This window comes from Aeromonas sp. S12(2024), assembly GCF_041402305.1.
Lineage (GTDB): Bacteria > Pseudomonadota > Gammaproteobacteria > Enterobacterales > Aeromonadaceae > Aeromonas > Aeromonas veronii.
On sequence record NZ_JBGLRB010000001.1, the window covers coordinates 287,088 to 344,288 of the forward strand.

The window sequence follows — 57,201 nt, forward strand, 5'->3', positions numbered from 1 at the left end:
GGCCGGTCTCCGGCACCAGTCGTACCCGGGTCAAAGGCACGGTCTGCCCCTGTATCTGCTGCGCCAGCCGTTCAACCACCCGATAGCGGGAGCGAGCGGGTTTGCCGCTGGCGGCGCAGATCTTCATCAGCGGAAAGATCGCTGGATCCTTGGCTATAGGGGCGTTGATAACTCCTTCGTCTTCAATCAGATGGCCGCACAGCAGGGCGCTGTAGGCCTTGCTCACCGCCCGTTGGCTGAACTGCTGGCAGAGCTGGGCGTTGATGGCCTTGTTTTTGGCCACCACCATGATGCCTGAGGTGCCAAAATCGAGGCGATGCACCAGGGTGCAGCCGGGGAAATCCTGCACCAAGCGATAGTGAACCGAGTCGAGGTTTTGCGGATTCTTGCCCGACAGACTCAGCAGGCCGCTCGGCTTGTTGATGAGCAACAGATGCTCATCTTCGAACAGGATCTCGATGGCGGCATTGCAGGGCGGGGCAATAAAGGTGTCGACGATAACGGACATAGGTGGCACAGGCTGGAAACGGGGGGCGATCATACCCGAACCGGCGCGGCCGGGCGAATGGGTGGTGCGCAGCCTCGGAAAATGAACGGCATGACGCCATGCAAACTTTTGATAGTGAGCCGTGTTGAGCGAGGTGGCGTGCCGTGCAAACCGCCCAGGTCAGCAATAAGGCCCCGTTTTGTGACCCCTTCCCGAGTTCATCCGAGGCTTGCTTGTTAAGGTATGGCTCCCTGTTATGTTGTAAGGACTCATCCCATGGCACAGCCCGTTATTCTCGATTGTGATCCCGGCCACGACGACGCCATCGCCCTCATTCTGGCGCTGGCCAGCCCTGAACTGAAGGTGCTGGCGGTTACCACCAGCGCGGGCAACCAGACGCCGGACAAGACCCTCAACAATGCCCTGCGCATCCTCACCTTGCTGGGGCGGTACGATATTCCGGTGGCGGCCGGGGCGCCGAAACCGCTGGCCCGGGAGCTTATCATCGCCGACAACGTTCACGGCGAATCGGGTCTCGATGGCCCCAAACTGCCGGATCCCGCCTTTGCACCGCAGGGGATGACGGGGATCGAGCTGATGGCCAGATGTCTGCGCGAGAGCCCGGAGCCCGTGACTCTGGTGCCGACCGGCCCGCTGACCAATATCGCCCTGCTGCTGGCGGCACATCCCGAGCTCAAACCCAGGATTGCTCGCATCGTGCTGATGGGGGGCGCCGCAGGGGCCGGCAACTGGACGCCGGCCGCGGAATTCAATATTTATGTGGACCCGGAAGCGGCCGATATGGTCTTCAAGTCGGGCATCCCCATCACCATGTGCGGCCTCGATGTGACCCATGAGGCACAGGTGATGGATGAGGATATCGAGCGGGTGCGCGCCATCACCAATCCGGTGGCCCAGTGCGTGGCCGGGCTGCTCGACTTTTTCATGATCTACCATCGGGATCCCAAGTGGGGATTTGCTGGTGCACCGCTCCACGACCCCTGTACCATTGCCTGGTTGCTGGCTCCCGAGCTGTTCCACGGGGTCGAGTGCCGGGTCGATATCGAGACCCGGGGGGAGCATACCGTGGGGATGACGGTGGTGGATCGTTATGGTCTGACCGGCAAGCCAGCCAATGCGCTGGTATTGTTGGGGCTGGATCGTCCGGGCTTTATCGATCTGCTGGTGACGCGGCTGCGGGCGTTTGACTGAGCGCAGGTTCATTTTTGCAAGAAGGGGCGGGGAATGTGGAAGAGAGGCTTGGTGCTGCTGGCCGGGTTGCAACTGATGGGCTGTGCGACGCCATTCGAGCGGATGTGGCAGGGGCTGGCGACCTGTGAATTTACCGATCTCTATGTGGATGAGACGGGCAGGCCCGCCAATCTACAACTGGCCAACTACACCCCCTACAAGGTGAGTGACGGCTTTGCCTGGTACAAGGTGCACGAGGAGCTGCACGGCTTGCCGGTGGTCGGCTTTATCGTGCCCGCCTCCAGCTTCGAAGTGCATGCCCTGTTTGTCGATACCCCCATCGCCAATGCCCGCCGGTTGACCCACAACGCCTACGGCAGCGAGTTTGGTGACGAGCAGAAGCATGATGAGGGATTGGCACCCCTGCTGCTGCGCGATCCCAACAACCCCAAGCGCTCCATCATCGACTGCACCCGCGGCGAGTCTGACGGAGAACTTGAGGATTCGGCCATGCCCGAGTAGAGCCACCTGTCATGCCATCGGCCTGAAGAAAGAGGGGCCAGCCTTGTCGGCTGGCCCCTCTTTTTTATTGTTGCTTAGCGCCCTGATCAGGGATAGCTCAACGTCTCTTTGATAAGCGGCAGTTGAGCCTTGATCCACGCCGGGTTGATGGGGCCCCAGTCGCTGATGCGGTAGTGCCCCTGCAGGTGGCGAGCCCCCTCGGTCTGCTCGAAGGCGCAGCTGATATCGAGTTCGGCCAGTGCCGTCAGGGTATCCTGCGCGGTGCGGCGCGGCATGCCGGTTGCCTCCATGATGGCAGGCACCGTATCCGTGCCCTGACTGATCAGCCAGGCCACGTAGAGTCGCCGGTAAAAGCTGGTGCGGGTCTTGCTCGGCTCACTCATAGCTCGTCCTCAAGACGATCGAAGTAGCGCCAGGTCGCAATGGCTGCTTTGCCCATCACCAGCGCCCAGAGGCCGAACCAGAACCAGCGGAAGAAGCTCCAGGTGGAGGCGTCAGGCTCTGTGCTCTCGATCTTGGTGACGTTGGGGAACATGGAGAACATGTTCACGCGCCAGCCGTAGGAGGTGATGATGGCCAGGCGTTTCTCGAACTCCATGGACTTGGCCTTGGCCTGGACGTCGGCGGCGTTGAACTTGAAGTAGAAGGGCCAACCCCACTCGGTATCTTCATTGCGAAACACCCGGATCTTCTCGCCGGGGCGCTCGGTGTAGATGTAGTAGACATCGGTGGTGGGGCCGTCAGCCGGGTTTTTCTGGCTGATGGGGCCATCCTTGTCGGTGCGCTTCACCTCGACCCCGGTGATGGTGGCGATGGTGTGCTCCGGCAGGTAGTAGTCGAGCCAGGCGGCGGAAATGAGGGCGATGAGCCCCAGTGCGATAAAAGCGGGTTTCTTGAATCTCAGGCTCATGGTGTGCTCACGTGAGGGGGAGTAACGTGCCTCTACCATACCGATATTTGACAGGGCAGCCCAGCCCCTTATGGCGCCACAAGCCAAAAAATGGCGTTTAAAACAGAGACAAAGCCATTGCTCCATCAACAAGAAAGGCCCTTGCGGGCCTTTTTGTCTGGTTCACTTTGTGCGCTTACAGCTGGAATTGAGCCAGCTGTTTGCGTTGCTGCTCGGCGAGCTGGGAGAGCTCGTTGCTGGCACTGGCGCTCTGGCTGATGCCGGCGGAGCTCTGGCTCACGATCTCGTGAATATTGGTGATGTTGCGGTTGATGTCGGCAGTGACGCAGGACTGCTCCTCGGCGGCGGTGGCGACCTGGGCGTTGGCGTCGTTGATCTGGCGCACGGCACCGGTAATGCCGCTCAGCAGATCCTGCACCTGAGCGGACAAGCGCTGGTTATGGCTGAGGATCTCCAGAGTCTCCTGTACGCCGTTGTTGGCGGATTGGGACTGGCTCTGCAGCCGCTCGATGATGGCCTGGATCTCCTTGGTGGAGTCCTGGGTACGGGCTGCCAGCATTCTCACTTCGTCGGCCACCACCGCAAAACCACGACCCGTTTCACCGGCACGGGCCGCTTCGATGGCGGCATTGAGCGCCAGCAGGTTGGTCTGCTCGGAGATCCCCTGAATCACTTCAATTACCTTGCCGATCTGCTCGGACTGGGATTTGAGCTGAGCCACGATGGCGGCGGCATCTTCCAGACTGCCTGCCATCCGGCTGTTGGCGGCGATGCTTTCGGTAAAGAGGGCGAGCCCCTGTTCGACCCGGCCATTGGCATCCCGCGCCAGCTCATCGGCGATGGCTGCGTTGTGGTTGACGTTGTCAGCGGTGCTGGAGAGTTCGGTCACGGCGGAGGCGACCTGTTCGATCTCGCTGTGCTGCTGCTTTGCATTGGCCTCGGACTGGGTCATCACGGCGGCCAGCTCGGTGGCGGCGGAGGCGACGCTGTTGCTGATCCCGGTCAGGTTCTCGATGGTGTTGCCGAGCTGGGTAAGAGTGAGGTTGATATCTTTGGCCAGACGGGTCAGCTCGTTGTTGCCCTCCGCTTTGGCGCGCACGTTGAAGCGCCCTTGCGCCACGGCGTGCATCACCTCTTGCAACTGACCGATGGGGCTGACGATGCGCCCGGAGAGGACCCAGCCACAGATCAGCGCCGCCAGCAGGGTACCGGCGGTGAGCAGCAGGGTACGCAGCAGGGTGGCGTCGTAGTGGGCCTGCTCGTCGGCCAGCTCTTGCTGGATCAGCTGGTTGATGTGGGCGGACATGCTGTCTATCTGCTTGATCAGCTGTTCACCCAGCTCGCGGAAATGGAGGCGAGCCGCCTCGTAGGCGACCGGATCGCCGCCACCCTGATGTTTTTGCGCCAGCAGTGGCAGCATGTTGCTGCGGGTATGGCTGAGGTAGGCCTGCAGGGCGGCAGCGACCTGCCGGTTATCCTGCTCGGCACCGGGGAGCACCAGACGGCTGAGGATGGCGTTGATCTCCTGCTCGGCGCTGTTGAGGTTTGCGGGCAGAGCGGCAAACAGCTTGGCATCGTAGAGGCCATAGATGGCGCTGGTGCGCAGCCGGTAGGTGGCGTGGATCAGTTTGGCAATATCGTCCTTGTGCTGGACCACGGTCTGGGTCGTCTCATCTATGTCATTGATGGCTTCATCCAGACCCTGTTTGCTGATGGCGATCATCACCATCATCAGCAGGCTGGCCAGCAGCAAAGGTATCAAGACCTGGACACGTATTGATAGATTATTCAATGACATAAATGGCTCTAATCCGGAATTGGAGGAGCCGACATATTACACATGCACGTCAGGAGCTGTCACAGGCTTTTATTGCTGAAATGTGCTGAAGAAAAGGTTTTTTCTTGTGAGAAAGGAGCCATTTAGGCATGATTGAGCGCTTTATCCCCTGAATATGTGGTACAACTGGCTGGGTTGTGTCAATCCTGTCCCGTTTTCGTGATTTCCCGCTCTCGTCATATGGAGGTGTGTTGTGTCCAGCTGGATCGATCCGGCCATTCTGGCTCTGTTTATCCCGACCTTTTTCTTTGTCTCGGTGACCCCCGGCATGTGCATGACCCTGTCGATGACGCTGGGGATGAGCCTGGGTGTGCGCCGTACCCTGCACATGATGTGGGGAGAGCTGATCGGGGTCGGGCTGGTCTCGGTGCTGTCGGTGATCGGGGTGGCAGCCATCATGCTCAACTATCCGGGGATCTTCGCCGCCTTCAAATATGTGGGGGGGGCCTATCTGGTGTGGCTTGGCATCCAGATGTGGCAGGCCAAGGGGAAGATGGCCATTCCGGCGGATCTCTCGGCCGGTCAACAGACCAGCGCCATGGGGCTGGCGCTGCAGGGCTTTGTCACCGCCATCGCCAACCCCAAGGGGTGGGCCTTCATGATCTCCCTGCTGCCCCCCTTTATCTCTGCCGACAAGCCGATGGCGCCGCAGATCAGCGCGCTGGTGGCGCTGATCCTGGTCATCGAGTTCTCCTGCCTGTTGCTCTACGCCAGCGGCGGCCGCACTCTGCGCCACTTACTCGCCAAGAGCGGCAACGTCACCCTGATGAACCGCATCGCCGGTACCCTGATGCTGGGGGTGGGAGTCTGGCTGGCGCTCGGGTAAGAGCTGTCAGTGACTCTCGCCACAAAAGAAAAATGCCACCGGTCGGTGGCATTTTTAATGGGCGCAGGGTGGCTCAGCGAGGCTTGAAACGCTCGACCCAGGGGTTGGCGGAGAGGCCGTGCAGGATGACGCTCAATATGATGGTGCAGAGCACGGTGGCGATGATAGGGCGCTGGCCAATCAGGGCGGGCTCGTTTTGCAGCACCATCACCGCAAAGACGATACTGGCAAGGCCCCGCGGGCCGAACCAGCCGATAAAGAGCTTGAGTTCGGGCTTGAGGCCGGTGCCGATGAGGCTCAGCCAAACCGGCACCATCCGCAGCAGGGTGAGGCTGGCAATGGCATAGAGCCAGTATTGCCAGTGCAGCAGCTCCGGCAGAATGGGCATCAGGGTCGCGCCAAACACCATCCAGATCACCACGGAGAGCAGGTCGCCGTAGCCTTCGCAGCTGTCCATATAGGCGTGCTTGTGCTCGCCGAGGCGGTGGCCGATAAAGAGGCCGCCGACAAAGGCGGCGATAAAGCCACTGCCCCCCAGAGTCTGGGCCAGCGCAAAGCAGAGCAGGGCCAGGCCCGGCATGGTGAGCTGACGCCAGAGTGGCAGTTGCCAGCCATTGAGATAGGAGATTTTCAACAGCCGGACGGTGAGGCTGGTCAGCACAAAGGCGACCAGCAGGCCAATGCCGATCTCCTCCAGCATCAGGGTGATAGCCAGAGTGGCGGTGCCTGCGTGTTGCTCTGTGGGGGCGATAAGGGCCAGCAGTAGAAGCAGCACAGGCACGCAGATGCCGTCGTTGAGGCCGCTCTCCTGATTGAGCCCTTCACGCACCGGTGCAGGCACCGCGGGGTTGCTGACCACCGCTTTGCCGAGCGCCGCATCGGTGGGGGCAAGAATGATTGAGAGTATAGCCATCTCCAGCAGTGGCAAGTCGGGGAAGATCCAGTGGCCAAACAGGGCGCCACAGAGCAGGGTGAGGGGCAGGCCAATCAGCAGTAGCCGGATGGGGAGCTGGCGGTTGGCCAGCAATACCTGCCAGTTGGTGTTGGCGGCATCGTTGAACAGCACGATGACCAGCGTCAGCTCGGCCAGCAGCTTGATGCCAGCGCTGTCGATAGAGAGGGAGAGCAGCTCCAGCCCTCCCGGCCCCAGTAGCCAGCCGGTCAGCAGAAAGAGCAGGGGGCCGTTGACCAGTTTTGACTCGAAGCGCCCCGCGATCAGGCTGTAGATCAGCAAGAAGGCGGCGATTACCGCCAGATTCTGGTAAAGCAGGTGTGCATCCATACAACCTCCTTTCTGCCCCCGCAGGGGCGGTTTAATCGGTCAGGCAGTCGGGATCGAACACATACTCCCCGTCCAGCCAGCGCACGATTTCGTCTACGCAGGATTGGTCACGAAACGGCAGATAGCGCGCCTTGAGGGCGGCAATCTGCTCGGGGGTGAGCTGTGCCAGCCCCAGATCCTGAAACAGCGGCAGGTCGGCCTCGATCATCGCCGAAATCTGCGGGCCGCAGGTGGCGTTGAGGGCGGCATGCAGCGCCTTGTCGGGATCGTACTGTTTGCCGAGTCGGTAGCTCATCGGCAGGGTGGCGAGGGGCAGGGCGGAGAGTGCCGCCTGCTTCATCGGGTTGACCGCGTGGCCAGAGACCAGCTCCGCCAGCTCGGCAGGGCGATTCTCGAAGGCGCGCAGGTGCAGGTAGCTGCTCGCCTTGCTGCCATCGTTGACCGGGTAGTTGTCCCACAGGAAGGGCTTGCGGCCGAGCAGTTCGGTCACCTGTTTGAGGTGGCTGGCCGGATATTCGCTGGAGCAGACCTTGGGGCCGGTCCAGAAGATCTCGAAGCGGCGGTCGAGCTGCGCGCCGAGATCCGTGAGATAGCGGGGGGGCATGGTACCAAACACCTTCTCCAGCACCGGATCGGTCGAGTAGTAGCTGGGGCAGAAGAGGAGGCGGCTCGCCTTGCTGTGAGCCGCGATATCGTGGGCGATGGTGAGCTGGTGATGGGCCAGATCCGGGGTATCCCCCTTCATGTCATCGAACAGTACCGCCAGAATATCGGGCTGCAGCGCCTCGTCGATAAGACGCACTTTTTCAAGCAGTGCCGGGCGCTGCCGCTCATAGTCGTGATGCGCCCCCATGGGGCTCAAGCCCACCCCGAAGGCGAGGCCATTGGCGCGGCACTGGCGCGCCAGCTCGGCGAGATCGGCCAGCTGCTGTTCGGGCCAGGGGAGGGCCCAGTGCTTGCGCAGATAGCCATCCTCTTTCGGGGCGTAGATATAGAAGCCGTAACCGTGGCGCGGCAGCCACTGGGCGTAGCGGGCGCGGGCCTGCCAGCTCCATCCCTTGCCAAAAAAGCCTTCAATCACCCCCAGATTGGCAGCGGGGGGCAGGGGGCCGGACAGCAAACTTTGATATGGCATAACTCTCTCCCTTCTTGCTGGGGACTTGATACGGGACGGTCGGTCAGACCGGGTCCTCTTCCTGAAAGCGCACCCCGATCTTGCCCGGCACGCTCTCGTCCATTTCGGCCACGGTCCAGATCAGGCCTTGCCATTCGATGTTGTCACCGACCACCAGATTATCGCCCAACTGGCTGGCAATAAAATCACCCAGTGTCTGATCCGCCACCTCGCTCACATCCAGCCCGTAGAGAGGGGCGAGGTCTACCAGCCGCGCGGCTGCTTCCAGCAGGAAGTCACCGAAGAAGCGGGGGCCGAGATCCTGCTCCGGCGCCTGGCTAAAGAGCTGGCCGAGGGCGGGGAGGTCACGTTCGTGACCGATCACGCAGAGGATGTCATCGGCCTGCAGACAGGTACTACCTGAGGGGTGGAGCAGCTCGCGGCCGCGAAACAGGGCGCAGATCCGGGTGCCGGCGGGCATCTGCAGATCCCGCAGTGGCGAGCCGATGCACCACTTCTCCTCCCCCAGCTGGTAGACGAAGGTCTCCCACTGGCTGTCGAGATCGATCTCGAGCCCGGAGCGGTTGATGGGCGACGGCGGTGCCGGTACCTCCACCCGCGCCAGTTTTGAGGCCAGCGGTAGCGAGCTGCCCTGCAAAATCAGCGAAACCAGCACTACGAAGAAGGCGACGTTGAAGTAGAGCTGGGCGTTGGGCAGTCCCGCCATCATGGGGAACACCGCCAGAATGATGGGCACGGCGCCGCGCAGGCCGACCCAGGAGATAAACCAGCGCTCGCGGGGGGCGAAGTTCTTGAACGGCAGCAGCCCGATCCAGACCGACACCGGGCGGGCAAACAGGATCATCCACATCGCCAGCGCCAGCGCGGGCAGGGCGATGGGCAGCAGCTTGTGGGGGGAGGCGAGCAGCCCCAGCACCAGAAACATGCCGATTTGGCTGAGCCAGGTCAGACCGTCCAGCACCGACAATGTGGTGCTGCGGCTGCGCAGGGCGAGGTTACCGAGCAACAGACCGGTGAGATAGATGGCTAGAATGCCACTGCCACCGACCGCCGTGGTGAGGGCGAAGATCAGCAGGCCGCCGCTGACAGTGAGCAGCGGATAGAGTCCCGGCGCCAGGCGGGCTGTGTTGATAAGGCGCCACAGCAGCCAGCCGCCGCCAAGGCCAATCCCGGCGCCAAGACCAAACTGCTTGACCAGTTGCAGCAGCAGGAAGCCCCCATCCAGCCCTTGCTGGGCGGTGGCGAGCACCTCGATCAGGGTGACGGTGAGAAACACCGCCATGGGGTCGTTGCTGCCTGACTCTATCTCCAGCGTCGCGCTCACCCGCTCGTTGAGGCTGCGCCCGCCAAGCAGGGAGAAGACCGCTGCCGCATCGGTGGAGCCGACGATGGCGCCGATCAGCATCCCCTGCATCAGGTTGAGGTCAAACAGCCAGGCAGCGGCGAGCCCCGTCAGGCCGGTGGTGATAGCCACCCCGACCGTCGCCAGCGACAAGGCAGGCCAGAGCGCCACCCGGAACGAGGAGACCCGGGTGCGCATGCCGCCGTCGAGCAGAATGATGGCAAGCGCCAGGTTGCCCACCAGATAGGCGATGGAGTAGTCAGCGAAGTGGATACCACCTGGGCCATCCTCACCGGCCAGCATGCCGACGGCGAGGAAGATAACCAGAATGGGAATACCGAGGCGGGAAGAGAGGGCGCTCAACAGTACGCTGGCTCCCACCAACAGGGCAGCGACAAAAAAGAAACTGTTGATGGTAGCGGCATCCAAGGGCGAACTCCTTCCTGGTAATGTGCAAAGTAGGCACATTATATGCAGTTAGGCCCCCCTTGTGTGGCTTATTTGTGCATCAATTTGCACTTTCTTACATTTTTCATCCCTTTTTTCAGCATGGCCGCGCCATATTCTGACAGTGACGGGGTTAACGAAAGCGGAGTCAAAGGAGCGTCGATTTCAGGATGCGCAGGGAGGAGAGGGCGGGGAAAAGCGAAACGGCACAGCAGAGGGAGAGGGGAGCACAAGGGCGCTCCCCACGGGATGGGGGCGGGATTCAGTCGTCCTCGTCATCCTTCACTTCGCGGATCTTGTCCTTGTAGTTGGGCAACTGCTTCTCCAGCCGTTTCATGTCTTTGATGGCATTGAGAAACAGCCCGAGCAGGAACAGCAGCGGCAACCCTATCCACAGCCAGAGATTCATGGGATTTTCCTTTCGTCAGGACAGGTGGTGACATAACGGGCAAAAATTTCATCAAGGTTGGCCAATATGGTCGACTTGCCTTCAATATCCGCCTGTTGCAGACAAAGCGCCAGTGCCGCGGGATCGAGCCGCTGCTCATCGGACTCCAGCGAGAAGCTGATATGCCAGGGCTCGTAGGCGACCCCGCTCCCCGCCCCGACCGGCTTGGCATAAGGGAGGAAGAAGCCGAAGTCGCTCATATGATCGCTGAGCCACTCGCTGAGATCTGCAAACCAGCCCCCGGCTTCATACTCCCACGGCTCCAGTGCCAGTTTGGTATCGGCAGGCAAACAGTCCGGGTCGTAGATATCGAGATCGGTCCCCCAGTGGTGACGGCTGGTGCCGGGCAGGGCGCTCCAGCGCAAAATGGCGTGCAGCCGCTCCACCTCGCTTAGTTGCAGGGCATCGATGGGCTGGCTGTTGGCATCGAGCAGTGGCCGTTCGCCGCGCCACTTGCCATTCCAGATGGCGAGCTGGCGATCAAAGCCCCGCCAGCTGGAGGCCGCCTGCAGGTTGAACCCCTCATAGGCGGCCGCAACCTGCATGTCGTTGAAGGCCGCCGCGGTGGCGGCGGTCAGACGATGGGGGCCGCGCCCCACCACAATAAGGTGGCTCTCGTCGAGCCCCAGCAGTTGTTCCTGCGTCATGCCAGCAATCTCTCGAGCACCCCTTGGTACATGTCGGCCAGCAGATCCAGATCGTCCGCCTTCACGCACTCGTTCACCTTGTGAATGGTGGCGTTGACGGGGCCAAGCTCAATCACCTCGGCGCCAGTGGGGGCGATAAAGCGCCCGTCGGAGGTGCCGCCAGTGGTGAGCAGGGCTGGCTGCTGGCCATTGACCGCCTCGATGGCCGCCACAGCCGCATCGAGCAGCGCGCCAGTATCGGTGAGGAACGGCTGGCCGGAGAGGGTCCAGCTCAGTTGATAATCGAGGCCATGTTTATCCAGCAGCGCCTCGACCCGCTCACGGATATCCATGTCGGTCAGTTCGGTGCTGAAGCGGAAGTTGAACTGGACCTGCAGCTCGCCCGGAATGACATTGGAGGCGCCGGTGCCGGCCGAGATGTTGGCGATCTGGAAGCTGGTGGGGGGGAAGTAGGCGTTGCCCTCATCCCACACGGTGGCTGCGAGTTCCGCCAGCGCTGGCGCGGCTTTGTGAATGGGGTTGTCCGCCAGATGGGGATAGGCCACATGGCCCTGCACTCCGCGCACCAGCAGATCGCCGGTGATGGAGCCGCGGCGGCCGTTCTTCACCACATCCCCTACCACGGCGGTAGAGGAGGGCTCGCCGACGATGCACCAGCGGATCTTCTCGTTGCGGGCCTCCAGGGTGTCGATCACCCGGGTGGTGCCATTGATAAAGGGCCCCTCTTCATCGGAGGTGATGAGAAAGGCGATGGACCCGGTGTGATCCGGATGCTCGGCCACGAAGCGCTCGACCGCCACCACCATGGAAGCCAGCGAGCCCTTCATGTCGGCGGCGCCGCGCCCATAGAGCACGCCATCCTTGATGGTCGGCTCGAACGGCGGGGTGTGCCATTTGTCCAGCGGCCCGGCGGGCACCACGTCGGTGTGGCCGGCGAAGCAGAACAGTGGCCCCTCGCTGCCACGGCGGGCCCAGAGGTTGGTGGTGTCCTCAAACACCATGGGCTCGATAACGAATCCGATCCTGGCGAGGCGCTCCGCCATCAGGGTCTGGCACCCTTCATCGAGGGGGGTAACGGAGGGGCGGCGGATCAGATCCTTGGCCAGTGCGATGACATCCGACATCAGTTGTCCTTAGTTGTCCTTAACGGGAGAAGAGGGATTGGTAGTGATCAGCCTTGAAACCCAGGGTCAGTTCGCCGTCACGGTCGAGCAGCGGGCGCTTGATCATCGCCGGATGTTCCAGCAGCAGGGCGCGTGCCTTGTCGGTGTCGAGTCCCTGTTTGGCCTCATCCGGCAGGGCGCGGAAGGTGGTGCCGCGGCTGTTGAGCAGGGCTTCCCAGCCGAGTTGTGCCAGCCAGCGGTCCAGATCGTCCGGGTTCAGGCCGTCGGCGCGGTGGTCGTGAAAGCGGTAGTCGATACGGGCCTCATCCAGCCACTTTCGGGCTTTCTTGATGGTGTCGCAGTTCTTGATGCCATAGAGGGTGATGGCCATGGGGAGTCCTTCTCTTGTGGGCGCTGGCCGTGGCCGTGCCCGAAAATCCGAATCAACAGAGTGCAAGGGCCCGATTCTGGCATTGTGGCAATCCCATGGCAACGCCGATGGTCCGGCTCGCGGGTTTTACCGGAACTGGTCACACCTGAACGGCGATTTTGAGCACAAGGTCAGAAGCAGTGGGGCTGGCGTGCCCGATGGGGTTGGGTATTGCGGGAGAAGATCGACTATTGCAGGAGAAAAAGAGAAGGGGGCAAACACCAGATAGCCAAAACGCGCCAGCGGGCGCGTTTTGGTCGGCATCATCAAGCACCTCAATCAGTGCAGGGTGGTCCACTCATGGTCAAAGACCCGGGCCCGTTCCCAGGGTGCATCAGGCAGGCTGGAAGAGAGGCCAGTGTATTTGCCCACGTCGTCCACCACGATGGCGGAGAGGATCGGCAGGTTATTTTCGGTGCAGTACATGCGGATGCGTTGCAGCAGGGTGCGCAGTTCATCCTGGCACTGCTCCAGCCCGGCCTGCTTGGCCAGTTTGGAGTAACGAATGGTAGTGCGTTCCTTTGCAGACTCGACGAGGATGTCCCACAGCTTGTAGTCGCAGGTCGAAGCACCTGCGGTGGCTTGGCTTGTCATAACTCTCTCCGGCGCGAAATGGTCGCTATATGTCGAAGCGCATCTTCGCCAGTTCGGCGCCGTCATATGTTGATCCAACGCAAAAAAGAGGGGAGTCGCGTCACACAATTCCCGGATATGGGGTGATAAAGGTTTTCCGGCAGTTGAAATAACGAAAAATTGTTACATGGTCGACATATTATGCTAATGAATCACGGTGACGGCACCTTTATTGATAGGGATCAAAGGCAAACAGTGGTCAGATCACTAGATTTCGCTCTTCGATAAATTTATCAGGAGTGAATATTGGAACTTTTATTCGTCTTGCTCGTTCTGGTCGCCGTGGTCTACGGCATCATCAAGGATTACAACCCGCAGGCGGTGCTGGCGCTGGCGGGCATGGCCATTTTTGCGGTGGCCTACTGGTTGGGGCTGCACCCCATTCTCCCCGCTGGCAAGAGCACCGGCTTCGCCCTGTTCGACCTGTTCGAAGTGTTCAAGGGGATCTTCTCCTACCGCGCGGCGGGCCTCGGCCTCACCATCATGGCGGTGGCGGGTTTTGCCACCTACATGTCCCATATCGGGGCCTCCCAGGCGCTGGTGCGAGTGGCGGTCAAACCGGTGGCAGGCATCCAGTCCAGCTACCTGATGCTCTCCATCTGTTATCTGGTGGCGGTATTCGTCTCCCTGTTCGTCACCTCCGCCACCGGCCTTGGCCTGTTGTTGATGGTCACCATGTATCCGGTGATGCGCAACCTCGGCATCAGCCCGGCCTCCGCTTGTGGCGTCATCGCCACTTCCCAGGCGTTCGAGATTGGCCCGACCCAGACCAACGCCATCTTCTCTGCCGGTCAATCCGGCATGGATCCGACCAGCTATTTTGTTGACTACCAGATCTGGCTGGTGGCCCCCATGCTGCTGGTGACCATGGTGCTGCACTTCTTCTGGCAGCGTCACTGCGATCGCAAGGATGGCTGGGATCCTGCGCTCCATCGCGGCGATCACGCCGAGCTGGACGAGCAGGGCACCGAGAGCGTGCAGGCGCCCACCTGGTATGCCCTGCTGCCGATCATCCCCTTCGTGTTGATGATGACCTTCTCCAAGCTGCTGGTGAGCGACATCAAGATGAGCGTGGAGGTGGCCATGCTGCTGTCGGTCTTTATCGGCATGCTGTGCGAGCTGCTGCGTAGCCGCTCGGTGCGTACCGCTTTTGCCGGTCTGTCCAGCTTCCTCGACGGCATGGGCAAGGTGTTTGGCCCCGTGGTGGCGCTCATCGTCTGTGCCGAGCTGTTTGCCGAATCTCTCAAGGCCATCGGCGCCATCGATACCCTGCTGCACTCTGCCAGCAATGCCGGTATCGGCAGCGGTCTGATGACGCTGGTGATGGTGGCGCTGATCATGGTAGCGGCGGTCATCATGGGCTCCGGCAACGCGGCGTTCCTCAGCTTCTCGACCCTGGCTCCGGCGGTGGCGGCCAAGTTTGGCGTGCCTGCGGTGACCATGTTGCTGCCGATGCAACTCGCTTCCAGTATCGGCCGTACCGTCTCCCCCATCGCTGCGGTACTGATCGCCTGTGCGGGGATTGCCAAGGTATCGCCCTTTACCGTGGTCAAACGCACCAGCGTGCCGATGGCGGGGGCGCTGGTGACGGCGTTGACCCTCAACTATCTGCTGTTTATGTAGTGATGTGGGTTATGTAGTGGTGTTTGGAATTTACCGGTCGGGCGGGTGGCATGGCTGCCCGCCTTTTTCTCACTGTGTCGCATTGTTGCAATAGACGATCGGCCATCAACGCTGATTGTTGCATGGAGAAGATAATGACAGTTGTAAAGAGCCCGTTTTCCCTCGATAACTATCTGGCCGATCTGGCCCCGCTCATCAACCTCGATTGCGGTACTCGCACCCCGGCCGGGGTAGCGAAAGTGGCCGACATCATGACCGAGAAATATGAGGCCATCGGCTGGCAGGTGACCCGCCACCAGTTCGCTGCCGAGTGCGGCCCCTGCCTCGAGATCACCAATGCGCCGGGTGCCGATCACTACGACGTGATGCTGTGCGGCCACATGGATACCGTCTTCCCCGAGGGGACGGCGGCCAAGCGCCCGCTGAACATCGAAGGCAATCAAGCCTTTGGCCCCGGTGTGTCGGACATGAAGAGCGGCTTGCTCTCTATCTGGTATGCCCTCAAAGAGATGGATCCGGCATTGCTTGCCAAGCTCAAGGTGCTGGTCTGCTACAACTGCGACGAAGAGATTGGCTCCCCTTGGTCGAAAGATTGGCTGGTGGAGAAGGCCAAACAGAGCGGCTGCGTGCTGGTGGCCGAGGCGGCTCGTCCCAACGGGGATCTCATCAGCGCCCGCAAGGGCAATGCCAAGTACCGCATCACCTTCCACGGCAAGGCCTCCCACGCCGGTTCGGCCCTGACCGAAGGTGTCTCCGCCATCACCGAACTCGCGCACTGGGTGCTGGCCATCAACGAGCAGGTCAACATGACCACGGGCACCACCATGAACGTCGGCGTGGTACAGGGCGGCACCGGTGTCAACGTGGTACCGGACTTTGCCGAGGCGATCGTGGATTTGCGCTTCTGGAGTAACGAAGAGGCTGCTGCGGTGCACGACCGGCTCACCTTTATGGCCAACAACCCCTTCCTCGCGGGTTGTCGGGTCGAGGTGGATCGCCAGACCTTCAAGCCGGCGATGCGCCCGAGCGGTGACACCGAGGCGCTGATGGCGCTGGTGGAGGCGGCAGCCAAAGAGGAGGGGATCCCCTTCAACTGGCTGGAGGCCGGTGGCGGCTCGGATGCCAACTTTACCGCCGCCGCGGGTGTGCCGTCCCTCGATGGCTTCGGCCCCATGGGGGGCGGTTTCCACTCGGAGGCGGAGTTCCTGCTGTTGGAGAGCATCGAGCCGCGCATCCGCCTGCTGCAGCGGGTGCTGGGCAAGCTGGCGAAATAAGCCGGTTTATCCCTTGTTCGGGTCGTTATTGGCCCGCTCAAAACTGGTCCGCTCAAATCCAAACGGGAGGCTGTTGCCTCCCGTTTTTTTATCTCGATTTTTCGCGCGTTGAGTGAGCGGGCCAGATGGCCTGAGGCCGTTACCCCTGTGGCTCGGCCAGATAGGCCAGATGATCCTGCCGCGCCACCTGCCAGCCATCGAGGCGCAGCGGGGCGGCAAAGCCCGGGCCGTCGGTCACTATGGTGTGGTACTCCCCTTGCTCGCCGCAGGCATCGAAGCCCTCGTGCTCGGCCAGTTGCTGCAACTCGGCGAGGGTGGCGGCATCAAGGGGGCGCCCAGTCCACTCGGGGGCCAGCACCCGGGTATCGACGCAGGAGAGGTGGGCGACGATGCCGCGGGCCAGCATATCCGCCAGCAAGGCTTGACGAGATTGCTGCCAGAGCGGGGTGTGGACGGTGAGACCCAGCGGCTGGCAGCGTTCGCGGATCCAGTTAGGCGCACCGCCCACGCTGTCGATATCGCCGGTGACTACGCCATCGAGTTGCCACTCCTCCTTGAGCCGTGCCAGTGCCCGCTCATAACCGAGATCGAACGGCGCTTCTATGGTGACCAGCAGATGGGGCAGTCCGAGGGCTTCCGCCTGACGGCGCACCAGCGGCAAGGGGTGAGCGAGAAATCGGGGTTCTGGCGGCGCAAAGGTGGCCAGTGCCATCACCTGATGGCCCGCTTGGCGGGCATGACAGAGGGCCAGCATGGCATCTTTGCCACCGCTCCAGAGCAGGATGACGCGAGACATGGATGAGATTCCAGTGGTGAACGAGGGGGCATGCTACCCAGCGACGGGGGCAGAGGTAAAGGCATAGTGTCCGGAAATGGCGGCGGGGAAGTGGTTGAGGTAACTGAGCGGGGAAAAAAGCAGGCCCCCGAAGTGGGGGCCTGTATTGCAATAGCGTGGTAAACGCGACTGCGATTAGAGCAGGATGCTGGTGAGGATAAAGCCCAGCGAGCAGGAGGTCACCACCCCGATCAGCCCCGGAATGATGAAGCTGTGGTTGATGATGAACTTGCCGATGCGGGTGGTGCCGGAGCGGTCGAAACCGATACAGGCCAGATCGCTCGGGTAGGTCGGCAGCACGAAGTAGCCGTAGCTCGCCGGCAGGAAGGCGATCAGCAGCTTGGGTTCGACACCCAGCGCCAGACCCATGGGAGCGATGGCGGTGAGGGCGGCGGCCTGGCTGTTTACCAGCTTGGAGATGAGGAACAGTACCAGGGCGTAGGTCCAGGGTTGGGCCTGTACCACATGGGCCAGGGTCTCTTTGAGCAGCGGCATGTGGGCCTGGAAGAAGGTCTCACTCATCCAGGCAACCCCGAATACGGAGAAGATGGCGACCATGCCTGCCTTGAAGACGGCACCGTTGGCGATCTCGCCCGGCTTGACCTTGCAGCGCATCAGGATGATGGCACCGGCGATCAGCATCATCATCTGGATCACCAGGTTCATGGAGAGCGGGCCAGTTTTGTCCTTGATGGTGAACACCGGGCGCAGACCTTCGTTGGCGCCGAGCAATACCACGGCAGCGATGGCGGCGAAGAAGATCCAGGTAGACCAGTAGGCCTCTTTCGGGAACTTGGTGTTGAGCAGGGTTTCACCACCGCCGTAGATGAAGGCACGCTGCTCCGGGTCTTTGATCTTGGCCTGGAACTCTTCGTCTTTGTCCAGATCCTTGCCGCGACGCAGGCTCCACAGGGCCGCCACGATGACACCGGTCAGGGAGGAGGGGATGGCGATCATCAGGATGTCGAGCAGGCCGTAAGCCTGACCGATACCGTGACCGGCCGCCAGAATGGAGACCATGGAGACCACGGCAACGGAGACCGGGGAGGCGCAGATGGCCATCTGGGAGGCAACGGAGGCTACGGCCATCGGGCGCTCGGGACGGATGTTCTTCTGCAGCGCAATGTCAGCGATGATGGGGAACATGGTGTAGACCACGTGGCCGGTACCGCACAGGAAGGTGAGGGTCCAGGTCGTGAGCGGCGCCAGGATAGTGATGTATTGCGGGTGACGGCGCAGCAGACGCTCGGCCACTTGCATCATCAGGTTGAGGCCACCGGCAGTCTGCAGGGTAGCGGCACAGCCGATCACCGCCAGAATGGTCAGCATTACCTGAACAGGCGGTTCGCCCGGCACCAGGCCGAAGACGAAGGTCAACAGGAAGAGACCGATACCACTGATGAGACCGAGTCCCATGCCCCCAAAGCGGGTACCCAGCAGCAAGCAGCCGAGTACCACCAAAAATTCCATCAAGATCATTCCGTTACCTCGTGTGATTCAACCCATATTGCCGCGGGTAGCCTGAACCATGAATTGTCATTGTCTGTTTTATTTAGCCCAAAAGGGTTAGTTACTATTCTGCTCCCCTGAAAAAGTGAAAAAATTGAGTTACTTCAATAACTCGATGAATTTTTGATTAAACCACTTAAAAACCACGTACTAACAAAAACATCATTTTTGTCACCAAGTGGTATCACTCGGGGCCAAGCCAGCGGGTGGTCATGGTGGCAGCACAGAGTGGCAGCAGGGCTGCAGGGGAGGGGCATAAAAAGGGCTCGATTGCGGCAGAAGAGGGTGAAAAAGCCAGCGCTCAGGCTATTTTTGCCAGCAAGGGCTGACTTCAGCGGGTTGGCTCACTTGGCCGCAGGTGCTTGCTGCAGATAGCGGCGCTGATAATCCTCGCTCAGCTTGGCAATATCCAATCTTGCAATGGCCTGTGCCACCCGTTGCTGCAACGCCTGCTGGTCGGGACGAAACATGATGTGCAGGCTCTTGTGTTCGAGGATCTTCGGGTGAAACTGCAATCCGGCGCTGCTCAGCTTGCGATCATGGTTGATTAGCCAGTGAAAGACATCCCGGTCGATCACCGCCAGATCGAGCCGGTTGCGCTGCAATTTGCGCAGGTTGAGCAGGTCTGCATCGACGGCGGCAGTGTTGAGGCGCTTGCTAGCCATCAGGGCATCGAATTCACGGGTGTTGACGTATCCCTCCACCACGCCGATCCGGTAGGGGGCGAGATCCGTGAGCTGTTGCCAGGGGATGGGGGGGGCTGAGCGCTGCGCCATGCCCAGCACGCTGTCGCCCACGCTGGGGGAGCTGCGCCACAGGGTGGGCAGGGTGTCGGAGAGGTACTCGGGAAAATAGCCGCTGTAAGGCTGGGTCGGGTCGGCCGCCAGGCGCACCGCCCGCTGCCACGGATAGAAGTCGAACGTCACCTCCAGTCCCGCCTCGGCAAAGGCACGTTTGACGATATGACCGGTGAGGCCGCCATCGGGTAGGCTCTGGCTGGTGTAGGGGGGCCACTCCAGGGTGGTCAGACGAACGGGCTCGGCCCACAGTTGAACAGGCATGCAGGACAGCAATAGCGAGAGCAGCAGGCGATATCCCATAGGCGACGAGTTCCTTGTGCCGGTTGATCCTGAGTATCACCCATAAGGGTGACAATAAAAAAGCCGACCCACAGGTCGGCTTTTGCAATGCAGTGACAAGATGCCGCTGATCAGAACTCGGCGGTACGCGGAGTACGCGGAAACGGGATCACGTCGCGGACGTTGCCCATGCCGGTCACGTAGACCACCAGACGCTCGAAGCCCAGACCGAAGCCGGAGTGCGGCACGGTACCGAAGCGACGCAGGTCACGGTACCACCAGTAATCTTCCTTGTTCAGGCCCATCTCGGCCAGACGGGCATCCAGCACGTCCAGACGCTCTTCACGCTGGGAACCACCGATGATCTCGCCGATGCCCGGTGCCAGTACGTCCATCGCGGCAACGGTCTTGCCGTCGTCGTTGAGGCGCATGTAGAAGGCCTTGATATCTTTCGGGTAGTTCTTCACCACCACCGGAGACTTGAAGTGCTCCTCAGCCAGATAGCGCTCGTGCTCGGAGGAGAGATCGATACCCCAGGAGACCGGGAACTCGAACTTCTTGCCACAGTTTTGCAGCACTTCGATGGCGTCGGTGTAGTCGATCTGGGCGAAGTCGGAGGAGACGAAACGCTCCAGACGGCCGATGGCATCCTTGTCCACGTGCTGGGCGAAGAACTCCAGATCGTCGCGGCGCTCGGTCAGTACGGCGTTGAAGACATACTTCAGCATGGCTTCGGCCAGTGCGGCGTTATCTTCCAGATCGTTGAAGGCCACTTCCGGCTCAACCATCCAGAACTCGGCCAGGTGGCGGCTGGTGTTGGAGTTTTCAGCGCGGAAGGTCGGGCCGAAGGTGTAGACCTTGGAGAGGGCGCAGGCATAGGTTTCGGCGTTCAGCTGGCCGGATACGGTCAGGAAAGCCTCTTTGCCAAAGAAATCTTCGTTGTAGTCCACCTTGCCGGCGTCGGTGCGCGGCAGGTTTTCCATGTCCAGAGTGGAGACGCGGAACATCTCGCCGGCACCTTCGGTGTCGGAGGCGGTGATGAGCGGGGTCGCAACCCAGAGGAAACCCTCTTCGTGGAAGAAGCGGTGGATGGCTTGCGCCAGGCAGTGACGAACGCGGGTCACGGCGCCAACGATGTTGGTGCGCGGGCGCAGGTGGGCCTGTTCACGCAGGTATTCGATGCTGTGGCGCTTGGCAGCCATCGGGTAGGTGTCCGGATCTTCGACCCAACCGACTACCTTCACCTCGGTCGCCTGCAGTTCGAAAGCCTGGCCGCTGCCCTGAGAGGCGGCAACCACGCCGGTCACTTCCACGGAGCAGGCAGTGGTCAGACGCAGCACTTCATTCTCGTAATTGGCCAGGGTATTGGGGACAACTGCCTGTACCGGATGGAAACAGGAGCCATCGGAAATGGCCAAAAATGAGATCCCCGCCTTGGAATCACGGCGAGTCCGGATCCACCCTTTGACAGTTTGGGTGGTGCCGACCGGATACTTACCGGCCAGCACATCTACTACGGATGCGTGCGTCATCGAAATATTGTCTCCAGCTTGTTCTTGCAGCGCTATTTGCAACACTAGGGAGTCTGGCCCGGGCACAGATGGCCCACCATGGCAGACTAAGCCGTCAATCTTACCCGCGCGGGTTTGATAAACAAGCAAAAATGTCGGACTCTGGTGGGGTTTTCGGCATGGTTCACTCAACAAGAGTGTCACGGGCGCAGGAGAGGTGGGTGAAAGAGCGGCGGCATGGGCCAGATTGGCTGACACGGGTGTTACAGGGGCTGGTGATGCTCTGCTGGGGCGGCTTTATCGTGCTGCTCTCCCTTTACCACTATGCCCGGCCCGAAATTGCCTACGGTTTTCTGGTCTATGGCGGGATCGAGGTGCGCGATTATTGGGACCCGTCCCTTACCCCCTGGTTGGTCTACGGGCTCTGGAGCTGTTGCGCCCTGACGCTGGCGGTGTTGCTGCTGGAGCGCAAGCGCAGCCGCCGTCAGGATGACTCCCGGCATGTCAATCTGGCTATCCTGCTATTGGTACTGATCGCCAGCTTGCTCTTCTACTACGTCGGTTAAGTACCCGCCTCAGCGGGGCTGATCCGGCTCCTGCCTGCTGGCCTTGGTGCGCTTGCCGAGCTGGCGCTCCACGCTGTCGAGCATCTGGTTGTAGGCCATCGCCACCCGGCCAATCTCGTCACCGTCATCCCCCTCCAGCCGGTGTCCGAAGTCGTGCAGGTCGGTGGCCTCTTCCATGGAGCGGGTCAACTGGTTGAGAGGGCGCACGATCCAGGTGCGGATGACCCAGAGGGTCAGCAGCAGTCCCATCCCGAAGATGCCGGTGAGGATCAGCGCCGAGGTGAGAATATTCTGCTCGACCCGGGTAAACAGCGAATCGAGGGAGTAGTCAAAGCGCACCGCACCAAGCACGGTGTTCTCCGGCACCAGATGACAGCTGGTGCAGTCGGTGCCGCGAAAATCCTTCTTGGCCAGCAGCGGTCGGGTGACCACCAGACGGCTGTGCATGCCGTTGTGCACCACCTCCAGGCTCCCTTTGCCCGCCAGTGCCAGCTCATCAAACTCATCTTTTACCTGTTCTGTCTCCCGTCCCGGCCCGAACTGTTTGCTCACCGCGTCGCCACGGACGATGCGGGCATCCTCCACATGGGCATGGTCGAGAAACTTGCCGCGCAGGGTATCGCGGGCATCCATCTTGCCGGTCAGCATCAGCATGTTGAGGCCATCGAAATAGGCTTCGGTCTGCTCGCGGCTCTGCTCCTTGATGAGGGTCAGGATGAGATCGCGCTCGCGCACCGCCTGATAGGCTGCGGAGAAGACCAGTACCATGGAGAAGATGAAAAGCAGGAAAAAGTTGATTTTGGCAGCAATGGAGAGGCGCATGAGCAGTCTTTCTTGATGGTAAAACCGCAGCAGTTTACCCCTCTTGGGGCCTCAGGTCTGGTGTTTTGCTCACATTACGGCAAGTGAAACTGCACTGAAGTGGATAAAGTTGTCCTCTTTATATATCAAATGCCGGTAGTCAAACGGGCGGCAGCGATGGCCGCCCGCTGCATTGCATTAAAACTCGCCTTCGGTGATGGCCTGACGGATGGCGCCGGTCAATACCCGCAGCTCTTCAGGGGTGATGACGAAGGGGGGCATCAGGTAGACCAGCTTGCCAAAGGGGCGGATCCAGGCGCCCAGTTCGACAAACTTGCGCTGGATGCGCGCCACATCCACCCGCTCTTTCATCTCCACCACCCCGATGGCGCCGAGCACTCGCACATCCGCGACCGCCGGGTGCAGGGTCAGCTCTACCAGCTCGGTACGCAGCTGATGCTCGATGGCGCGCACCCGCTCCTGCCACGGTGAGGTCAGCAGCAGATCGATGGAGGCGTTGGCCACCGCGCAGGCGAGGGGATTGCCCATAAAAGTGGGGCCGTGCATAAAGACGCCCGCCTTGCCGTCACAGATGGTACGGGCGACATGCTCGGTGGTCAGGGTCGCCGAGAGGGTGAGGTAGCCGCCGGTAAGCGCCTTGCCCAGACACATGATGTCGGGGCTGATCCCCGCCCAGTCGCAGGCAAACAGCTGGCCGGTGCGGCCAAAGCCGGTGGCAATCTCGTCAGCTATGAGCAGCACGCCGAACTCGTCGCACAGGGCGCGTACCCACTGCAGATAGCGGGGGTGATAGAAGCGCATGCCGCCAGCGCCTTGCACGATGGGCTCAAGCACGATGGCGGCGATCTCCTCGTGATGATCGGCCATGAGCGTCGCCAGCTCCACCACGCACTGTTCATCCCACTCGGCGTGGAAGCGGCAGTTGGGCGCGTCGACAAAATGGTGCTCCGGCAGGAATCCCTTGTAGAGCTCATGCATGCCGCCATCGGGATCGCAGATGCTCATGGCGCCAAAGGTGTCGCCGTGATAGCCGCTGCGCAGGGCGACAAATTTGGCTCTGGGCGTCCCCCTGGCGTGCCAGTACTGCTGGGCCATCTTGAGCGCCACTTCCACTGCCACCGAGCCGGAATCGGCCAGAAATACCCGATCAAGCCCCTTCGGAGTGATCTCCACCAGCTTGCGGCAGAGCTCGACCGCCGGGGCGTGGGTGAGGCCGCCAAACATCACGTGGGACATCTTGCCGAGCTGGGCGGTGGCGGCGGCGTCCAACTCCGGCACCTGATAGCCGTGCACGCAAGCCCACCAGGAGCTCATGCCATCCACCAGTTCGCGGCCATCGCTGAGGGTGATCTTCACCCCTTTGGCGCTGGCCACTTCATAGCAGGGCAGGGGGTGAGTGAGGGAGGTATAGGGGTGCCAGATGTGGTGCAGGTCGAATTCTTGGTTGGTCATTTGTTGTTCTGTTGTCAATTGGTTTGATCTGGTCGGTGTTGACAGTCTACGCGTGCTCTCTACACTAGCCAACAATTTCAGCCACTTGGCACTGCGCATCACCCTGAGCGCGCAGGCCCGGCGGCGGGTTTTGTGGCCGTCCATCCCAAGATGGCGGGCGCAGGATCCCACTAATAACAACCGGAAGCCATGTATGAATGCTCTCACCGTGGGCGGTCACGCCCTTCGTCATGACTGGACCCTCGCCGAGGTTCAGGCCCTGTTTGCCCTGCCGTTCAACGATCTGCTGTTTCAGGCCCAGACCGTCCACCGCGCCCACTTTGACCCGAATGAAGTGCAGGTGAGTACTTTGCTCTCCATCAAGACCGGCGCCTGCCCGGAAGATTGCAAATACTGCCCCCAGAGCGCCCGTTATCACACCGGTCTTGAGGCCGAGCGGCTGATGGAGGTGGAGAAGGTGCTGGAGCGGGCCCGCGAAGCCAAGGCCAACGGCTCGTCACGCTTTTGCATGGGGGCCGCCTGGCGCAACCCCAAAGAGAAGGACATGCCCTACATCATCCGGATGATTGAGGAGGTGCGGGGGCTCGGTATGGAGACCTGCATGACGCTAGGGATGCTTACCGCCGATCAGGCGGCGCGTCTGGGGGCCGCGGGGCTCGATTACTACAACCACAACCTCGACACCTCGCCGGAGTTTTACGGCGAGATCATCTCCACCCGCACCTATCAGGATCGGCTCGATACCCTGGAGCATGTGCGTGGCGCGGGCATGAAGGTCTGCTCTGGCGGTATCGTCGGTATGGGTGAGCAGGCCAAGGATCGGGCGGGCCTCTTGATGGCGCTCGCCAATCTGCCCCATCACCCGGAGAGCGTGCCCATCAACATGCTGGTCAAGGTGAAGGGCACGCCGCTGGAGGATCAGGAGAACCTCGATCCGTTCGAATTTATCCGCACCATCGCCGTGGCACGGATCATGATGCCTGCCTCCCATGTGCGCCTCTCAGCCGGGCGGGAGAAGATGAACGAGCAGATGCAGGCCATGTGCTTTATGGCGGGGGCCAACTCCATCTTCTACGGCTGCAAATTGCTGACCACTCCTAACCCGGACGAGAACAGCGACATGCAGCTGTTCAAGCGGCTCGGCATTCGTCCCGCCCAGCGGGCCCAGAAGCCGGATCAGGTTCAAGAAGAGGAACTGCTGGCCGAGGTGAGTCGCCAGAGCGAGCCCACCGAGATGTTTTATGACGCCACCCGCCCCCGTGCAGGGGCTGCGCGGTCATGACTGGTCCTGCTGTAACGGGCCCTTTTGCATTGGGCGCAGCGCTGGCCGAGCGCGAGCAGGCGGGTCTGCTGCGCAATCGCATCGCGACCGACGGGGCGAGTGGTGGGCGGCTCAGGGTTGCGGGGCGCGACTACCTCAACTTTTCCGCCAACGACTATCTGGGACTGGCAGAACACGGCGCCATCAAGGCCGCTTTCAACGCGGGGATTGCGCGTTATGGCACGGGATCCGGCGCCTCGCCGCTGGTGACCGGATACAGCCGAGCCCACCAAGAGCTTGAGGAGACTCTGGCCGAGTGGCTCGGGGTGGAGGCGGTGCTGCTGTTCAATTGCGGTTTTTCCGCCAATCAGGCGGTGCTCAAAGCCCTGCTCGGCAAGGAGCATCTGCTGTGGCAGGACAAACTCAACCACGCCTCTTTGCAGGAGATGGGCAGCCAGCTCCCTTGCAAGATGAAGCGTTTTGCCCACAACGATATGGCGGCTCTTGAGCGGCAGCTTGAGCCCAATCGCGGACTGATTGTCTCGGAAGGGGTGTTCAGCATGGACGGGGATCAAGGCCCCTGGCGCGAGCTCGCAACCCTCGCCGCCCAAAGCGGCAACTGGCTGATGATCGACGATGCCCACGGCCTCGGTGTGCTGGGGCCTGAGGGGCGCGGCACTCTGGCGGCGCAGGGGGTTAACCCGGCCAGTGTACACATCCAGATGGGCACCTTTGGCAAGGCGCTCGGTGTGGCAGGTGCTTTTGTCGGCGGCAGCCGCGAGCTGGTGGAGTATCTGGTCAACTTCGCCCGCCACTATGTCTACAGCACCCATATGCCGGCGGCGCAGGCTTGCGCAGTCAGCAAGAGCATCGAGCTGGTGCGTGCCGCCGATGAGGCCCGCGCCCATCTTGGTAAGCTCATCGCCCGCTTCCGGCAAGGGGCACAGGCGTTGGGTTGGCAACTCGGTGCGAGCGATACCCCGATCCAGCCGCTGCTGGTGGGGGAGAGCAGTGTTGCCCTGCAACTGGCAGAACGGCTGCGGGAGCGCGGCGTCTGGGTGAGCGCCATCCGCCCGCCCACTGTGCCAGTCGGTACGGCCCGGCTGCGCATTACCCTGAGTGCGGCTCACCGCGAGCAGGATGTGGATCGCCTGCTCGATGCCTTGGGGGTCTGCCCTGCAGTTACAACGCTTGGGGAGGCTCACTATGGCTGAGCGTTTTCAAACGGTTGACAAGGCGCAGCTTGCTCGCCGTTTCGGCGCCGCCGCTCGTCATTATGATGCCCACGCCCGCTTTCAGCAGGAGGTGGGTCAGGCGCTGTTGGAATGGATGCCGAGCAGGCCGGTTGGCACTGATCTGACGGTGAGCGGGCTGGATCTGGGCTGCGGCACCGGCTTTTTCTTGCCCCAACTGGCGAACCGTTGTCATCAGTTGGTGGGGCTGGATCTCGCCCCCGGCATGCTGGCGCAGGCCGCCTTGCGTGGCAGCGGTGCTCGCCTACTCTGCGGCGATGCGGAGCAGCTTCCTTTCGCCGATAACGCGTTCGACTGGGTTTTCTCCAGTCTGGCACTGCAGTGGTGCGAGCGTCCGGCCCAGGCTTTTGGCGAGCTGCTGCGGGTGGTCAAACCGGGCGGCCAGATCTTTTTCTCGACCCTGCTCGATGAGTCGCTCTGGCAGTTGCGAGCCGCCTGGCAGCAGCTTGATGGTCGCGCCCATGTCAATCGCTTCCTCAGCCTGCCACAATTGGAGCAGGCTCTGGCGAGCGCCGGGGTATCTGCTCCCGAGCTGCGTTGTATCACCTGGGATCTCGCCTATCTTGAATTGCCGCAGTTGTTGCGCGATCTCAAGGGGATTGGGGCCAATCAGGTCAATGACAATCAGGGTAGTGCCGCCCCGGCCGGTCTGAGCGGTCGCGCCAGATTGCAGCAGCTGGCTCAGGCGTATGAGGCGTTTCGCCAGCCCGATGGCAGGCTGGTCGCCAGTTATCGGGTGTGCCTCGGCCGTCTCAGCAAGCCTAGCTGAGCGCCGGGAATCGCATTGTATGCAGGGTAGTCAACGGGCCCTGCCAAGGAGAGAACCGTATGAAATCATTCTTTATCACCGGCACCGATACCGATGTGGGCAAGACGCTGGTGGCGCGCACCCTGCTGCGCGAATTCAGCGCACAGGGAATCAAGTGCGCGGGTTACAAGCCGGTCTCGGCCGGATGTGCTCGCACTCCGGACGGGCTGCGCAACCTGGATGCTGTTCTGTTGCAGGAGGCGGCGAGTCTGCCGCTGCCCTATGAGGTGGTCAATCCGTTCGCCTATGAGCCGCCGATTGCGCCCCACATCGCCGCCAGCGAGGCGCGCCAGCCTATCACCATGCAGGGGTTGAGCGAGGGGTTGCGCAAGATTGAACAGGCCGGGGCCGAACTGGCGGTAGTGGAAGGGGCTGGGGGCTGGTATTTGCCGCTCGATCGCAAGCATCTGCTGTCGGACTGGGTCAAGCAGGAGAACATGGCGGTGATCATGGTGGTGGGGGCCAAGTTGGGTTGCCTCAACCATGCGCTGCTCACCTTTGCCGCCATCCGCAACGATCAGCTGCCGGTAGCGGGGTGGGTAATTAATCGGCTCCATGGTTCCATGAGCCATTATCAGGAAAATCTGGACACCCTGAGGGGCTTGCTGCCTGCCCCCTTCCTCGGCGAAATTCCGTTTATAAACAATCCGCTTGAAGCCGATTTGCAGGGGCGTCTCGATATCTCGCCGCTACTTTGACGGCATATTCAGCGAACATTCATCGAATCTCCCTAGAATGTCGACATTAACATGATCAGGTGGGGATCCCGAGTGATCCCCGGTCATGTCCCTTATCTTCACAAGGAGTCTATATGAAGCGAATTATGCTATTCCTGGTGACCAACCTGGCCGTCATGCTGGTGCTGGGGGTGGTACTCAATATCCTGTTCTCGGTTCTGGGGATCAACAAGTCCAGCATTTCCGGGCTGTTGATGTTCTGTGCCGTGTTCGGTTTTGGGGGTTCCTTTATCTCCTTGCTGATGTCCAAGTGGATGGCCAAGCGCAGCTATGGCGTCCAGGTCATCGAGCAACCCCGTAACGAGACCGAGCACTGGCTGGTGAGCACTGTGGCCCGTCAGGCCCGCGAAGCGGGTATCAAGATGCCGGAAGTGGGGATCTACGACTCTCCCGAGATGAACGCCTTTGCAACCGGCGCCCGCCGCGATGATTCGCTGGTGGCGGTCTCCTCCGGCCTGCTCTACAGCATGAGCCGTGACGAGGCGGAAGCGGTACTGGCCCACGAGGTTAGCCACGTGGCCAATGGCGACATGGTGACCCTGACCCTGATCCAGGGTGTAGTGAACACCTTCGTGATGTTCTTCGCCCGGATCGTGGCTGGCGTGATCAGCAACTTCTTCAGCTCCAACAACGAGGAAGAGAGCAGCAGCACCGGCGGTTTTGCCTACATGATCACCGTGTTCGTGCTGGAGATGCTGTTCGGTATTCTGGCCTCCATCATCGTCATGTGGTTCAGCCGTCAGCGTGAGTTCCGTGCCGATGCCGGTGCCGCCAAGTTGGCCGGTCGTGACAAGATGATTGCCGCCCTTGAGCGCCTCTCCCGCGGTGCCGAGCCGCAGCTGGAAGGCTCCATGATGGCCTTTGGCATCAACGGCAAGCGCTCCATGAGCGAGCTGTTCATGAGCCACCCGCCCATCGAGCAGCGTATCGCCGCCCTGCGTGGTTGATAGATACTGAATGACGGGGGATACCCCTCATAAAAAACGGCTGCCTTCGGGCAGCCGTTTTGCTTTGCAGCATTCTTTAAAGCTTGAAGTGCCCCATCTCCTGGCGCAGCACCCGTGACAGCTGCTTGAGCTTGGCCGCCTCTTGCGACACGTGGCGGGCAGCATCCCCCGATTGCTCTGAGAGGGAGGTGATGTTGCCGACGGTCGAGACCACCTCGTTGGCGGCGGTGGACTGCTCGCGCAGGGTGTGGCTGATCTCCCCCATCAGGCCGGTGAGGTTGGAGGCGTGGCTCTGGATGCTGGCGATCGCCTCGCCGGTCTGGTTGGCCAGCGTGACCCCGCGAGAGACGTTGTTGACCGTGTTCTCCATGCTGCGGATGGAGGCATCCGCCCCGCTCTGGATCTTGCTGATCATCCCGGTGATCTGCTGGGTTGAGGCTGCCGAGCGACTGGCCAGATTGCGCACCTCGTCGGCCACCACCGCAAAGCCGCGACCCTGTTCACCGGCCCGTGCCGCCTCGATGGCCGCGTTGAGGGCCAGCAGGTTGGTCTGATCGGCGATGCCGCGGATCACCCCGATGATCTCCGAAATCTGCTGGGTATGGCCGTTGAGCTCGGAGATGGTGCTGGCCGCATCCCCCACTGTGGTGGAGATATTCTCGATGCTGCCAAGCGTCTCTTTAATGACCCCTGACCCCTCCTCCAGGGTATTGGCGGAGACCTTGCTCAGCTCGTCGGCATGGGTGGCGTTGTCGGAGAGGTGGCTGATGCTCACTACCAGCTCCTCGATGGCGGCGGCCATGGTCTGGGTGCTGGTTTGCTGATCGGTAGCAAACTGGGCGGTCTGCTCGGCGATCTGGGCGATGCTGTCAGCAGAGTGGGATAGCTCCTCGGTGGAGTGGGAGACCTTGGCGATGATCCCCTTGAGGGTGGTCTGCATACCGCCGAGCAGGCCGATCAGGCTCTCTTTCGATCCTGGCGGCACCTTGATGGGGCGCGAGAAGTCCCCTTCCGCCATCATATGGAGATCGGTCTTGAGCTGTTCGACCGAGGTGCCCACCAGATCGAGCAGGGAGCGATAGGTGCGCCAGAGGAAGAACATCAACACCAGACCGAGGGCGATAAAGAGATAGCGCAGCATATCGGTATTGGCGATGGCGCTCTCGACTGCCTCATGGTTGCGCTGCTCCATCATCACGTAGAAGTCATCGATGGGGGACATGATGCGCCCCTTGTTCTGGTGATAGGCCTTGTCATGCATCATGGCGATGGCTTTTTGCTGGTTGGCAACCGGATCGCCATCGCTCTGCTGCACCAGTTTGAAGGCGGCGACCTCGGTGTTGACCAGGGCATCCGAGTTGTTTTTGGCCTCGTTCAGTTTGGCGAGCTCACCGTCGGTGAAACCGGCATCTTTCATCAGGTCGAGCAGGCCACGGCGAACATTGCTGTCGGGGCGGGGATTCTGGCCGTTGGCGGCGACAAAGTCCCAGTAGATACGGTTGTAGCCATCCGGTCTCGGCTGTTCGCCGTTGCGTATGGCCAGGATCCGCATGTACTGCTGCTCGTAGGCTGGATCCTTGGTGATGACGTAGGTGCGCCCGAGTCGGGTCAGATCATCGGAGGATTGGCGCAGTTCGTCGGCCAGCAGGTAGGAGACATATTGTTGTCGATAACTCTCTTCCAGTTGTTTACCCGCCCAGCTGTAGGCGAAAAACACCAGTGACAGCAGGATCAGGGTGATGACGGATAGCAGCAGGTTGAGCTGAAAGGCGGGCTTGTTCTGTTCCATGGTATGGGCGTCCTTTCCCTATGGCTGAGTGTCGTATGGAGCATCGCCAAGTCAATGGCTGGCAAGGCTTTTTGCTCTGAGAGTATAGGAAGGGAAACTCACAGATGAAGGCCGTGGGGACAAATTAAGGGCGGCTCAGGTGAACAAGTGTGGATAAAGATGACCGGGGTCAATTCCCCGGTCATCTGGATTGGCGTGAGTTAATGCGGCCCGATCACCTGATCATAGGATTTCAAGGTCGGTGAGCGGCACGGCGCAGCAGGCAAGGATCTTGCCCTCCGCCCGCTCGGCGGCGGTGATGGCGGGGGCGTCGGGGTGATCCACCTCGCCCGAGAGCAGCGTCTGTTTGCAACTGCCGCAGATGCCGGCGCGGCAGCTCCATGGCAGCTCTACGCCTTGCTTGTTGGCCTGATCCAGCACTGTGCCCTGATTGTTGCCGGTAAAGGCTTGGGCGCCGATACGCAGTTGTACCGCCTGATGGGGGCGGGCCACCGAGAGAATGGCGCCGCCAAAACTCTCCTGTTTGATCCGTGCGGCCGGAACGCCGAGGGCCGCAACTTTGGCGGCAGCATCGGCCATAAAGCCGTGGGGGCCGCAGATAAAGACCTCTTTTTCGGCCAGCCCTTTGACCAGTTGCAGATGCTCATCATTGAGTCGCCCTTGCAGCCCCAGCCAGTGTTTGTCAGGCTGGCTCAGGATCAGGGTGAGGGTCATCCCCTGCTGTGCCATGGCGTGCAGTTCGCTGGCGGCGGGAATGTCCGCTTCGCTGCGGCACAGGTGCATAAAGTGAACTTCTTCCAGCTCCCCGCGTAGCGCCAGGGTGCGGGCTATCGCCAGCATGGGGGTGACGCCGGAGCCTGCGGAGAGCAACAGGAGGTTGCGCTCGGACCCTAAGTGAAACTCGCCAGCGGGGTTGGCGGCCAGCAGCCGATCACCCACCTGCAACTGCTGGTGCAGCCAGTGGGAGATGCGGCCACCCTCCACCTTTTTGACGCTGATGCTGTAACGCTCCGGGTGATCCGGCGTGGAGCTCAGGGTATAGCGCCGCTGGATCCGTTCGTTTTTGATATCGAGGCTGATGGGCAGATGCTGGCCCGGCAGGTAGTCGGGCAGGGGCTCTCCATCGGCGGCGTCGAACCAGAAGGTCTCCAGATCCCGCGCCAGCGGTTCGCGGGCCACGCAGACCAGCTCCCGCTTCTTCGGCGCGGCGGCGGGATAGACCACCGGACGGGTACGCTCCAGCACCTCGATCTCGCTGCCTGCCTCAATCCAGCCCTCGTTCAGCGCCACCAGATTCTGGCCGAAGTAGACCTCGCCATCCTCGCCACGGCGGTAGCGGGTGAGAGTCGCCAGCGGCTCTTTGAGGGCGTTGAAGCGATCGGTGCCTGCTTCCACCGTGGTCATGATGCAGCGGCTGCAGGGTTTGACCACCTTGAATTCCACTTCGCCGATGCGGATGCGCACCCAGCTGTCCTCCTCGAAGGGCTGGGTGTTGCTTGCCACCAGATTGGTGCGGAACTGGCTCATCTGGTGCAGCGCATCGGAGCGCAGATTGAGATCCTCAAGGGAAGCCTGGCTTATCAGCAGCAGCGGATAACCGTCGGCAAAGCTGACCCGGGTGCCGGTCTTTTCGCGAAAACGATCCGAGGTTTCACCCAGCCAGAGCAGTTGCACCGTCTCCCCTGCCACCCGGCTTAGCCAGCCATCGGCTTTGGGGTCGGTGTGCAGGGCGGTAAAGCGGTCGCTCCAGACTCCGGTAGCTTGCGGGGCACGGCTGAAGTCGGCCTCTTGCAGGGTGAGCGGTTCAAAGCCCGGATAGCGCAGTTGCAAGCCCCCTTCGATGGGGGTAGCCACGACCTGTTGCAGCTGGGGATGGGTTCGGGCTGTGATAAAGGTACCGTCCGGTTTGACCACCATGTAGCGGCGATCCCCTGCCAGTCCCTCTTCGGTCACCCGGGCGCGAGCCAGCGGCATACCTGCAGTCGATTTGATGGGGTAGAGGTGAATGCTGTCTAGCCTGGGCATCTTCATATCCTTGTGACGCGGCGCGATCGCCTGGAAAAAGGGGAACATAACGGTTCCCCGGCGATCCGGCAATCCTTTCAAGGGGGCGGTCTATAGTTGGGAAAACAGAACAAGAGGGCATCGGGATGAAAATAAGCTGGTTGCTGGCGGGGAGCCTTTTTTGCCACTTGCTCTGGGCGCAGGAGCTGACCCTGACCACGGGAGAGTATCCCCCTTACTGCTCCGAGACGCTGAAATATCAGGGGCTAATCCCTCATGTGGTGAGCGAGGCATTCAAGAGTGAAGGGGTGAGCGTCAAGTTTCAGTTTCTGCCCTGGAAGCGGGCCTTTCGCTTGTCGGAGGAGGGCGTGGTGGATGGCACTGTCCACTGGTATGAGTCGAGTGAGCGGCGCAAAACCCATCTTTACAGCGATCCCATCCTGAGCGAGACCTACGTCTGGTTCTATCTCAAGTCCGATCCGCTGGAATGGCGTGGCTATCAGGATCTGGCGGATCGCAAGCTGGCTGCGGTCAGTGGCTATACCTACAATGCAGATTTTTTTGCAGCTATCGCGCAGGTGCCGCTGCAGGTGCAGTTCGTCACCCGGCTGCGCCAGAGCTTTGATCTGCTGCTTTCCGGCCGCGCCGACCTGACGCTGGAGAACATCGATGTTGGCTACTACTCCCTGCGTCAGTTCTACCCGGCCAGCACGGTCGATCTCTTTGCAACCCATTCAAAACCCGTGATGAAGGTCGAAGGTCACTTGTTGATCAGTCGCAAGCGCGCTAATGCTGACGAGCTGATCAAAACCTTCAATCGGGGGCTCGCCAAACTGAAAGCCAGCGGTCAGCTGGAGAAGATGTTACTTGAGTCACGTTCTGGTCTCTATGAACCATAAAGTGCAACATTTTTTGATCCTGATTCGCTAATCAGTACAAAAAAGCGGCCATTATCGACTTAGTTCCCAGTTTCTAACGCTTTCGCTTCTTCCCCATCCGGCCACCGTCCGCTTCGGCTACACGGTATCAAGCGCCATCGGGTGGGGCCTGTCACACAAAAAGAAGAAAGCAATGTATGAGCAAACAACTGGACATGACCCCATTGCCGGATCTCTCCCTGAAAACGGGAACAGGCCCGGTGCGTACCCGGCTACCCGTCTGGCGGCCGGCCCTGCCACCCTGCAATCACGCCTGCCCGGCCGGAGAAAATATCCAGGCCTGGCTCTCTTTGGCGCAGGCCGGCCGTTTTGAGGCGGCTTGGCAGACCCTGATCGAAGAGAACCCTTTGCCCGCCATTCATGGCCGGGTCTGCTATCACCCCTGCGAGAGTGCCTGCAACCGCGGTCAGGTGGATGAATCCGTCTCCATCCACGCCATCGAGCGCTTCCTCGGCGACGAAGCGCTGGTCCGTGGTTGGCAGCCTGCGCCACCCGCGCCCGCCAGCGGCAAGAAGGTGCTGGTGATCGGTGCCGGTCCCTCCGGCCTCTCCTGCGCCTGGCACCTCAACCGGCTCGGCCATCAGGTGGAGATCCGCGAAGCGGGGCCGCTTGCTGGCGGCATGCTGCGTTTCGGTATTCCCGCTTACCGTCTGCCCCGCGATGTGCTGGATCGGGAGGTGGCCCGCATCGTGGCGGCCGGGGTGACGCTGACCCTCAACCACAAGGTGGAGGATGTGCTGCGCGAGCGCGACGAGGGGGGCTTTGACGCCGTCTTTATGGCCATCGGCGCCCATCTGGCCAAGCGGGTCGATATTCCGGCCCGGGAAGCGGGCAAGATCCTCGATGCGGTGAGCTTCCTCGAACAGGCCAGTCTGGCCGAAGAGCAGGGCTTGCCGCCGCCCAAACTGGGACGACGGGTAGCGATTTATGGGGGTGGCAATACCGCCATGGACGCGGCCCGCACCGCCCGCCGCCTCGGGGTCGAGGAGGCGATGATCATCTACCGCCGCGACCGGGACCATATGCCGGCCCACGCCTTTGAAGCCGATGAGGCCGAGGAGGAGGGGATCAAGATCAACTGGCTGCGCAGCATCCGCCAGCTCGACAACACCAATATCGAGGTGGAGGTGATGGCGCTGGATGCAGAGGGCAAGCCGGTGCCCACCGGCAAGTTTGAAACCCTTGAAGCGGATTCCCTGATCCTGGCGCTCGGTCAGGAGGTCGACCTCTCGGTGCTGGAGAGCATTCCCGGCGTGCGGGTCAACAAGGAGGGGGTGGTACAGGTTGGCGAAAACCTGATGACGGATGTGCCGGGTCTGTTTGCGGGCGGCGACATGGTGCCCTCCGAGCGCACCGTCACCATCGCCACCGGTCATGGCAAGAAGGCGGCGCGCCATATGGATGCCTGGCTGCGCGGTCGCCACTACCACAAGCCGCTCTCCTACCCGCTGGTGGGGCCGGAGCAGTTGCAGCTCTGGTTCCAGACCCACGCCCCGGCCAGCAGTCAGCCGGTCAAACCGGCGTGGGCGCGGGATGATTTTGGCGAGATCATCGGCGGGCTGGATGAGGTGGCCGCTCGCTACGAGGCGGCGCGCTGCTACTCCTGCGGCAACTGCTTCGAGTGCGACGGCTGCTATGGCAGTTGCCCCGAGCAGGCCGTCGCCAAGCTGGGGCCGGGTAAGGGCTATCAGGTGGATGCCGAGCGCTGCACCGGCTGCGGTGCTTGTCACGACCAGTGCCCTTGTCACGCCATCGAGCTGCGCCAACCGGAGGAGTCCCAATGAAACATGAACTGATCATGGTCGACGGTAACGAAGCCGCGGCCCGGGTGGCGTACCAGCTGAGTGAAGTGTGTGCCATCTACCCCATTACCCCGAGCTCGACCATGGCCGAACTGGCCGACGCCTGGGCGGCGGAGGGGCAGACCAACCTGTGGGGCAACATTCCCACAGTGGTGGAGATGCAGAGTGAAGGGGGGGCGGCCGGCACGGTACACGGCGCCCTGCAGGCGGGGGCGCTCGCCACCACCTTTACCGCCAGTCAGGGGTTGATGCTGATGCTGCCCAATATGTACAAGATCGCCGGTGAGCTGACCTCGGCGGTGTTCCATGTGGCGGCCCGATCCTTGGCGGCGCAGGGGCTGTCGATCTTTGGCGACCATCAGGACGTGATGGCGGCGCGCAGCACCGGTTTTGCCATGCTTGCCTCCGGCTCGGTGCAGGAGGCGCAGGACCTGGCCTTGGTCGCCCATAGCGTCACCCTGCAATGCCGGGTGCCCTTTATCCACTTCTTCGACGGGTTCCGTACCTCCCACGAGGTGAACAAGATCACCGCCCTGCATCGGGATGAAATCCGGGCGCTTATCGACAACGACTGGGTGCGCGCCCACCGTGCCCGGGCGCTGAACCCGGATCATCCGGTGATGCGCGGCACCGCCCAGAACCCGGATACCTACTTCCAGTCCCGCGAGAGCGTCAACCCCTTCTACGAAGCGGTACCGGCGCGGGTGCAGCAGTGCATGGACAATCTCGGCGAGCTGACCAGCCGCCACTACCGGCTGGTGGAGTACCACGGCGCGCCCGATGCCACCGACGTCATCGTGCTGATGGGCTCGGGGGCGGCTACCGCCCGCACCACTGTGGATTGGCTCAACCAACAGGATCGCAAGACCGGAGTGCTGGTCATTCGCCTCTATCGCCCCTTCCCGGTACAGGCGCTGCTCGATGCCCTGCCCGCGAGCGTTCAGCGCATGGCAGTGCTGGATCGCACCAAGGAGCCGGGGGCGGGCGGCGAGCCGCTGCTGCTGGATGTGCAGAGCGCGCTGATCGATGGCTTGCAGCGCGGCCTTATCAAGCGGCTGCCCTGGCTCAGTGGCGGTCGCTATGGCCTCTCTTCCAAAGAGTTCACCCCCGCCATGTGCGCGGCGGTGTTCGAGGAGCTGGCATCCGATACGCCGCGCCCCCGCTTTACCGTGGGGATAGTGGACGATGTGTCGGGCCTCAGTCTGGCCTGGCATCCCATCGGCGATCTGGAGCCTGCCAGCCGGGTGCGGGCGCTCTTCTTCGGCCTCGGCGCTGACGGCACGGTGGGCGCCAACAAGAACAGCATCAAGATCATCGGCGAGCTGGAGGGGTTCCACGCCCAGGGCTACTTCGTCTATGACTCCAAGAAGTCGGGCTCGCGCACCGTCTCTCACTTGCGCTTTGGCCCCGAGCCCATCGACGCCCCCTGGCTTATCGAGCAGGCGAGCTTTATCGGTTGCCACCAGTGGGGCTTTGTCGAATCGGTCGATCTGCTGGAGCACGCCGCGGAAGGGGCAACCCTGCTGCTTAATGCTCCCTATGAGGCGGACAAGGTGTGGGGCCAGCTGCCCGAGCGGCTGCGCGCCCGTATTCGCGCCCTCAATATCCAGCTCTACTGCATCGATGGGGATCGGGTGGCCGAGCAAAACGGCATGGGCAATCGCATCAACACCATTATGCAGACCTGCTTCTTCGCGCTGGCCGGGGTGTTGCCACGGGACGAAGCCATTGCGCTGATCAAGGAGAGCATCGAGAAGAGCTATGCCCGCAAGGGGCCCGAAGTGGTCGAGCGCAACTTCGCGGCAGTGGACGATACCCTGGCTCACCTCTGCAAGGTGGTGATCCCGGCCGGTGACGAGCAGATCAGCGACTATCCGTTGCCACTGGCGCCGGGTGGCAGCGAGTTTGTCCAGCGGGTCACCGGCGAGATGCTGGCGGGGCGCGGCGATCTGATCCCTGTATCCATGCTGCCGGTGGATGGCACTTACCCCACCGCCACCAGCCGCTTCGAGAAGCGCGATATCGCCCGCGAGATCCCGATCTGGCACTCCGATATCTGCATTCAGTGCGGCAACTGCGTTTTTGTCTGCCCCCACGCGGCGCTGCGGGCCAAGTTCTACCATCAGGACTGGCTGGCAACCGCCCCCGAAGCGGCCCAGTCGGTGCCCGTCACCGCCAAGGGCTTCCCCGACAGCCGTTACATCCTGCAGCTCTATCCGGAGGATTGCACCGGCTGCGGTCAGTGCGTGCAGGCCTGTCCGGTGCGGGCCGGGGCCGATGAAGAACACGAGGGCGAGCGCGCCATCACCATGATGGACAAGGCGCCGCATCTGGCTGGCCAGAAACAGGCGCTGCGCTGGTTCGAGAGCCTGCCGTGGCCTGCCCGCGAGCGGGTGGATTTCTCCACGGTGCGCGGCACCCAGTTCCTCGAACCCCTGTTCGAGTTCTCCGGCGCCTGCGCCGGTTGTGGCGAGACACCGTATCTCAAGCTGCTGACCCAGCTGTTTGGCGATCGCATGCTGGTGGCCAACGCCACCGGTTGCTCCTCCATCTACGGCGGCAACCTGCCGACTACGCCGTGGGCCAAGAACGGCGAAGGGAAGGGGCCGGCCTGGTCGAACTCCCTGTTTGAGGACAACGCCGAGTTTGGCTTTGGTTTTCGTCTCACCGCCGATCAGCATCACGGGCAGGCGGTGGCGGCCTTGCTGGCGATGAAGGGTGAACTGGGGGAGGCATTGGTCGAGTCGCTTATCAACGCCCCGCAGCGGCTGGAGTCGGAGATCCGTGCCCAGCGTACCCGGGTCGCGCAAGTGCGCGAGCGGCTGGAGGAGGTGAAATCCGGCAAGGCTCGCGAGCTGCTGTCACTCATCGATCAGCTGGTGCGCCGCTCGGTCTGGGTCATCGGCGGCGATGGCTGGGCCTATGACATCGGCTCGGCGGGGCTCGATCATGTGCTCGCCTCCGGGCGCGATGTGAACGTGCTGGTGATGGATACCGAGGTCTACTCCAACACTGGCGGCCAGATGTCGAAATCGACCCCGCTCGGTGCCGTCGCCAAGTTCGCGGCGGGAGGCAAGACGCTGGCCAAGAAGGATGTGGCGTTGCAGGCCATCTCCTACGGCAACGTCTATGTTGCCCGCATCGCCTTTGGTGCCAACCCGCAGCAGGCGCTGCAAGCGTTGCGTGAGGCGGAGGCCTATCCAGGCCCGTCGCTTATCATCGCCTACAGCCACTGTATCGCCCACGGCATCGATATGGAGTTTGGCCTGACCCAGCAAAAACGCGCCGTGGCCTCCGGTCACTGGCCGTTGATGCGCTACAACCCGGTATTGCGCAGATCGGGGCAGAACCCCTTCAGTCTCGACAGCCTGCGTCCCTCCATCCCCCTTGCTGAATACCGGCAGGAGGAGACCCGTTATCGGGTGCTGGCCCAGAGCCATCCAGAGGAGGCCGAACGGCTGATGCAGGTGGCGCAAAAAGTGGCGTGGCAGAAGTGGGCCACCTACGAGGAGATGGCCACCCGCGAGGCCAGCCATTTCCATCCGCCGGTGTGAGGATGGGGTTAACTCGGCATAAAACCAAGCGGGCCAATGGCCCGCTTGTTTTTTATTAGGAAAGAAATAGCCGCCTCTAACTACATATTTGAGAGATATGACCGCAACTTATTGAAAAACGAACAATTATGTTGATTTATAATCTTGCGCTGGGCAGGATATACGGAATCTACACATGTCGAACTTTGAATGTTTTTTACACATTAGATAAATTTTTCATAAAGGAATCATGATGGTTATAGCCATATTCACTACATTGGCATCACTTGCTAGTCTTCTTGGATTAGCTTTTCAGCTATATCAGCATAAAGAACGTTTACGCACTTATGTGTTTCTCGGCATATCATTTTTTTGTGCTGTAATATCGGCTGTTCTTTGGGTAGAAGTAAATCAACTGGAGAAAGAAAATGAAGTATTGCTTAATGCTCGAATTGAAGCCGATAAGTTATTGAGTTCTTGGCCAGATGTGGGAAGGTTTGATTTTACATCTGATGGTGAGTTTCGGGGGATTGTAATATCAGGCATGGCATTCCTTGAGGCTAATAAGGCAATATTCCCTGATACGTACAGTACTGCTAAAACAGTTTTGTTTATCGAGCTTGAAGCTGCTTCCAATAAAGATGATAACTATATATCTAAAAGGAGCAAGCTTCAAGAAGCTGCTGAAACAATGGTGACAACAATTAGAGGTATACGTTTAAGTGGCGCTGATATAAATAAGCATGATGGCTAGGTCAAAATGTGCTGTCATCAATCTTTAAATATTGTAAAGCGTATGAGGCAATGATGAAAATATTATTTGGTTTGGTGGTTGGTTTTATTTTAGCTATTCTGATTATTTTGTTTTACATGCGATTTGAGTTAGATAGCTCCCTATTGGTTAATATAGCTATTGCCTTTGGAACTTGTATTGGTACTGCAGTAGTAACAGTGGCATTTTATGAAGGCAAGAAGAATCGGGAGTGGGAAATAAGAAAGGAACCATTACTAAGATTGTTATCTGCGCTATCTGATGCTTTAGACGTTACAGGTTCGTCATCCGATTTTGAATTTGAAAAAATGACAGGTGAGAATATTGGTGCTGAGAAGAATATAGACTACACGCCATATAAAAACTTAAGCTTGAAATAAACTATTTGCTAAAGGTTCATCGACCGCTGTTCCCTGAAAAAGTCATGATTGCAATAAAGGATTATCTAGACAAGGAAGTGGCTATAGATAAGGCTGTTGATAACCAAGAAAAATCAATTCTTGAAGCATATGATAGTTTGTATAATGAGCAAGAGAAACTGCATGGTATTTTGATTGGTTATGTTAAAGAGATTGCTAGAATATGAGGTGTCTGTATTGGAGTTCTCAACAGGTATTTTCGTATGGTAAATTCGGTTAATATATGTCGCTGATATCATGATGGCTGAAAATAATCCCGCTTACTGAGTATGTAGGAGCGGGGTTGAGTGATGGATAGAGTATATATATTTTGCAAAACAAAATTGCTTTATATTGCCATTAAAATGGGACTTATTTGGCTGAATTTGTCTATCCAGTAGTAAGTAGATATGTTGGCCAAGGCTTCCTTTTCCTACCAAGGCAGGTAAGCTGCGGGGCAAATAGCGTCAAGCAGGAGAAGGGACAATGACAGAGCAATATATCGCCGGGACGATCGGCATTCTGGGGGCGGGGTGGCTGGGGCTGCCGCTGGCGCGGGCTCTGCTGGCGGCAGGCAAGCAGGTGGCGGTCACGGTCAGCAGCGCCGAGAAGGCGGCCCGTCTGCAGGGGGAGGGGATCGATGCCCATCCGCTGACGATTTCTGCCCATATGTCGGATGCGTGGCCCATCCCCTGCGAGAGTCTGGTGATCTGCGTACCACCGAGCAAGACAGACGATTATCCGCAGGCGGTGGCAAAGGCCTGCGCATTGGCCAAAGCGAGTGGCACCCAGCGAGTGCTGTTTGTCAGCGCCACCTCGGTGTGGGGGGCGGGGCAGCAGGAGGGGGAAGAACCCCAACCCCGCCATGCCCGTGGCGAGCGGATGCTGGCAGCGGAGCAGGCGGTGCTGGCGGCCGGTTTCGAGGCGGTGATGATAGTGCGTCCCTCCGGCCTTTATGGCCCGGATCGCCATCCCGGCCGTTTCCTCGCGGGCAAGACTCTGGATGGCGGCGCCCAGTCGGTCAATCTGGTCCATCTGGACGATGTGGTGGCGGCTTGCATCTTGCTGCTGGAGCGGGGCAAGGACGGGGATGTTTTCAACCTGAGCGCGCCTGTGCATCCGCGCCGCGAGCAGTTTTACCCCTTTGCGGCGCGCCAGCAGGGGCTGCCCGCGCCGGTCTTTATCGAGCCTGCCGGTGAATTTCAGCCCATCGACGGTCAGCTGATTTGCCAGCAGATGGGATTCAACTATCGCTGGCCCGATCCGGCCCACTGGTTTGCCGAGCTCGCCGCCTCGGGCAATTGAGGTTTGCCAAGGGGGTGATCGCCCCCTATCATGCCGCCATCCATGAGAGAGAGGCGGTAATGATGGTAGATACAAAACGTCACCCCGATGGGGAGTTGTTGCTGAGAACCCTGGCAATGCCAGCCGATACCAACCCCAATGGCGACATCTTTGGTGGCTGGATCATGTCCCAGATGGATATAGGTGGGGGCATTATGGCCAAGGAGCTGGCAAAAGGACGTATTTGTACCGTATCCGTCGAAGGCATGACCTTTCACAGTCCGGTCAAGGTGGGCGATGTGGTCTGCTGCTACGGCCGCTGCATGAAGATCGGCCGCAGCTCCATGAAGCTCAAGCTGGAGGTGTGGGTCAAGCCGGTACTGCGGGAAAACGACGCCCAGCGTTACTGCGTGACCGAGGGGATCTTCACCTATGTCGCCATCGACGAACACGGCAAATCCCGCCCGGTTCCGGTGAGTGCCTGATTAAATCAGCCGGGCATTGATGATGGATATTTCCTGCTCAAGCCCGGTTTTTTGCCGTATCATGCGTTCCAGCATCTCTTCCGAGCCCACATATTGCAGGGTGTCAAACAGGCAGAGATCGCATTGAGGGTCCCGTCTTATCTGATAGACGGTGGCCAGCTCCACTTGATGACAATTTCCTTGTTGATCATAAAACGTCACGTTGTACCGAAGTTCTTTCGCCATGAGACAAGGTCCTTCTGGTTGGGTGGAACAGGGACTATCAGCTTAGTCGGCGTGAATGACGTTTGTGATGGTCGCAACAAAAAGCAAAGGCGGGCGGTTGTTAGCCAATGAAAAATAGTTATCGCATTCTTGGCACCTCCCTGCTGACCCTGGGGTTGGTGGGCTGTTTTGAGGTGCCGGATCAGAACCATCTGGTCACTGCTCAAGGGATTGTGCCGGGACTCGACTGCCAGCGTCCGCCGCTGGTAGCGTTGGCGACCACGGCGCTGCCCCGTGAATTCGGGGTGACGGTGTGGAATCTCTACAAGGGCCAGCGCAAGAACTGGCGTGAAGGGATGGACAGTTATGCCAAGGGGCAGGATCTGGTGCTGTTGCAAGAGTCGGCTACCCGTCCCGATATGCTCGACTGGCTGCGCGCCGGTGATTTCCAGTGGCAACAGCTGCAAGCCTTCACCCAGGGCGGCGTCTCGTTCGGGGTGATGACGGTGGCCAAGACCCCGCAGGCGTTCGTCTGTGGCGTGCGCTCCCCCGAGCCTTTGCTGCGCATCCCCAAATCCGGACTGGTGAGCCTCTATCCGCTGCAGGGCGATCCTGACGGCGTCATGGTCATCAATATCCATGCGGTCAATTTCGAGCTGGGGATGGCTACCTTCCGCGAGCAGCTCAACGATTTGACTGCCTTGGTGCGCCGCCATCAGGGGCCGGTGATCCTAGCCGGTGATTTCAATACCTGGAGCGACAAGCGCCAGTTCTGGCTGAATAAATTGGTGGACGAGCTGGGTCTGCAAGAGGCCGTGCCGGTGCCTGACCTGCGCCGCACCGCCTTCGGTCGTCCGCTGGATCACCTCTACTACCGCAATCTGGACCTGGTCGAGGTGAGTTCACCGGCCACCGACAGCTCGGATCACAACCCCATCATTGCGCGCTTTGCCGCCCAGTCTGTGACTCCCTGACCCCAGTCTGTGACTTCCTGACAAGGGATGGTGCGAGTTCCGCTAATAAAAAAATCCGGCGCCTGATGGCGCCGGATTTTTGTATACGCTCTGGCGGTCAACCCGCTCGGGATGACCCGCAGGCATTACTGGTAGAGACCCAGATTCGCTTTGGCGTAGGCTTCGAAATCGGTGCAGCCACCGATGTGCTGCTCGTCCAGGAAGATCTGCGGCACGGTATTGACCGGCTTGCCGGCGCTCTTGGCCAGATCTTCTTTGGTGATCCCTTCTGCATGGATATCCACGTAGCGGAATTTGAAGTCATCGCGCTGTTCGGTCAGCTGCTCGGCGATCTGTACGGCACGGACACAGTAGGGGCAACCCGGGCGACCAAAAATCACTGCAAACATATTTTCTCTCCGTTTTTTAAGCCGTTTATGTATGGCCGTTGATATGAGGCAGGCAACAGCATAGCCCTGCCTCGTGGCGACTTGAAGCCGAAATTATCGATACCCTGATTCGAGTGGGCCTATTGGATCAGCTCTCATCGGCGATCTGGATCGGCTGCTGCTGATAGATGCTCTCCAGCACCCCCTTCTCGAATACGGTCCAGGGCCACGGCGCCTTGCTGGCACGGTAGCGCTCGTGGGTGGCCGGATCTTGGGACAGGCCGCGCTGGAACATCACGAACGCCTTGCGCTGGCCGCCTGCGGTATCGATAAAGCCCACCAGATTGGAGGTGCCGGTGATGGTACCTGTCTTGGCGTGCACCTTGTTCTTCATCATGGGGGCGGTGACGCTGCGCCGCCACGCCAGGGTGCCATCCACCTGAGAGCTTGGCAGCAGCTTGATCAGGCCAAGTTCGGCATCATTCTTCTGGATGAAGTTCAGCACCGACATCATCTGACGGGCGCTGATGAGATTGTGAGCGGAGAGACCGGAGCCGTCAGCCAGGGTGGCATTGCCCAGATCGATGCCGTTCTTGGTCAGGATGGCGCGCACCGCCATGGTGCCGCTGCGATAGCTGCCCGGCTTGTTGTAGTAGTGACGGCCCACGGTTTTAAGGAAGGTGTCGGCATAGAGGTTGTCCGATTTCTTCAGCATCTTGGCGAGCATCACCGGCAGGGAGACCGAATAGTGGGTGCCGAGGGTCTCTGCTCCTTCAGGGGCCTTGTGGGTGACCCGCAGCAGGCCATCATGCTTGATACCGGCCCGGTTCATCGCCCAGCGGATGTTGTCCCAGCCCCAAGCCTCCACATCGTGAATGGCGAAACGCAGACCCTGCGGCTCCTTGTTCGGGGTGATGCAGCCCTTGAGCTCGTAGAAGTTGCCCTTGGCCATGTCCACTTCCAGTGCGCAGAACTGGCGCGCCATGTCGCCATAGCTCATCACCTCCACGTTGTCGGCACCGATGCCGATGGGCACGCCGGTGGCCACATTGCCCACCGCTGGTTTGCCAATCTGGGTGGCAGTGATGGTGCCGTAGGCGCAGTTCTTGTCGATGATGACCGAGGAGACGGGCGCTGCGAAGCAGAGGGTCTGATCTCCCCACGACCAGCCGTTGCCGCGCTCGTAGCCGTTGTAGGCGCCGGTGTTGACGTAGACATTCCCCTTGATGCTGGTGACGCCGAGCTGTTTGAACAGGGCCAGCAGATCCATGCGGGAGAGGGTGGGGTCGCCGACGAAGTTGATCCAGATATCGCCGTTGATGGTGTCACCCTGTTTGGCACCGGGTTGGGCCTGAATGTCAGTGGCGAAGCGGAAGTCAGCACCCAGCTCGAGGCGGGCCGCCAGCGCGGTGAGCACCTTCATGGTGGAGGCGGGGGCGATCATCTGATCGGCGTGGCGGGCGAACTCGACGCCGTTATTGCCCTGCACCATGATGGCGTACTGGCCACCCTGAGGGGGCGTCAGCGGGGCGGCATGAGCCGCCAGAGAAGAAAAGAGAGCACAAAAACCAATCAACAGCCGCTGCATAACATCCTCTAACGTGACGAAGGGCCCGGCAGTGGTGCCGACCCTGATAATTCAACCCGCCGATGCGGGATCGACGGGATAACGCAATTCATGCCATGTATGCCGGTCGCCATCATGCCATCGAGTTGGCGGTACGATAGCGGCCCTCATAATCAAAAATTTTCTCTTTTATCTGCCAGAAGCGACCCGATTTGCGAGCGATGACAAAATCCGGATGACGGAACTGGCTTTCTGCCGCCAGCACGCTCGCCAGGGTGGCAAATTCGGGCTCCAGCCCCGGGGCGGGCCAATGATGACGCACAAAGTGCTGTTGAAACAAGCGCCGTGCGCCCGGGGAGTGAAATCCGAAGTATTCACTGAGGGTCAGCCCATCCTCATCGTGGTAGGTCACCTCCAGCCGCTCCCCCTGTTTGCCGCGCCCTGCGGTGAGGGTTAGCCCCGCACAGCGGATCACCATGCAATCCTTGAGATTGAGCGCCTCTTTAAGCTTGTCGTCAGGGTCGACCAGCAGCTGATCGCAGCTCTGGCAGCGGCGGGCGGCGATGTCGTTCTCCGCGCCGCAGCCGGGGCAGATCTTGGCGCGAAAGCGGTAGTCACACTCTTCGCGGTTGCCCTCGTCATCTTCAAACAGCCCCTGACAGCGGCGACCGTAGTGCTCGATCACCTTGCCATCCTCGTCGGTTTTGCCCCAGAAGGTGTTGGCAAAACCGCAGGCGGGGCAGGGCACCTGTACCGGCTCGGTACCGGCGTGGGGGCGAGGCTCCCCCACTTCGGGGGCAAACAGGTTGAAGTTGTTGCCCGCATAGTCGAGCACCAGACAATCCTCCTTGCCCGGCGAGAGACGCAGGCCCCGCCCCACGATCTGCTGGTAGAGGGAGACCGACTCGGTGGGGCGCAGCATCACGATAAGATCGACATGGGGGGCATCGAAGCCGGTGGTGAGCACCGCCACGTTGACCAGAAACTTGAGCTCCCGCGCCTTGAAGGCGTTGATGAGGGCATCGCGCTCCGGCCCCGGCGTTTCGCCGGTGATAAGTGCTGCCTGCTGGCCTCTGGCGCCAAGCAGGCCGTGAATTTCACGGGCGTGTTCGACGGTGGCGGCGAAGATCATCACCCCCTGCCGGTCGGCGGCATACTCCAGCACTTGGCTCAGGATATGGGGGGTGACCCGCTGCTGGCGCTTGAGCTCGCCGTTGAGATCTGCCTCGCTGAAGAGGCCATTCTCCCGCGCCACCAGCTTGCTGAAGTCGTAGTGAACGATGGGAGCATCCACCAGGCGCGGTGGCGTCAGGTAGCCGTTTTTGACCATAAAACGCAAGGGCAGCTCGAACACGCAGTCGCCGAACAGCCGCTCGCCGTGGCTTTTGACCATGCCGTGGTAGTGGCGCCGGTAGATCCAGCCCAGCCCGAGCCGATAGGGGGTGGCGGTGAGACCGAGGATCTTGAGGGCCGGATTGGCGGCCTTGAGGTGGTCGATCACCTGATGGTACTGGCTGTCATCATCGAGCGAGACCCGATGGCACTCGTCGATGATGAGCAGCGAAAACGCCCCGTCGAAGGCCGCCAGATTGCGGGCGACCGACTGCACCGAGCCGAACACCACCTGGGCGCTCGCCTCCTTGCGATCCAGGCCGGCAGCGAAAATATCGGCCTTGAGCCCCCACGCCTCGTACTTGGCGTGGTTCTGCTCCACCAGCTCCTTGACGTGGGCCAGCACCAGCACCCGACCGCGTGCCTTGCGGGCCAGCTCGGCGATCACCAGACTCTTGCCTGCCCCGGTGGGCAGCACCACCACGGCGGGATCCGGGTGTTTGCGAAAGTGGCTGATCACGGCGTTGACGGCGTCGGTCTGATAGGGTCTGAGAACGAACATGAGGGCGTGGCGTTTGGGCATGGTACGGCGCAGGGTGGCGCCATTATAGGGTGCTTGCCGCCACAAAAACAGCGGGCCGGCATGATGCCGACCCGCAGGGTGCTTGGTTGCTGATCAATGGAACGGGAAGATGTAGTTCATCCAGCTTGCCATGCGCAGCAGCACTTTGCGCATCACAGACACATGGTGGAAGTACTGGGTGTAGACCGCAGCCTGCCCGCTGGCACCGGCAATCATCTGATACTTGGACCACTCGGGGTCGGTAATGGAGATGACTACCGGCAGGCGACCCGGACGCACCGCCGTGGTCTGATCCAGCAGACCGGCGTTGGCCTGCACGTTACCGGCGGCAATGGCCGGAACCACGGCGGTCACCTTGCCTTTGAAGATTTTGCCGGGGACGCCATCGATCACCACTTCGGCCTCATCGCCCACCGCCAGTCGCTGCATGCTGTTTTGCCAGAACCAGCCGACGTAGGCGGTGTCATCCTTGTGGATGAAGGTCATCACCGGACGATACATGAAGGGGGTGGCGATCATGCCGGGGCGCAGGGCCAGCTGCACTACATGACCATCGCTCGGGGCATAGACCACGGTTTGGGACTGCTGGTACTTGGCTTCCATCAGCTGGGCTTGCAGATCGTTCAGGGTGGCTTTCTGCTGGTCAATCTGGGCCACGATGTCATCCACGTTGGCTTGGGTGACGTCGAGGTCGCGTTGCTTGCCCACGCCACGGCGCATCAGGTCGCTGGCACGATCCCGATCAAGTCTGGCGGAGCGCAGTCTTGCCTCAATGGACTTGAGGTGCTCGCGGTTGGATTCGACCCGTGCGGTGAGGCTCTCCACTTTCAGGCGGAACGGTTCGTCATCGAGGCGAAACAGCACGTCGCCTTTTTTCACCGGCTGGTTGGCCTGCACCGGAACCTCAACGACCCGGCCCTTGACCAGCGGCACTATGGGGGTGGAGACGTAGTAGTTGCGCGCCATCTCTGAGTAGGGGTGGTTGTAGTTCATCAGCATGATCAGGGTGCCGATGAGCAACACGCCACCCAGTGCTGCGGTGGGGACGGTCCACTTGTTGAGCGGGATGCGGAAGATTTTGAATATGGCGACACACAGCGCCGTGTAGGTCAGGATCAGTAGCAGGTCCATGGTTTATCCCTGTTGCTCGCTCTGTTCGATAGTGTTGATACGGCTCTTCAGGTCCGCCAACTCCTGCTTGAGGGCCGCCAGCTCCTCTTCATCTTTTTGCAGCCGCTGGCTAAAGCCCCAGCCGCGATCGGGGCGATAGATGGTTGCCCAGATCCAGAGGAAGGGCCACAGCACATGCAGGGTAAACAGGCTGACCCAACCTGCCACGTGAATGGCATCCTGATGAGGGTGATTCCGATGTTTGGCAATCTCGTAAGGAATATCGTGGATAACGATGACGCCATAAAAAATGACCAGCCCGACAAAGACGAGCAGACCAAGTGCAAAATAATCAAGGGCCATTTATAACCTCCACTGGCATGACGCACAGCTTAATCATTGGTTCCAACAAGCACTAAAGCAATTAAGAATCACACATTTATCGTCAGTTCGCCCGGAATCTTAAAGCTATTCGCTGTATTGAAGCTGAAGCCGTTCAACAGTTGCATTATTAGTCTTTTTGTCATTAAAAAAGGCGCCATCAGGCGCCTTTTTGTGCTGCTTTCGCTGCATTTTTTGCTGTTTTTACCCTTCGCTGGTACTGCTGACTAAGGGCTGGCGGAACTTCATCAGGAAGGCCACGGTAATGGCCGCCGTTGCAGTCAGGCCGATGATGGTGGAGGTCCCCATCTCCAGCCCGAACCCGATGGGGGCGTTGGCCAGATAGGTGATCACCACAGCAGTCATGAACATGGCGGGAATGGTGCAGATCCAGTGCAGCTTGCCCTCTTTAATGAGGTAGGCGGCAGCGGCCCACAACATGATGACGGCGGTGGTCTGGTTGGCCCAGCCGAAGTAGCGCCAGATCACCCCGAATTCAGCCTTGGAGATGATAAAACCAAGGATAAACATGGGGATGGCGATCAGCAGACGCTTGGCCAGCGGCTTCTGGGTCATCTTCAGGAAGTCCGCCACGATCAGGCGAGCACTGCGAAACGCGGTGTCACCAGAGGTGATGGGCAGGATCACCACGCCGAGGATGGCCAGAATGCCGCCCACGGTGCCGAGCAGGCTGGTGGAGACTTCGTGTACCACGGCTGCCGGGCCGCCGTTGGCCATAGTAGCGTTGAGCGCTTCGGTGCTGTCGTAGAATGAGAGACCCAGGGTGCACCAGATAAGGGCGATGATCCCTTCACCGATCATTGCGCCGTAGAAGATGAAGCGGCCGGATTTTTCGTTCTGCATGCAGCGCGCCATCAGCGGTGACTGGGTGGCGTGGAAGCCTGATACCGCGCCACAGGCGATGGTGATGAAGAGCAGCGGCCAGAGCGGCAGTTCGGTCGGGTGCAGGTTGGAGAAGTCCATCCCGGTGTTGTAGAAGCCTTTGCCGGAGGCGATCAGGCCAACGATGAGGCCGACCGACATGAAGACCAGCAGGGCGCCGAAGATGGGATAGAAGCGACCGATGATCTTGTCGATGGGGACTATGGTCGCGAGGATGTAGTAAGCAAAGATTGCCACAATCCAGTAGACCAGATCGGTGGAGGTGAGGTTGGCCAAGAGGCCTGCCGGGCTCAGCACGAATACCACGCCCACCAGCATCAGCAGCACCACGGCAAACAGGTTCATGAAGTGCTTGGCGGCGGTGCCCAGATGCTCACCGACCACGGTTGGCACCGAGGCCCCCTTAGCGCGTACCGACAGCATGCCGGAGAAGTAGTCATGTACCGCACCGGCGAAGATGCAGCCAAAGACGATCCACAGCATGGCGACCGGGCCGTAGAGGGCACCCAGGATGGGGCCGAAGATGGGGCCAACGCCTGCGATGTTGAGCAGTTGAACCAGATAGACTTTCTTGTCCGACATGGGGACATAGTCCACCCCGTCAGCCATGGTGATGGCGGGGGTTTTCAGCTCGGGTTTCGGGCTGAATATCCGTTCGATGAATTTGCCGTATATGAAGTAGCCGGCCACAAGTAAGCCGACACAGAGGAAGAACCAGATCATTGCTACGCTCCTGCATTGTTTTTTTTAGGTGTGCGCAGCCACTCTAGGACGTTGGTCTGTTAATGGCAGGTGAAAAAAGATGAGCGGCGCCATGGCGTGCCGAGCGGTCGGCGGCTGTGATCAGGCGCACACTCCGCAGTTCAGTCCAGCCCCAGCTGATCTTTGAGCTCCTTGAGATAGCGACGACTGACCGGCACCCGGGCGCCGCTCGGGGTGACAATCTCTGCCAGCTGGTTATCCAGCAACCGGATCTCGAAGATGGCGTTGGGGGAGACCAGATACTGGCGGTGGCAGCGCAGCAGCGGGCTCTTTTCTTCCAGCGATTTGAGGGTGAGCTGGGTGTGGAACAGCTCGCCCTGACAGGCCACATGGACCCCGCCCAGATCGGAGAAGGCATACTCCACCTGCACGATGGGCAGCAGCCTGACCCGATTGTGCAGATAGCCCGGAATATGTTCGATAGTCGGGGCCAGCTGCTCGATGGGCTGCGGGGAGATATCCTGCTTGAGGCGAGCCAGCGTCTTGGCGAGCCGGGCGGGCTCCACCGGCTTGAGCAGGTAGTCGAAGGCGTTCTCTTCAAATGCCTGAATGGCATATTCGTCAAAGGCGGTGACAAAGACGATGCGGGGCAGGGGGTCGAGCATGGCGACCAGCTCCATGCCGCTCAGCTTGGGCATCTGGATATCGAGGAACACCACATCAGGCTTGAGGCGCTGAATAAGCGGCAGCGCCTCGATGGCGTTGGCCGCTTCCCCCACGATCTCGATGGCAGGATCGCAGGCCAGCTGCTGCCTCAGCTCTTCGCGGGCGTAGTGTTCGTCATCGACTATAAGGGTGCGGATCATGGTTGCTCCTTGGGGATGGTGAACGACACCCGGGTCCACTGCTCAAGCTCGCAGGCAATCGTCACGCCATAGCGCTCGCCAAAGGCGCTTTTCAGTCGCCGGTCGACGATGGTCATGCCCAGACCGTCGCCAGCGGGATGTGCTTGCCAGGTGCCTGCATTATCTTCCACATGGATGGTGACGCTGGTGGGATGCTCTTCGGTCCAGAGGCGAATGCGCCCCTGCTCCAGCAGGGTCGAGACGCCGTGCTTGATGGCATTCTCGATCAGCGGTTGTAGGGTGAAGCTGGGCAGTCGCAGTGTGGCCAGATGGGGTGGGATCTCGTTTATCACCGTCAGCCGATCGCCAAAGCGGGCTAGCTCGATCTCCAGATAGGATTGGCAGTGCTCCTGCTCCTCCAGCAGCGTCGCAAGGCCGCTCTGGCGTTTGAGGTTCTTGCGAAAGAACAGCGAAAGATGCAGCAGCAGATCCCGCGCCTTGTCCGGATCGCGCCGGGTGATGGCACTGATGGTGTTGAGGGTGTTGAACAGAAAGTGGGGGTTGATCTGGGCTTGGATAAGTTTCAACTCGGACTGCACCAGCAGCCGCTGATGCTGCTCCAGCCGACCGGCCAGCAACTGCTGTGACAGCAGGTTGGCAATCCCTTCCCCCAGGGTGTGGTTGATCTTGAGAAACAGCCGCTTCTTCGGCTCGTAGAGCTTGATGGTGCCGATCACTCCTTTGTCCCCCTGCAGCGGGATCACCAGCACCGAGCCCAGCTGGCATGCGGAGGAGAGGCTGCAGCGATAGGGTTGACTGTTGCCATCGGCAAACAGCACCTTGTTCTGGGCGATGGCCTGCATGGTAATGGCTGACGCAATGGGGGTACCCGGCAGATGGTGATCTTCGCCGGTGCCGATAAAGGCGAGGATCTGCTCGGTGTCCGTGATGGCGACCGCCCCCACGCCTGTCTCCTCCTGAATGATGCGGGCAATCTTGTTGCTCGCCTCCGGGGTAAAGCCCTGACTCATGATCCCCACTGTGCGGTTGGCGATATTGAGCGCCTTGGCGGAGAAGACCCGGGAGAACTTCTCATACATCCGCTGCTGGTCGCGGATCATGCTGATAAAGAGCGCCGCGCCGCAGGAGTTGGCCAGAATCATCGGGGTGGCGATGGTGCGTACCAGCAGCAGGGATTTGTCGAACGGGGTCGCCACCAGCAGGATGATGACCATCTGCATGATCTCTGCGTAGAGGGTGGTAAAGAAGGCGATACGCGGTTCAAACAGGGCATCCGTTCGTCCCGAGCGCATCAGTCGCCAGTGCACTATGCCTCCGAGCAACCCCTCGCAGGTGGTGGAGATGGCGCAGGCGAGATCGGTAAATCCCCCCAGCGTATAGCGGTGCAGGCCGCCGGTCAGCCCCACCAGAAAGCCCACCAGCGGCCCCCCCAATAATCCCCCCAAGACGGCGCCGACCGCCCGGGTGTTGGCGATGGCATCGTCGATATCGAGGCCCACATAGGTACCGAGGATACAAAAGCTGGAAAAGATGATGTATATCAGTATCTTGTGAGGTAATCTCACTGAATAGTTGGCAAGCGGGCGCAGCAGCGGGCTTTTCGAGAAGAGATAGGCGATCACCAAGCTGACGCTCATCTGTTGCAGCAAGGAGAGGACCAACTGCATAAAAAACGCTCCTCATAAGCCAGCTGAAAAAATAGCCAGCCCGTGAATAAGTGTGATCAGGATCTTGTTCTGTTGGCCCAACGGGGCGCAACGGGCCGCCAGTTTGCCAGAACAAGTGGATAAAACCATATCAAATCAGCATGTTAAATTGATATTTGTGTAAGCGGCAGCGGGTTGATATTGATGGATGGAGCATGAATGTATCCGCTGGATACGCCACACGGAGGTGGCATGCTCCGCCCGGCCCCTTGGCTGGGCGTTTTTTATACATGGTCAGTTGGCAACCTTCTGATGGGGGTTTGAGCAATTATTCCGGTTTGTCCAATGAGTTATCCCCAGCTTCTGGGGATAACTCAGAATGCAAAGTAGTAGCAGAAGCGGCGGGTCAGGTTGAAGAACTGCCGTTGTCCCTCATCGAGCTCTTCCTGTTTGATAAAAGCAGTGATGGTGCGTTCATCTTCCCGCAGATCGATCATGGCGACGGCTTCCGGCCGCTGGGCCTTGATATAGGGCAGGATCTTCGGCTTGAGGGGCATGGTGGGTTCGGTAGAGAGCACCAGTGCGATGCTCTCGTCGGAGAGTTTCACCAGTGAACCCGGTGGATAGACCCCCAGCACCTTGACCAGCAACTTGACCAGATTCTGGTCGAACTTCTTCTGGGATAACTTGTAGAGCTGGCTGATGGCCTGACTCGGCGCGGCCGGGTTACCGCTGTTGCGGGGATGGAGCAGCTCGTCGTAGAAGTCGACCAGCCCGATCAACCGCGCCAGCGGCGGGATCTCCCCGCCCTTGATCCCGAGCGGATAACCGCTGCCGTCGAGCCGCTCGTGGTGCAGATGGGCGACCTGACGGATTTTCGGTTCAAAGGCGTTGAGCTGGGTCAGCATGTCAAATCCGTACTGGGGATGCATATTGAGGAAGTTCTGCTCGGCCTTGTTGAGATCCCCCCGTTTTTGGGTGATCTGGCTCGGGATTTTCAGTTCGCCGATGTCGTGGATAAGTCCCGCAAGTCCCGTCTCCTCAATCTCGATGGGGTTCATGCCGAGTTCGCGGGCCATCAGCATGGCGATAAAGGCGACGTTGAGGCTGTGCTGCAACAGGATATCGGTGTGGGGGCTGCGAATAAGGTGGAGCCCGAGAGGCCCTTCGTGCTGACTGAGGGTGAAGGCGGCATTGCGGACGATCTGGGCGGTATTGGCCAGCCCTTCATCCGGTTTGAGGTTCAGCGCCCCGAGTGCATCGCGCAGCTCGCTCATGGATTGGCCAAAGGCTTTGTCAGCGGCGCGCATGGAGCGGCGAAAGGCCTTTTCGTCAAAGGGGGGCGGGCCCGAGGCAATCAGCTCTTCCAGCTCATCAAGATCAGGCCCGGCATCCGGGATATCGCCGCGCAGCAGCGGCTCTATGGGCAGATCGCTCTTGTCGGGGTCGACCATCAGCAGGGTGAGATCAAGATGACGGAGAATGTCGAGTTGCTGCTGATCCTTGATCTTGAAGGTATTGAACATAAACGGGTGGTTGGTCCATCCCGTGGGGAGATGGATATAGTGGCCTACTCTCAATTGCTCTATCGAGGCTTGGATCAGTGCCATCGGTTAACCTGCATTTCATGAATGCCTACTCAACAAGCTAGCAAAATCCGATGGATAGACAACTAAAAATCCATTTCGGGGCCACGGAGCGCCCCGTGCTGTGATGGGGCGCACGAGCGCCGTGCTTCTCCTCTTAATTCGCGCTTAAGTTTTACTTCCTACGCTGGCCCCGTCGTTTTTGTTGGCTTGGCCGGCCCGCTGCGCTGCAGGTCGGTATGTAGGAGTTGTTTATGCGTGTAACTCTCGGTGTATTGCAGACCAATTTGTTGCTGGTGCTCTTTTTCGCCCTGGTACTGAACTGGCCAATCTTTTTGCATTTCTATACGGTGCTCAGCGCCCTGACCCATGTCAAAGCCGGATTTGCCATCTCGATCCCGCTGGTGCTGATCGCGGCGCTCAATGCCGTGTTTATTCCCTTCACGTTCCGGTTTGTGCTCAAGCCCTTTTTTACCGTGCTCATTTTGACTGGCTCCATCGTCAGCTACGCCATGCTCAAATACGGCGTCATCTTCGATGCCGGCATGATCCAGAACATAGTGGAGACCAACAGTGGTGAGGCGGGGGCCTATTTGAATGGCTCCGTTGCACTCTGGTTTCTGCTGACCGGGCTGCTGCCTGTTCTGGTGCTCTGGTCACTGCGGATCCGCTATCCGGCTCGCTGGTATCAGGGGTTGGCGTTGCGGGCAGGTGTATTGGCTATCTCTCTACTGTTTATCGGGGGCGTCGCGTCACTTTACTATCAGGATTACGCCTCGGTCGGTCGCAACAACAAGTCCCTGGCCAAAGAGATTGTGCCTGCCAACTATGTGCACGGCCTCTACAAATATGGGCGGGATGTGCTGTTTGCCACGCCGATCCCCTACCAGCATCTGGGGACCGATGCCAGGGTGGTGGCACGGGGAAGCAAGCCGACTTTGATGTTCCTGGTGGTGGGGGAGACGGCGCGCAGCCAGAACTACTCCCTTAACGGGTATGGCAAGGCAACCAACAGCTTTACGACCAAAGAGCAGGGGGTGGTGTCGTTCAGGAATGTGCGCTCCTGCGGGACTGCTACTGCGGTTTCGGTGCCCTGCATGTTCTCCAACCTCACGCGCCGTGGTTACGATGACCAGCTAGCCAGCTCCCGTGACGGCCTGCTCGATGTGCTGCAACATGCCGGAGTCTCGGTATTGTGGAAAGAGAACGATGGCGGCTGCAAAGGGGTGTGCCGCAATGTGCCGACCATCGAGATCCTTCCCAAATCCTATCCTGCGCTCTGTCAGGGGGAGTCTTGTTATGACGAGGTGTTGCTGGAGGGGCTGGATCAGCAGATTGCCGGCATGAAGGGCAACAAGCTGGTGGCTTTTCACCTGATGGGCAGCCATGGCCCGACCTATTTTCGTCGTTACCCTGCCAGCGAGCGCGCCTTTATGCCGGATTGCCCGCGCAGCGACATTGAAAACTGCAGCAACGAAGAGCTGGTCAACACCTATGACAACACCATCCGCTACACCGACAAGGTGGTGGGGCTGCTGATCGACAAGCTCAAGTCGCTGGAGAGCCAGTATGATGTGGGACTGGTCTATCTCTCCGATCACGGCGAATCCCTTGGGGCCATGGGGCTCTATCTGCACGGCACACCATACAAGTTCGCGCCGGATGATCAGACCCAGGTGCCGCTGCTGACCTGGTTCTCGCCTCAGTTACAGGCCGATCGCCAGCTGGATCTGTTCAAGCCATGTCGGGCGGGCTAAACCGTCAGCAAGCACACAATAGAAAACGGCAGCCACTGGCTGCCGTTTTGTTATCTCGCAAGATCAGTGTCTTACTTCTGCTCCATGATGATCTGCAGCAGATCTCCCTCCAGCAGGGCGCGCTTGACCAGCGCAAAGCCGCCATAGGTCGGCTGGTTCTGGAAGCGGGCTTTCACGATGGGCAGGCCACGGTGGAAGCTCGGCAGGGATTGATGCTCGACGCAGCGACGGATGGCCGGGAAGAGGATCTCTTCGGCGGCGGTGATTTCGCCGGCGATCAGCACCTTCTGCGGGTTGAACAGGTTGACCGTGATGGCCACCGCCCGTCCCAGATGCTCACCCACGTTCTCGATCACGCTGCGGGCCAGTTCATCGCCCGCCAACGCCGCCTTGCACACCTCCTGGATGGTGATGTGTTTCTCCTGCAGCGCGCTCTGGTGACCGCGGCTGATGAGCTCCTTCACCTTGTCGATGATCGCTTCGTTGGAGGCGATGGTTTCGAGGCAGCCGAAGTTGCCACAGTGGCAGCGCTTGCCGAGCGGCTCGACCTGAATATGGCCGATCTCGCCGACGTTGCGGTTCTGACCGAGGAACACCTGACCCTTGGTGATGATCCCCGAGCCCGTCCCCTGATGGACGCTCACCAGAATGGAGTCCATGCAGTCGCGGGACTCGCCGAAGAAGTGTTCGGCCAGCGCCAGTGAGCGGGTGTCGTTGCCCACATAGCAGGGGAGGTTGAAGTGGTTCTCAAGCAGCTTCGCCAGTCCCAGATTGCGGATCTGGTACTTGGGGGTGTAGATGACCATACCGGATTCCGGGTTGACCAGACCCGGCATGGTCAGCGCGATGCTGATGAGGTTGCGACAACGTTCGCGGTTGGCATCGATAAAGGCGCCAATCTCTCGCAGCAGCATGTCGACTACGGGTTGCTGGTCGATCTCGGTCACCTGAATGACGTGCTGGTCGAGCTCCTTGCCATCGAGGTCATAGAGACTCAGTTGCAGGTAGCCGCGGCCCAGCTTGGCAGAGACAAACTGAAAGCGATGTTTGATGGTGGTCAGGGAGATGGCACGCCGCCCGCCGGTTGAGGCTTGCGGAGAGGTCTCCTTGATCAGGCCATGCTCGATCAGTTGCCGGGTTATTTTGGTCACGCTGGCCGGGGCCAGCTGACTCAACTCGGCAATCTTGACCCGGGAGATGGGGCCTTGCAGGTCGATGAGCCGATATACGGCTGCACTGTTGACCTGCTTGATAAGATCTACGTTTGCTATTTGTCCGCCAGTCATGATGTCACTGTTGT

52 protein-coding genes and 1 pseudogene (2 of these 53 running past the window's edge) are annotated in these 57,201 nt (G+C 60.3%); 21 read left to right on the top strand and 32 right to left on the bottom strand.

Annotated elements, in window-relative coordinates; all coding sequences use genetic code 11:
• On the bottom strand, positions 1–541 hold the 5' portion of the coding sequence (locus ACB035_RS01300) for an RluA family pseudouridine synthase (RefSeq protein ID WP_323895318.1). It extends 188 nt beyond the left edge of the window; the window shows 541 of its 729 coding nt (coding positions 1–541); the start codon lies at positions 539–541; the stop codon falls past the left edge of the window.
• Positions 542–763: 222 nt separating this feature from the next.
• Between ACB035_RS01300 and rihA the strand changes: the two genes are divergently transcribed.
• Positions 764–1,699, top strand: a complete 936-nt coding sequence (rihA, locus tag ACB035_RS01305) for a pyrimidine-specific ribonucleoside hydrolase RihA (RefSeq protein ID WP_371166488.1) — start codon at positions 764–766, stop codon at positions 1,697–1,699.
• 33 nt (positions 1,700–1,732) lie between these two features.
• A complete protein-coding gene (locus tag ACB035_RS01310; RefSeq protein WP_120415200.1) occupies positions 1,733–2,200 on the top strand; it encodes a hypothetical protein in 468 nt (155 codons plus the stop codon).
• An 86-nt stretch (positions 2,201–2,286) separates the two neighbouring features.
• Here ACB035_RS01310 and ACB035_RS01315 read toward each other — a convergent pair whose 3' ends face one another.
• The 3 genes from ACB035_RS01315 to ACB035_RS01325 all read right to left on the bottom strand — a co-directional run bounded on the left by ACB035_RS01315 (position 2,287) and on the right by ACB035_RS01325 (position 4,908).
• Positions 2,287–2,583, bottom strand: a complete 297-nt coding sequence (locus ACB035_RS01315; protein ID WP_005337957.1) for a helix-turn-helix domain-containing protein — start codon at positions 2,581–2,583, stop codon at positions 2,287–2,289.
• Positions 2,580–3,110 (bottom strand): DUF1523 family protein, encoded by a 531-nt coding sequence (locus ACB035_RS01320; RefSeq protein ID WP_005350438.1) that lies wholly within the window; start codon positions 3,108–3,110, stop codon positions 2,580–2,582. Before ACB035_RS01320 ends, ACB035_RS01315 begins: the two co-directional genes overlap by 4 nt.
• A 175-nt stretch (positions 3,111–3,285) precedes the next feature.
• Positions 3,286–4,908, bottom strand: coding sequence for a methyl-accepting chemotaxis protein (locus tag ACB035_RS01325; protein ID WP_371166489.1), 1,623 nt, complete (start codon positions 4,906–4,908; stop codon positions 3,286–3,288).
• Positions 4,909–5,140: 232 nt separating this feature from the next.
• Between ACB035_RS01325 and ACB035_RS01330 the strand changes: the two genes are divergently transcribed.
• Positions 5,141–5,773 carry a LysE family translocator gene (locus ACB035_RS01330; RefSeq protein ID WP_371166490.1) on the top strand — a complete coding sequence of 211 codons (633 nt, stop codon included), beginning with the start codon at positions 5,141–5,143 and terminating at the stop codon, positions 5,771–5,773.
• 73 nt (positions 5,774–5,846) lie between these two features.
• Here ACB035_RS01330 and ACB035_RS01335 read toward each other — a convergent pair whose 3' ends face one another.
• From ACB035_RS01335 to ACB035_RS01370, 8 genes are all read right to left on the bottom strand, one after another.
• The gene (locus tag ACB035_RS01335) at positions 5,847–7,055 is read right to left on the bottom strand and encodes a cation:proton antiporter (RefSeq protein ID WP_371166491.1); all 1,209 of its coding nucleotides are present in this window, start codon (positions 7,053–7,055) and stop codon (positions 5,847–5,849) included.
• A 31-nt stretch (positions 7,056–7,086) separates the two neighbouring features.
• The gene (locus ACB035_RS01340) at positions 7,087–8,190 is read right to left on the bottom strand and encodes a beta-N-acetylglucosaminidase domain-containing protein (protein ID WP_371166492.1); all 1,104 of its coding nucleotides are present in this window, start codon (positions 8,188–8,190) and stop codon (positions 7,087–7,089) included.
• 43 nt (positions 8,191–8,233) lie between these two features.
• A complete protein-coding gene (locus tag ACB035_RS01345) occupies positions 8,234–9,961 on the bottom strand; it encodes a potassium/proton antiporter (RefSeq protein ID WP_107684155.1) in 1,728 nt (575 codons plus the stop codon).
• 280 nt (positions 9,962–10,241) lie between these two features.
• A complete protein-coding gene (locus ACB035_RS01350) occupies positions 10,242–10,388 on the bottom strand; it encodes a hypothetical protein (RefSeq protein ID WP_005337933.1) in 147 nt (48 codons plus the stop codon).
• Positions 10,385–11,074, bottom strand: a complete 690-nt coding sequence (locus ACB035_RS01355) for a M15 family metallopeptidase (protein ID WP_371166493.1) — start codon at positions 11,072–11,074, stop codon at positions 10,385–10,387. Before ACB035_RS01355 ends, ACB035_RS01350 begins: the two co-directional genes overlap by 4 nt.
• The gene (gene dapE / locus ACB035_RS01360; RefSeq protein WP_064341501.1) at positions 11,071–12,198 is read right to left on the bottom strand and encodes a succinyl-diaminopimelate desuccinylase; all 1,128 of its coding nucleotides are present in this window, start codon (positions 12,196–12,198) and stop codon (positions 11,071–11,073) included. Before dapE ends, ACB035_RS01355 begins: the two co-directional genes overlap by 4 nt.
• Before the next feature lie 19 nt (positions 12,199–12,217).
• On the bottom strand, positions 12,218–12,568 hold the full coding sequence (locus ACB035_RS01365) for an ArsC family reductase (protein ID WP_335832090.1): 351 nt from the start codon (positions 12,566–12,568) through the stop codon (positions 12,218–12,220).
• Between the two features lie 318 nt (positions 12,569–12,886).
• Positions 12,887–13,201: a hypothetical protein gene (locus ACB035_RS01370; protein ID WP_005337929.1), complete on the bottom strand. Its 315-nt coding sequence runs from the start codon at positions 13,199–13,201 to the stop codon at positions 12,887–12,889.
• Between the two features lie 285 nt (positions 13,202–13,486).
• Here ACB035_RS01370 and dcuC point away from each other — a divergent pair, with 285 nt between their 5' ends.
• Both dcuC and ACB035_RS01380 read left to right on the top strand, forming a co-directional pair.
• The gene (gene dcuC, locus ACB035_RS01375; protein ID WP_371166494.1) at positions 13,487–14,863 is read left to right on the top strand and encodes a C4-dicarboxylate transporter DcuC; all 1,377 of its coding nucleotides are present in this window, start codon (positions 13,487–13,489) and stop codon (positions 14,861–14,863) included.
• Between the two features lie 134 nt (positions 14,864–14,997).
• Positions 14,998–16,137, top strand: a complete 1,140-nt coding sequence (locus ACB035_RS01380) for a M20 family metallopeptidase (protein ID WP_371166495.1) — start codon at positions 14,998–15,000, stop codon at positions 16,135–16,137.
• A 139-nt stretch (positions 16,138–16,276) separates the two neighbouring features.
• On the opposite strand, the gene ACB035_RS01385 is transcribed toward ACB035_RS01380, so the two are convergent.
• The 4 genes from ACB035_RS01385 to asnS form a co-directional block, all read right to left on the bottom strand.
• Positions 16,277–16,933, bottom strand: a complete 657-nt coding sequence (locus ACB035_RS01385) for a hypothetical protein (RefSeq protein WP_371166496.1) — start codon at positions 16,931–16,933, stop codon at positions 16,277–16,279.
• 174 nt (positions 16,934–17,107) lie between these two features.
• Complete coding sequence (locus ACB035_RS01390) at positions 17,108–18,451, bottom strand: anaerobic C4-dicarboxylate transporter (protein WP_005337916.1); 1,344 nt, start codon at positions 18,449–18,451, stop codon at positions 17,108–17,110.
• A gap of 374 nt (positions 18,452–18,825) precedes the next feature.
• Positions 18,826–19,581, bottom strand: coding sequence for an ABC transporter substrate-binding protein (locus ACB035_RS01395; protein ID WP_236340810.1), 756 nt, complete (start codon positions 19,579–19,581; stop codon positions 18,826–18,828).
• 110 nt (positions 19,582–19,691) lie between these two features.
• Entirely contained in the window at positions 19,692–21,092 is a 1,401-nt protein-coding gene (gene asnS / locus ACB035_RS01400) for an asparagine--tRNA ligase (RefSeq protein WP_005337914.1), read from the bottom strand.
• A 200-nt stretch (positions 21,093–21,292) separates the two neighbouring features.
• On the opposite strand from asnS, the gene ACB035_RS01405 reads away from it, so the two are divergent.
• Positions 21,293–21,637 carry a hypothetical protein gene (locus tag ACB035_RS01405; protein WP_371166497.1) on the top strand — a complete coding sequence of 115 codons (345 nt, stop codon included), beginning with the start codon at positions 21,293–21,295 and terminating at the stop codon, positions 21,635–21,637.
• A gap of 9 nt (positions 21,638–21,646) precedes the next feature.
• Here the strand turns inward: ACB035_RS01405 and ACB035_RS01410 are convergent, their stop codons facing one another.
• Both ACB035_RS01410 and bioA read right to left on the bottom strand, forming a co-directional pair.
• Positions 21,647–22,459, bottom strand: coding sequence for a HAMP domain-containing protein (locus ACB035_RS01410; protein ID WP_159163242.1), 813 nt, complete (start codon positions 22,457–22,459; stop codon positions 21,647–21,649).
• Positions 22,460–22,636: 177 nt separating this feature from the next.
• The gene (bioA, locus tag ACB035_RS01415; protein WP_371166498.1) at positions 22,637–23,911 is read right to left on the bottom strand and encodes an adenosylmethionine--8-amino-7-oxononanoate transaminase; all 1,275 of its coding nucleotides are present in this window, start codon (positions 23,909–23,911) and stop codon (positions 22,637–22,639) included.
• A 193-nt stretch (positions 23,912–24,104) separates the two neighbouring features.
• On the opposite strand from bioA, the gene bioB reads away from it, so the two are divergent.
• From bioB to htpX, 5 genes are all read left to right on the top strand, one after another.
• Positions 24,105–25,193 (top strand): biotin synthase BioB, encoded by a 1,089-nt coding sequence (gene bioB, locus ACB035_RS01420; protein WP_371166499.1) that lies wholly within the window; start codon positions 24,105–24,107, stop codon positions 25,191–25,193.
• Entirely contained in the window at positions 25,190–26,386 is a 1,197-nt protein-coding gene (bioF, locus tag ACB035_RS01425; RefSeq protein WP_371166500.1) for an 8-amino-7-oxononanoate synthase, read from the top strand. Before bioB ends, bioF begins: the two co-directional genes overlap by 4 nt.
• Positions 26,379–27,194 (top strand): malonyl-ACP O-methyltransferase BioC, encoded by an 816-nt coding sequence (gene bioC, locus ACB035_RS01430; protein WP_371166501.1) that lies wholly within the window; start codon positions 26,379–26,381, stop codon positions 27,192–27,194. Before bioF ends, bioC begins: the two co-directional genes overlap by 8 nt.
• Before the next feature lie 59 nt (positions 27,195–27,253).
• Positions 27,254–27,931: a dethiobiotin synthase gene (gene bioD / locus ACB035_RS01435; protein WP_005337893.1), complete on the top strand. Its 678-nt coding sequence runs from the start codon at positions 27,254–27,256 to the stop codon at positions 27,929–27,931.
• A 113-nt stretch (positions 27,932–28,044) separates the two neighbouring features.
• On the top strand, positions 28,045–28,917 hold the full coding sequence (gene htpX, locus ACB035_RS01440) for a protease HtpX (RefSeq protein WP_069527876.1): 873 nt from the start codon (positions 28,045–28,047) through the stop codon (positions 28,915–28,917).
• 76 nt (positions 28,918–28,993) lie between these two features.
• On the opposite strand, the gene ACB035_RS01445 is transcribed toward htpX, so the two are convergent.
• Positions 28,994–30,706, bottom strand: a complete 1,713-nt coding sequence (locus tag ACB035_RS01445) for a methyl-accepting chemotaxis protein (protein ID WP_371166502.1) — start codon at positions 30,704–30,706, stop codon at positions 28,994–28,996.
• A gap of 222 nt (positions 30,707–30,928) precedes the next feature.
• Positions 30,929–32,731, bottom strand: a complete 1,803-nt coding sequence (locus tag ACB035_RS01450; RefSeq protein WP_371166503.1) for an MOSC N-terminal beta barrel domain-containing protein — start codon at positions 32,729–32,731, stop codon at positions 30,929–30,931.
• A gap of 125 nt (positions 32,732–32,856) precedes the next feature.
• Between ACB035_RS01450 and ACB035_RS01455 the strand changes: the two genes are divergently transcribed.
• The 8 genes from ACB035_RS01455 (at position 32,857) to yciA (ending at position 41,922) form a co-directional block, all read left to right on the top strand.
• Positions 32,857–33,609 (top strand): substrate-binding periplasmic protein, encoded by a 753-nt coding sequence (locus ACB035_RS01455; protein WP_371166504.1) that lies wholly within the window; start codon positions 32,857–32,859, stop codon positions 33,607–33,609.
• Positions 33,610–33,785: 176 nt separating this feature from the next.
• Complete coding sequence (locus ACB035_RS01460; RefSeq protein WP_371166505.1) at positions 33,786–35,432, top strand: NAD(P)-binding protein; 1,647 nt, start codon at positions 33,786–33,788, stop codon at positions 35,430–35,432.
• Positions 35,429–39,004: a pyruvate:ferredoxin (flavodoxin) oxidoreductase gene (gene nifJ / locus ACB035_RS01465; RefSeq protein ID WP_371166506.1), complete on the top strand. Its 3,576-nt coding sequence runs from the start codon at positions 35,429–35,431 to the stop codon at positions 39,002–39,004. The genes ACB035_RS01460 and nifJ overlap by 4 nt, the downstream gene beginning before the upstream one ends.
• A 229-nt stretch (positions 39,005–39,233) precedes the next feature.
• Positions 39,234–39,737 carry a hypothetical protein gene (locus ACB035_RS01470; RefSeq protein WP_371166507.1) on the top strand — a complete coding sequence of 168 codons (504 nt, stop codon included), beginning with the start codon at positions 39,234–39,236 and terminating at the stop codon, positions 39,735–39,737.
• 50 nt (positions 39,738–39,787) lie between these two features.
• Positions 39,788–40,135: a hypothetical protein gene (locus ACB035_RS01475; RefSeq protein WP_371166508.1), complete on the top strand. Its 348-nt coding sequence runs from the start codon at positions 39,788–39,790 to the stop codon at positions 40,133–40,135.
• A 44-nt stretch (positions 40,136–40,179) separates the two neighbouring features.
• Positions 40,180–40,341 (top strand): hypothetical protein, encoded by a 162-nt coding sequence (locus ACB035_RS01480; RefSeq protein ID WP_371166509.1) that lies wholly within the window; start codon positions 40,180–40,182, stop codon positions 40,339–40,341.
• 298 nt (positions 40,342–40,639) lie between these two features.
• Positions 40,640–41,458 (top strand): NAD-dependent epimerase/dehydratase family protein, encoded by an 819-nt coding sequence (locus tag ACB035_RS01485; protein ID WP_371166510.1) that lies wholly within the window; start codon positions 40,640–40,642, stop codon positions 41,456–41,458.
• Between the two features lie 59 nt (positions 41,459–41,517).
• The gene (gene yciA, locus ACB035_RS01490) at positions 41,518–41,922 is read left to right on the top strand and encodes an acyl-CoA thioester hydrolase YciA (RefSeq protein ID WP_033113469.1); all 405 of its coding nucleotides are present in this window, start codon (positions 41,518–41,520) and stop codon (positions 41,920–41,922) included.
• Here yciA and ACB035_RS01495 read toward each other — a convergent pair whose 3' ends face one another.
• Positions 41,923–42,147: a hypothetical protein gene (locus tag ACB035_RS01495; RefSeq protein WP_005337874.1), complete on the bottom strand. Its 225-nt coding sequence runs from the start codon at positions 42,145–42,147 to the stop codon at positions 41,923–41,925. It abuts the gene before it with no gap.
• A 107-nt stretch (positions 42,148–42,254) separates the two neighbouring features.
• On the opposite strand from ACB035_RS01495, the gene ACB035_RS01500 reads away from it, so the two are divergent.
• Positions 42,255–43,100 carry an endonuclease/exonuclease/phosphatase family protein gene (locus tag ACB035_RS01500; protein WP_005337873.1) on the top strand — a complete coding sequence of 282 codons (846 nt, stop codon included), beginning with the start codon at positions 42,255–42,257 and terminating at the stop codon, positions 43,098–43,100.
• 125 nt (positions 43,101–43,225) lie between these two features.
• Here ACB035_RS01500 and ACB035_RS01505 read toward each other — a convergent pair whose 3' ends face one another.
• The 9 genes from ACB035_RS01505 to ACB035_RS01545 form a co-directional block, all read right to left on the bottom strand.
• The gene (locus ACB035_RS01505) at positions 43,226–43,522 is read right to left on the bottom strand and encodes a GrxA family glutaredoxin (RefSeq protein ID WP_223849348.1); all 297 of its coding nucleotides are present in this window, start codon (positions 43,520–43,522) and stop codon (positions 43,226–43,228) included.
• A 94-nt stretch (positions 43,523–43,616) separates the two neighbouring features.
• Complete coding sequence (dacB, locus tag ACB035_RS01510; RefSeq protein ID WP_005350510.1) at positions 43,617–45,056, bottom strand: D-alanyl-D-alanine carboxypeptidase/D-alanyl-D-alanine-endopeptidase; 1,440 nt, start codon at positions 45,054–45,056, stop codon at positions 43,617–43,619.
• Between the two features lie 112 nt (positions 45,057–45,168).
• Complete coding sequence (locus ACB035_RS01515) at positions 45,169–46,929, bottom strand: DEAD/DEAH box helicase (RefSeq protein WP_371166511.1); 1,761 nt, start codon at positions 46,927–46,929, stop codon at positions 45,169–45,171.
• Positions 46,930–47,043: 114 nt separating this feature from the next.
• Positions 47,044–48,081, bottom strand: coding sequence for an HlyD family secretion protein (locus tag ACB035_RS01520; RefSeq protein WP_371166512.1), 1,038 nt, complete (start codon positions 48,079–48,081; stop codon positions 47,044–47,046).
• A gap of 3 nt (positions 48,082–48,084) precedes the next feature.
• Positions 48,085–48,423: a DUF3302 domain-containing protein gene (locus ACB035_RS01525; protein ID WP_005337862.1), complete on the bottom strand. Its 339-nt coding sequence runs from the start codon at positions 48,421–48,423 to the stop codon at positions 48,085–48,087.
• 222 nt (positions 48,424–48,645) lie between these two features.
• The gene (locus tag ACB035_RS01530; protein ID WP_005350521.1) at positions 48,646–50,067 is read right to left on the bottom strand and encodes a carbon starvation protein A; all 1,422 of its coding nucleotides are present in this window, start codon (positions 50,065–50,067) and stop codon (positions 48,646–48,648) included.
• A 140-nt stretch (positions 50,068–50,207) separates the two neighbouring features.
• Complete coding sequence (gene btsR / locus ACB035_RS01535; protein WP_115520889.1) at positions 50,208–50,912, bottom strand: two-component system response regulator BtsR; 705 nt, start codon at positions 50,910–50,912, stop codon at positions 50,208–50,210.
• Positions 50,909–52,579, bottom strand: coding sequence for a sensor histidine kinase (locus ACB035_RS01540; RefSeq protein ID WP_115520890.1), 1,671 nt, complete (start codon positions 52,577–52,579; stop codon positions 50,909–50,911). Before ACB035_RS01540 ends, btsR begins: the two co-directional genes overlap by 4 nt.
• A gap of 353 nt (positions 52,580–52,932) precedes the next feature.
• Entirely contained in the window at positions 52,933–54,168 is a 1,236-nt protein-coding gene (locus tag ACB035_RS01545; RefSeq protein WP_042080247.1) for an HD-GYP domain-containing protein, read from the bottom strand.
• A 230-nt stretch (positions 54,169–54,398) separates the two neighbouring features.
• Between ACB035_RS01545 and ACB035_RS01550 the strand changes: the two are divergent.
• Positions 54,399–55,877: pseudogene (locus ACB035_RS01550) on the top strand (phosphoethanolamine transferase); the annotation flags it as partial.
• 95 nt (positions 55,878–55,972) lie between these two features.
• Here ACB035_RS01550 and ACB035_RS01555 read toward each other — a convergent pair.
• Both ACB035_RS01555 and nagA read right to left on the bottom strand, forming a co-directional pair.
• Positions 55,973–57,187, bottom strand: a complete 1,215-nt coding sequence (locus ACB035_RS01555) for an ROK family protein (protein WP_005334312.1) — start codon at positions 57,185–57,187, stop codon at positions 55,973–55,975.
• Between the two features lie 4 nt (positions 57,188–57,191).
• A protein-coding gene (gene nagA, locus ACB035_RS01560; protein ID WP_021231107.1) for an N-acetylglucosamine-6-phosphate deacetylase crosses the window boundary here: on the bottom strand, positions 57,192–57,201 show its 3' end. 1,136 nt of this gene lie beyond the right edge of the window; 10 of the gene's 1,146 nt are visible here — the last part of the coding sequence; its start codon lies off the right edge, out of view; it ends in the stop codon at positions 57,192–57,194.

Coding starts and splice junctions, on each gene's coding strand:
- ACB035_RS01325 (WP_371166489.1), bottom strand. CDS start 4,908: ATGTCATTGAATAATCTATCAATACGTGTCCAGGTCTTGATACCTTTG.
- ACB035_RS01495 (WP_005337874.1), bottom strand. CDS start 42,147: ATGGCGAAAGAACTTCGGTACAACGTGACGTTTTATGATCAACAAGGA.
- ACB035_RS01380 (WP_371166495.1), top strand. CDS start 14,998: ATGACAGTTGTAAAGAGCCCGTTTTCCCTCGATAACTATCTGGCCGAT.
- ACB035_RS01340 (WP_371166492.1), bottom strand. CDS start 8,190: ATGCCATATCAAAGTTTGCTGTCCGGCCCCCTGCCCCCCGCTGCCAAT.
- ACB035_RS01515 (WP_371166511.1), bottom strand. CDS start 46,929: ATGTTCGTTCTCAGACCCTATCAGACCGACGCCGTCAACGCCGTGATC.
- ACB035_RS01350 (WP_005337933.1), bottom strand. CDS start 10,388: ATGAATCTCTGGCTGTGGATAGGGTTGCCGCTGCTGTTCCTGCTCGGG.
- ACB035_RS01530 (WP_005350521.1), bottom strand. CDS start 50,067: ATGATCTGGTTCTTCCTCTGTGTCGGCTTACTTGTGGCCGGCTACTTC.
- ACB035_RS01445 (WP_371166502.1), bottom strand. CDS start 30,706: ATGGAACAGAACAAGCCCGCCTTTCAGCTCAACCTGCTGCTATCCGTC.
- ACB035_RS01545 (WP_042080247.1), bottom strand. CDS start 54,168: ATGGCACTGATCCAAGCCTCGATAGAGCAATTGAGAGTAGGCCACTAT.
- ACB035_RS01460 (WP_371166505.1), top strand. CDS start 33,786: ATGAGCAAACAACTGGACATGACCCCATTGCCGGATCTCTCCCTGAAA.
- dapE (WP_064341501.1), bottom strand. CDS start 12,198: ATGTCGGATGTCATCGCACTGGCCAAGGATCTGATCCGCCGCCCCTCC.
- bioD (WP_005337893.1), top strand. CDS start 27,254: ATGAAATCATTCTTTATCACCGGCACCGATACCGATGTGGGCAAGACG.
- asnS (WP_005337914.1), bottom strand. CDS start 21,092: ATGACGCACGCATCCGTAGTAGATGTGCTGGCCGGTAAGTATCCGGTC.
- bioC (WP_371166501.1), top strand. CDS start 26,379: ATGGCTGAGCGTTTTCAAACGGTTGACAAGGCGCAGCTTGCTCGCCGT.
- ACB035_RS01500 (WP_005337873.1), top strand. CDS start 42,255: ATGAAAAATAGTTATCGCATTCTTGGCACCTCCCTGCTGACCCTGGGG.
- ACB035_RS01455 (WP_371166504.1), top strand. CDS start 32,857: ATGAAAATAAGCTGGTTGCTGGCGGGGAGCCTTTTTTGCCACTTGCTC.
- ACB035_RS01480 (WP_371166509.1), top strand. CDS start 40,180: ATGATTGCAATAAAGGATTATCTAGACAAGGAAGTGGCTATAGATAAG.
- ACB035_RS01390 (WP_005337916.1), bottom strand. CDS start 18,451: ATGATCTTGATGGAATTTTTGGTGGTACTCGGCTGCTTGCTGCTGGGT.
- bioA (WP_371166498.1), bottom strand. CDS start 23,911: ATGACCAACCAAGAATTCGACCTGCACCACATCTGGCACCCCTATACC.
- ACB035_RS01310 (WP_120415200.1), top strand. CDS start 1,733: ATGTGGAAGAGAGGCTTGGTGCTGCTGGCCGGGTTGCAACTGATGGGC.
- btsR (WP_115520889.1), bottom strand. CDS start 50,912: ATGATCCGCACCCTTATAGTCGATGACGAACACTACGCCCGCGAAGAG.
- ACB035_RS01355 (WP_371166493.1), bottom strand. CDS start 11,074: ATGACGCAGGAACAACTGCTGGGGCTCGACGAGAGCCACCTTATTGTG.
- ACB035_RS01525 (WP_005337862.1), bottom strand. CDS start 48,423: ATGGCCCTTGATTATTTTGCACTTGGTCTGCTCGTCTTTGTCGGGCTG.
- ACB035_RS01450 (WP_371166503.1), bottom strand. CDS start 32,731: ATGCCCAGGCTAGACAGCATTCACCTCTACCCCATCAAATCGACTGCA.
- ACB035_RS01475 (WP_371166508.1), top strand. CDS start 39,788: ATGATGAAAATATTATTTGGTTTGGTGGTTGGTTTTATTTTAGCTATT.
- ACB035_RS01485 (WP_371166510.1), top strand. CDS start 40,640: ATGACAGAGCAATATATCGCCGGGACGATCGGCATTCTGGGGGCGGGG.
- ACB035_RS01555 (WP_005334312.1), bottom strand. CDS start 57,187: ATGACTGGCGGACAAATAGCAAACGTAGATCTTATCAAGCAGGTCAAC.
- ACB035_RS01365 (WP_335832090.1), bottom strand. CDS start 12,568: ATGGCCATCACCCTCTATGGCATCAAGAACTGCGACACCATCAAGAAA.
- htpX (WP_069527876.1), top strand. CDS start 28,045: ATGAAGCGAATTATGCTATTCCTGGTGACCAACCTGGCCGTCATGCTG.
- ACB035_RS01520 (WP_371166512.1), bottom strand. CDS start 48,081: ATGGACCTGCTACTGATCCTGACCTACACGGCGCTGTGTGTCGCCATA.
- ACB035_RS01395 (WP_236340810.1), bottom strand. CDS start 19,581: ATGGGATATCGCCTGCTGCTCTCGCTATTGCTGTCCTGCATGCCTGTT.
- yciA (WP_033113469.1), top strand. CDS start 41,518: ATGATGGTAGATACAAAACGTCACCCCGATGGGGAGTTGTTGCTGAGA.
- nifJ (WP_371166506.1), top strand. CDS start 35,429: ATGAAACATGAACTGATCATGGTCGACGGTAACGAAGCCGCGGCCCGG.
- ACB035_RS01385 (WP_371166496.1), bottom strand. CDS start 16,933: ATGTCTCGCGTCATCCTGCTCTGGAGCGGTGGCAAAGATGCCATGCTG.
- ACB035_RS01470 (WP_371166507.1), top strand. CDS start 39,234: ATGATGGTTATAGCCATATTCACTACATTGGCATCACTTGCTAGTCTT.
- bioF (WP_371166500.1), top strand. CDS start 25,190: ATGACTGGTCCTGCTGTAACGGGCCCTTTTGCATTGGGCGCAGCGCTG.
- ACB035_RS01335 (WP_371166491.1), bottom strand. CDS start 7,055: ATGGATGCACACCTGCTTTACCAGAATCTGGCGGTAATCGCCGCCTTC.
- ACB035_RS01320 (WP_005350438.1), bottom strand. CDS start 3,110: ATGAGCCTGAGATTCAAGAAACCCGCTTTTATCGCACTGGGGCTCATC.
- bioB (WP_371166499.1), top strand. CDS start 24,105: ATGAATGCTCTCACCGTGGGCGGTCACGCCCTTCGTCATGACTGGACC.
- rihA (WP_371166488.1), top strand. CDS start 764: ATGGCACAGCCCGTTATTCTCGATTGTGATCCCGGCCACGACGACGCC.
- dacB (WP_005350510.1), bottom strand. CDS start 45,056: ATGCAGCGGCTGTTGATTGGTTTTTGTGCTCTCTTTTCTTCTCTGGCG.
- ACB035_RS01410 (WP_159163242.1), bottom strand. CDS start 22,459: ATGCGCCTCTCCATTGCTGCCAAAATCAACTTTTTCCTGCTTTTCATC.
- ACB035_RS01540 (WP_115520890.1), bottom strand. CDS start 52,579: ATGCAGTTGGTCCTCTCCTTGCTGCAACAGATGAGCGTCAGCTTGGTG.
- ACB035_RS01370 (WP_005337929.1), bottom strand. CDS start 13,201: ATGACAAGCCAAGCCACCGCAGGTGCTTCGACCTGCGACTACAAGCTG.
- ACB035_RS01315 (WP_005337957.1), bottom strand. CDS start 2,583: ATGAGTGAGCCGAGCAAGACCCGCACCAGCTTTTACCGGCGACTCTAC.